Raw genomic sequence first — 54,756 nt, 5'->3', positions numbered from 1 at the left:
GTCAGCCATGTCGTTTGCTCCGAATGGCTGTAGTGTGCCCTACAGGTTAGGGTTTGTCAAGTATATAATTCCCAAAAAAAGCCACCGATGAAGGTGGCTTTGGGGTCAGGTCAGAACCAGAGGTTTTCTTGTTCCTTGGCTTGCTTCTGTTTGTAGGCTTCGCGCTTAGCGATGGCCTCCTCAGTCGCAGCTTTCATCTGCTCGTCCAGTTCGGGAGCACATTCACGCATGACTGCGGAAGCGATACCCCATGGACGCATGATCTTGCCACCAGACAGGCCTTGCAGCACGGACAAGCACTCTTGAGGGTAGATGCCGTTGACCTTACCAGCGTAGCGTAAGCCGAGGCCGGAGTGGTAGGCAACAACCAGGTCGGCCGCCAGCCGTTCGATGAAGGTGGCCATGACGCCGGTGAGCTTGGCACCTTCTTTCTTCTGCTTCGCGTTGAACTCGGCGATGTGCTCAGCCGCCATTGCCTTTGCCTTCTTGGCGAAGAGCAGCATGGCGTCGACATCGACCTTCGCTTCCTTCACGCGAATCTCTCGATTGGCGGTGGAAAGGGCTGCGGGATCGTTGGGAGCTTTTTCTGTCTGACTGATGTGAAAGATCGGGATCGAGTTGAACACCTGGATGGTCCAAGCGTCTTCATCGTCGTCGTCGAGCGGCCGCGGTGCGGACGACTCTGTCGACTTGGATTCATCGTCCTTTTTGTCGCGCTTCTTGGCGACCCGACCCGCATAGATTGCGTGCCAGGCTTTCTCGCCTTTGCGCACGCTGTTGCCGGCACTTGCGTGCTGGCTGTGGGAGCCAAAGCAGCCGCTGTACGTGGCCTTTGCTTCTTCCATTTGGGCCAGCAGCACTGGGATGTTCACGCCGACGTAGGGCAGGCCATTGGCCTTTACGGGCATGAAGTCGACACCTTGCCACGGGTGCGTGGCGGTGATTTTCTGGATGACCCAGAGCCGGGCCATGTCGCAGAGACGGGTAGCCGCTTCGCGGCGGGCGTCGGTCGATTGGGATGAGGTTTTTGCCATGGTCACTCCTGAAGGAGAGAGGGGTTGAACATGGCTGGAGATAGCTGGACAGGAAAAACCGGCTTTGCTGTGTTCGCGCGCGCGAACACGCCTGATGCATTTCGGGGGAATGCCATCTCCACGCATGTTCAACCCCCCCAGCCAAGCTGGGGCATCAGGAGTACTTCAATGTTTGACGAGACAACTACTTTTCAGATTACCCACGCGCAGGTTGGCGCGGATGAGCTGTTCGGGATCCAGGTGCCGGAGAGCCAGCGAGCCAACACCATGTTTCCGGTGAGGACGGGCGCGCTGGACGGCGTCCCTGAGATCGATATGGGCTACGTGTTCCGGCCGGATCAACTCGCCCTGTTGCGGTTCTTCTACCGCGGTGACGAGAAGGCGCTCCTTCTGACCGGCGAGACTGGGCCAGGCAAGACCAGCCTGGTGGAGCAAACAGCTGCTCGTACCAACTGGCCGGTCGTGACCGTGGGATGCCATGAAAGACTGGAACTCCAGGAGCTGATTGGCAGAGTCACCATCACCGAAGCCGGTTCCACGGGGTGGCAGGACGGACCCGCCATCGACGCAATGCGGCGCGGCGCGATTCTGTTGCTCGATGAGGGCAACTTTCTGGAGCCTGGTGCGGTCGGCGGTTTGAATCGCGTGCTGGACACCCTCCGCAACGCCGGCGGTGCCAGCTACTACATCCCGGAGACCAATGAGACCGTCAAAGCCCATCCGGACTTTCGGGTGGCGATGACTGGCAACGCGATCGACGGCGCTGGCAAGTCGAACTACCGAGGAATCAAGCCCATGAACTTGGCGCTCCTCGATCGATTCACGCTGGGCATCGCGGTGGACTACCTACCGGCCGAACAGGAAGTGACGATGCTCCATCGCCGCTCGCCGCAAGTCCGCCAGGACCTCATCAAGTTGATGGTGGAGGTGGCTAACGGCGTGCGCAACTCGTTTGCCAACGGCGACATCCGCTGCACGATGAGCACTCGCGTGTTGATCTCCGTTTGCGCCAAACTGTCCACCTGCCCGGAGGAAAAGCAGCCCATGGTGTTGCTCCCGATGCTCAAGTCGACCATGCTCTTTCGCGTTTCAGTCGAAGACCAAACCGCCATCGAGAACGTGGTGAATGAGATGGCGCAGCGCGACGGCGTTGTACTGAGCTGATTCAGCTCGCCAGTGATCCCAAACCGCTCCTCCCCGGAGCGGTTTTTTTTTGCCCTATGCCCGGACACCCTTGCTGGAGGGGCGGCGGGCTTTACCCGCGCGTGCCGGGCGCCTGGACAGCTTAGCCTGTTCTGGCATCTGCTCGGGTGAGGGCATCGCAGCAAAGGCACTGCCATCCCTGGCGGCTTCGAGCACGGTCTTTTGCACCAGCAGCTGCAGCTTTGCCCTGAAGTCGCTGTAGCTGAGTTGCCCATCCTTGATGCTGTCGAGCAGGCCTTCGAAGTAGCTGGTGAGATCCGGTACAGCCAGCTTGGGCGGAACGCATTTGATGTAGACCTCCGCCTTGGGCGTTGGTACATAGCTGGTCATCTTGCCGCTCTTGCTCTCGATCACGAACTCGTTCTGGATGATCTTCGCGATGAGCGGAGCGCGCGTCGCAGAGGTGCCCAGGCCCTCCACCTCCTTGAGGTGCTTCTTGATGTTGGGGTCGGTGACGAACTGCCAGGCCTTCTCCATGGCGTCCAGCAGCGTCACTGGCGTGAAGCGCTTGGGTGGTTCGGTCTTTTTGGCTTTGACTTCGACCGGGCTGGCCAGGCCGGCCTCCCCGTCTTCGATCTGGGGCAGCTTGACCTCCTTCTCTTCGTCATTGCTGCCGAACAGTGAGCGCCACCCCTCATTGATCACCGCTTTGCCCGTGGCCTTGAAACTGTGCTCCCCGATCGGCGCCACGATCGACGTGCTCCAGTACTCATGGTTGGGGGCGAACTGCGCCACGTACTGGCGGACGATGAGCGCGTAGATGTCCGCGTCGCGCTTGGGCAGCTCACGGATCGACTTGTGTGCCGGCAACGGAATGATGGCGAAGTGTTCCTTCAGCTTGGCGTCGTTCCACGCTGCGGACTTCTGACTGGGATCCAAGGGGGCGTTGAATTTGAACGGCTGGCCTGCGCCCAGATTGGCGCAAACCGCTTCGATGGTCTTGGCGGCTTTCGGCCACTGGTCGGTGGGAGCGTACTGGCAATCGGTGCGGGGGTAGGACGTGAGCTTGTGGGTCTCGTAGAGCGCCTGGGCGGCCTGCAACACGGCGTCCGGCGAGTAACCCATGCGCGCGGCCGCCTTCTGCAGCTCGGTCAGGCTGAACAGCAAAGGGGGCCCATCTGCCTTGCGCTGCCTGGTCACCTGCAAAGTCGATGTCTTGCCACTGCAGGACCTGGCCACGGCTTGCGCGTATTCGCGGGAGAGGAGCAGCTGTCCGGATGGGTCGAACTCAGGTCTTCCCTCTGCGTCCTTCGGGCGCTGCCAGGTCGCCTGAAAGGCGCCCTTGCCCTGCACGTTGATGGTGGCGACGATGCCGAAGTGGTCGATAGGTGCGAAGTTGCGGATCTCGTTCTCGCGTTGAACGATGAGGCCAATGACTGGGGTCATCACACGTCCAAGGGCCAGGATTCCCTTGTGGCCGCGCTTCCACCACAGCGTCGAATAGGCCCGCGTGCCGTTGATGCCGACTCCCCAGTCGGCTTCGGCCCTGCAGAGGGCGGCCAGGCCGAGCAGCCGATAGTCCTCGTTGGACTGCATCTTTCGCCATGCGTCCCGAATTCCCTGGTCGGTCTGTGCGTGCAACCAAAGTCGCTTGGTGGGACCCTTCCACGAGAAGCGCCTGAGGATGTTGTCGACGATCAGCTGACCTTCCCGGTCGGGGTCGCCGGCGTGCACGACCAGGTCGGCGCGCTTGAGCGCTTCCGAGATGTATTTGAGGCGGTCGATCACACCGCTGTCGGGCGTTGCGCGGCCCTTGCCCTTGCCTTTGTTGGCCCGTGGTGCCCACTCCAGCCGATCAGGCAGGCAGGGTAGGACCTCCAGGCGCCAAGGGAACTCGAACTGCTGGTCGTAGTGCTCTGGCTCGGCAAGTTCCAGCAGGTGCCCCAGAGCGCCCACGACAACGACATCACCCACCCGTTGTCCAAGGCCCGCCGGCTGGACAGGGTTGCCTGTGGACTGGCTGATGGCGTTGGCGATGTCCCTGCCCATGGCAGGCTTCTCGGCGATTACAAGAGTTTGAGGCATATCGATCCACCATTGAAAATTGCAATCATTGTATGGTTAGAGTACAAGAATCACCAAGCCGGCCGGGGTTGGAGACCAGGTTCAAGGGGTTCGACGCCTTTATTTTTAGATGCCATCTCCAGCCATGTTCAACCGGATGGCTGTCTGCTCGACACCATCGTCAATCTCAAGGAGATCACCATGAGCAACATTGCAAACCTGAAGAACTTTTCCCTGTTCACCAACAACAACGACAACGTGCGTTTCTTCAAATCGAAGGACATCCAGGTCAAAGCTGACTATTCCTGCTACGAGCCCAAGCGTGAGCTTTCGGTGAGCGGCATCAAGGCTCCGTCCGAAAAGGCACTGGGCGGGGACTACCTGAAACTCACCATTGCCATGGGCGCGCAGGGTGCTCGTCAGTACGCTGACGGCGCATTGTTTCGCAACGACCGCAAGGGCGAGAACGCGAAGGCGCCTGACATGACGGGTGTTTTGACGATGCCTGACAAGAGCGAAAAGCGCTTGGCTGGCTGGTACAAGAAGTCGACTTCGGGCGTCTCGTACCTGTCGGTTGCTATCAGCGACAAACGTGCTGCTGACAACGACTCGGCCGATGCTCCCAGTGACGACATCGCCGCTGAACCGCACTCGGAACCGGCTGCTGCAGCCATTGCCGAATTTGACGCAGCGAGTGATGAACCCATCTTCTAAGGATTGATGGGTGGAGCGTGTTCCACGCTCATGTGAGTCCCAAGGCCATCTTCTTTGAAGATGGCCTTTCTTTTTGGGCGAGTCGGTCCGAGGGCACACCAGTTTTCAGGACTCGCCATCTCCAGGGATGTTCAACCGTCCAAAGCGCAGGGCCAAGCCCATCAAGTCGCCGCGGGCTTTTGGGGGTTCCCCCTTCCTGGAGATCTCATGATTTCGTCCTTTTCAGACTTCGTTGGTGAACCGTTGCCGTTCCTGATCTCGATCGTGATCGCCATGGCAATCTTGGCCATCATCAAAGGTGTCTACAACCTCGCCAGCTCGTACTTCGAGCGTCGTCGCTACCGTCGTATGTATGGCAAGGTCCACTCTGAAAGCTGGCGCGTCGCAACCAAGCGTCGTCGTCGCTGACCAATGATCCACAAGCCACACTCGATGTGGCTTTTTTTATGTGCGTGAGGATCGGTCTGCGTACACTCTTTGCAATCGACCAACCGGAGTAGCGATGATGGCCATCCAAGAAGCCAGCGGGAACCTGCTGCTGGAAACCATGCGAGCGATCAGCAAAGACAAGTGGGCGCAGAGCCAGGAAGTAGCCGCCGCCTTTCTGCGTGACGACCGTGTGCGCAAGTCGATTCTGGACATCCTGAAGAAGAGAAACGCCATAGCAGGCGCCGAGTTGTTGAACTACAAGCTGCTCGTCTATGGACGAATGATTGAAGAGCGGCTTTTCGAAAGAATCACCGCGCTGGAGGGCATCTATTCCTTCGTGTACCGGATCGCTGACATCTGCATCTCAGGGTCGTTGCGGGATGCGGCGCGAGAGGGGGTGCACCTGGCCGGCTCCATCGATGCGCTTGCGGAAGATGACGATGGCTGGAACTACGACCATCTGGGCGCGCTGGCCGATGCTGAGCCGGCATCGGAGGACGCGCTGCTGACCTCGGACGAGGCCATCGAGCGGCAAGCCAGTGCGAAGGGCGCTGAGGAGCGATTCCAGCGCAAGCTCAGCAAGCTGGGCTGGTCGGACCAGATTCCGCGCACCGCGGAGTCCTATCAGCAGCTGGGACGGCCCAGAAAGGCGGATCTCTCCGATCAGGACTGACAAATACCAGTCGGCGTGCGATTAGGCTCTGGTGTAGAAATAATATAAACTTTGCAATTACGAATTGCGATTAACTGCTACACAAAGGAGCCAATCATGGTTGATGAACCCGTCGCGAGTGCTGCTCAGGGTGATGCAAGTTCAGGAAGTACAGGGGCAGAAGCTGGGGAAGGCAAGGTCAAGACCTTCGGGGTTGAGGCGGGATCTCAGCGCCGTCCGGTGATGAAGCAGCTGTCGTTGGATGCGCGCGCGGATCCATCGAAGGCCGCCTACGTTTCGAACTTCCGCAACTCCGCGTTTCACTATGGCGTGATCCGGGGAACTTCGCCGTCGGGGAACGAGGTGCTTCTGGAGCTCCAGACACCAAACCGTCGACCGATTCTGGTTCCCCTGGTCATGCCGAAAGGCCTGGCGTCCCGCCATGCCAACGGCGATTTGATCAAGGTGCTGTGCACCGTGGTCGGCGGCGTCGACAAGAGCACGGGCGAGAGCTACACGACCTTCATGGTGCGCTCGATTGAGCGACCGAACATTTTCGAAGCTCATCCGCGGAATGTGATGGATTTGATTGCGCGGGAAGAAGAAAACGACAAGCGCCGTGTCTTCGAGGATAGCGACCTGATCAACAGCGGCGCCAACAACCACGTCCAGCTCGCCGGCATCTGTGTCGGGTCGCGCTATGTCCAGCCCAACGAGCGAACGCCTGGCCACGCCGAGATTCACCTGCGCCAGGAAGGCAACGAAGACAGTTTCATCACGGTCCGCTACTTCGGCAACCAGGCCGAGCGTGCTATCGAGATGTCGCGCATCGGGGCCATGCTTTACTGCGAGGGCCGCCACCTGGTGAAGACCAATCCAATGGGCGTGGTGCCGCCTGCGGCCGTTAAACCGGAGCAAGAGGGCGATGCCGCGGTAGAAGCGGCTACGCCAGCTGAACAGACCAAGTCCGAATCGACAGACGTGGGCCTGACCATGTACGTGCCGGACGCGAAAGGCAATCCGGTGCAGCGCTTCCACAGCTATATCCGGCTGACGCGCCTCCCCGAGATGGCTGACAGCAAGAGCATCCTCTTTCTGGATCCGGCCAAGCCGCATCTGACGCCGCAGTGGGTCAAGGACTACGCCAAGCAGCTCGCCGCCCTGCGGGCCGCGAAGAACAGTCGTTCAGCGGCAAAGCGCGCGGCCAAGGTCGAGCCGGAGGCAGCGCCCGATGCTCCCGCGGAGGCCTTCAGCGCTGACGTTTGATCGACTGGTGATTGAGGATGCTGCGCCCCAAAGAGGTTGCCCGCGCAGCCGTCATCGTTTTCGGGTTTTGGTGGATCGTCCTACTGATTGCGGGAGGCCAGCGATACGCTAGCCTGGCTGGCATCTTGCACGGCGTCGGTGCCTGGGCCTTTGGAATCGCTATTGGCTGCGTAGTCGCCTTGTTTTGGCACTGGCTGGACCGGCAGGAGCAGATCGAGGCACTGGTACCGGACTCGTGGAACGGGGCGGCGGCGACGATAGGCAAAGTCCCAATTCACCGTGCGCGGCTTGCCGCGGCCGAAGCCATGCCCACGGTCGAGGAGCTTGCGCCTCACATGCCGCCTGAAGTGGTGGCGGCCGGGGACACTGGGTTCCTGCATGAGTGGATCCAGAACACGCGCACCCGATCCCCTGGCCATGCCGCTTTGCTGGAGGAGATCGTCAGAACGCTTTGGCACGAACGCGTTCGGGCATGGCCTGCAACGCATGCCGATGACCCCCTGCACAACCACGGCGGGCGCACGCTCCTGACTCACTCGCTGCTGGTTTGTTGGCTCATGCTCCGGGAGTGTGTTGCGTACAGCTACGTGCCGGCGCGCGCGCCGTCGGGCTACCAGATGATCTATCTGCGCGACGCCAACTACAGCTTCGATCGTGCGGATCCACTCATCGCTGTGCTGGGACTCGGCCACGATCTCGGGAAGATCGAGTGCTATGTGTGGGTGGGTGACGCGCTGGTCGACTGCACGAAGGATCACGACCTCGTCGGCGCCCGCATCATGGCCCGCATGGAGGGGTACTGGCACGACGACATCTCGGCAGCAGACATCGACGTGATGCAGGCCGTGCTGGCTCACTATCACCACCCCTCAGCCGTCCCTATGGCGGCGGATGGCGGAGTGCTCAGCGATCGGCTACATGCGCTGCTGGAGCTGCTGATCAAGTGCGATCGCATGGCCGGTGCGATGGAGAACGGCCGCACGCGTGCGGCACTTCGCGAGGATGCGCGCGCCGATGAGGCGTTCGTTGAGAGCAATGATCGATCGCAGCTGCACAACGCACTGGTCGAGGTGCTGACGCGAGTCGGCCGGGTCAACAGCCAGGAACAGAGAACCAACGTGGGCGTCAAGTTCCACCTGCCGCACTTCCGCAAGACGGTGGTAGCGCTGAAGGAGGACGCGTTCATTCAACAGATTGCCGAGGTGGCAGGGCTGCAGGATCTTCATGCTCTGCCCGTCAGCGGCGTGAATCCCGTGAACGCTTTGACGCGCCAGGTGCTGATCTGGATGGGCGAGAACGGCTTGCTCTTCACCGATCACGAGCCCATGGGCAGGGCACCCGAATCGTCCCTCTACAAGGTGTCGTTCTACAAGCCGAAGGACTACTTCACAGACGACACGTTCGCCGCGCCGAAAGATGCGGAGGATCTGGCGCGGGTGAAGCCAGTGTTCAGTTGGGGTTCTTGCATATTGCTCGCGCCGGAGCCCATGCCGGAGCTAGCGCCTGTTACGAACGTCAAGGACTACTGGCTGGTGCCGCACTTCAGCGTGGCCAGGACCGGGGGCCAAGGCGCCTTCCGCAAGAAGTCGACGCAAGAGCAGCTGGAGCAGGGCACGGCCAACAACGCGTTTCTGGACATGCTGGGTAGCACGACGGCCTTCGATGAAGTGTCGGAGCGCGCGGACGAGGCGAACGGGGATGACCCGCCGCAGGTCCAGGCCGCCGGCGAAGGCGATGACCAGGTGCTTGATCAGACGCAGGACCAGGTCGCAGGGCCAGTCGATGACCAAGTTCACGACCTGGCTCAGGACCAGGTCGACCTGGTGAGCGCGGCCGACGATCAGGTACTGCCAGAACCAGAGCCGCCGCCGCCGGCGACGGCGACGGCTACGGAGCCTGAGCCCGACGAGATGATCGCGCCTGGCCTGTTTCGGATGCGCTTGCTGGCGGCCGCGGCCAGTAAGGAAGTGCAGCGAAAGGATCAAGGGGAAGAACTGGCGTCGCTCTTCGGCTTGGAGAGCTGGCTGGACACCCTAGGGCTGCGGGTGGAAGACGTGATCAAGACGGACGAGGAGTGGCGACGGGCCGCCCAGATCGTCGCGATCGAGCACAAGTTGATCAAGGCGCTGGGACGCGTCGGACTTGTCGTTACGCTGCGCCCCTAATTTCGCGCTATCGAAAGTGTAGAACCTGTGTCACAATCCGGAACGATTGCCAAAGTTGTACGGTCGCGCGCTGCGCGCGTCGTGTGCACTTTGCAATCGCGGCGGACAAGTCCGCTGCCCCCGCTCAACCCAACCAACAGGAGCCTTGTGTCATCTATTCGTGCAGTGCCTCTTGAACGGCGCCCCACAAAAGAAAAGGCCGGTAGTGGAATACCGGCCTTTTCAGGGTTTGCTGTCAAAGCGCTGATCGTTGCGTCTGGAATCAGAACAAGTAATCAACACTCTCACCGCCTCACAAGTCGGAGAGAGTATACATGTTCTGATTCTGCGCGCGCAAGTGGTCAACCACATGAATTTTTGTGTGGTTTGACACGCACACCGGAGCGCTCGCGTGGAATCGGTAGTCCTAGAGAACGGATTACGCGACAGGTTTCAATCTGGCACTGGCCCACTCGGAAGAATATGGCGGGAAGCGCCATTCTTCCCCCGCTGCTCAGACAATAAAACTGCCGTGTTCAGCCGGCCCCTCAGCTACGCGCTGAGGTGGCCGTACATGCAAATCAATAGGCGGGACCGGGTCTCCTGGCTTATTTTTGACATCGAGGAAGGTGATGGCCAGCGCTGGGAGGCGGCTGGACTTCCTCCTCCCAATCTGATCGTCCAAACCGTGGATGGCGAGCGAGTACGGGGTGCGCACCTTTACTACGCGATCGCGCCGGTGTGCACCAGTCCCCGCGGCCGCAGCGAGCCCATTCAGTATCAGCGCGCCGTGTACGCGTCCATGGCGGCGTCTCTTCGGGCAGATCTGGCCTATCACGGCGGCCCCGTCGCCAAAACACCAGGTCATCCTCTCTGGCGGACCTGGGAGATCCACTCCCACGAGTACACGCTGGGCGAGCTGGCGGAATACATCGATCTGCCCCAACGCCGGCGCGGCAACGTATCTGAGCAGGCAGCTGAGTCTCGCAACTGCGCGTTGTTCGACGCCTGCCGCTTCTTCGCGTACAGCATCGTCGGCAAGGCGCGTGACGGCTCCTTCGAGCCGTTCTATGACCGCCTGCTGGCCTTCAATGAGGCCCACAACGATTTCGGGCGAGCTGGCCATGCCAAGGGCGACCTGAGGCACAGCGATCTGCGCGCGATCGCCAAGTCCGTTGCGCGGTGGACGTGGGACAAGTACCGCGGCTCCGCCCGCATGCGCGGCACCATGCATTTCGATCCGGCCCTGACGACGAAGGAGCGGCAACAAGCCGCGGCCGCGCGAACGCACTCCCTTCGCAACCAGTCCACGTTGGCCAAGCTCATGGCGGCGCTGGCCAGCCTGCAAAGCGGCGGGGAGCTGATTCCCACGGACGCCGGCATTGCTCGGACGGCGGGCGTCGATCGGCGCACCGTGGCCAGGTACAGAGCACGCCTGGAAGAGGCGCTGGCGGCCTCTGCGGGGCGTTTGGTCGGCCTGATAGAGCCGACCGTGCCTGAGGGCCACCGCGGCCCGCTGCTGACCCTCCAGGCGCTCCTTGAAGCGCTAAAGACCATCGCACCCAGGAGCGCTCATATTCTGGCCAAGTGGGTGCCAAATGGTGCACATCAGATAACCACCCCCCGCGGTAGCGGCAGAAAAAGCGAGGGTACGGGAACAAAAAGTAAGGGTGCCGGGGATGGCCCCGTTGCATTTGATACAAGTTGAGAGAAAGTCTCGTAGAGACGAGTAGCGGCAAGAGGGCGGTGGGTAAGTCCGCAGGACTTATCCATGGCTCTCGCGCAGGGCGCGCAGCGACCGGAGGGTCTTCCGGCGCGCGGATTGTCGAGCTGCGGCCGCCGGCGGCGCGCAGTTCGTGGTCCGTAACGTGGACCTTTGCCAGAACGAAAAACGCCGACCACCACTTAGGGTGATCGGCGTCTGACGTTGGGTTTAGGGCTGCGGTACGCGGTTAGTGAACCGTCGGCATCGCGCGAACCGGGTCGTACTCGTCGAATGAGGCTTGATCGAAGGAGCGCGCTGAGCGCCAACGCGGAGCGACTTGGGCTGGTGCCGTCATGGGCATGTCCGCCGGCACGTCATCGCTTAGGAGGAAGCCTTCGTAGGCCTCTTTGCTCAAGAGAACAGGGCGCGGGTTGCCAGATCGCTCGTCGAGATCAAGGTACGACGACGGCCGAAAGGGATTGCTGGCGCTACCTTCGTGGGTTGTACGAACGCACTTTCGGAAGTCCAAGCCACCGAGGGGATTCTTCAGCTGCGCGCGCAACTTCAGGCGAGCAGACTGGATGGCGCTCGGGCAATCGGCTGCGGTCACAAGTACCCAGTGCTCGATGCGTCGCAGGCTCTCCATGAAGCTCACCATCCAGGTGTCTGTTTCGCTCGTTGCCTGTCGATTGGTGTTAGGTGCACACTTACGATCTTTCATTGGCTCTCCCGTTACTGTCAGAAACAACCACGGATCCGCGCTCCGGTCTATCCGGTGAACCTACTTTATCGGCAGAAGTGTGACTTTCGCCCGATGAATTTTCGCTAAATTTCATCGCGAACGGGCTATATGAAATTTAGTAAGATAGATATACCTTGAGAACGCCACACCCCATTGAACTTGAGATTTGGGAGTTCAGCTCCTATGACCTGGTGATCGATGCCCGATCGCCAAGGGAATACGCTGAAGACCACATTCCGTGCGCTCTAAATCTCCCGGTTGTTAATAATGAGGAGTATGCGGAGGTCGGTACACTTCATAGAAACGACACGCATGCGGCATATTTGATTGGTGTTCAGTATTCGCTTGCGAATATCTCCAGGCATATTGAAGAGGTTATCTCAAGAGTTGATCCGCGGGGGCGGATATTGGTTTATTGTTTCAGAGGTGGGAAGCGTTCCAAACTGTGGGCGGAGAACCTTCGAACGATCGGCTATCGGGTCGATGTTCTGCTCGGTGGCTGGAAGGCTTACCGTCGGTGGGTGAGGGCGTCCCTTGAGCAGTTTCCCAAGCAGTTCACGTTTCGCGTATTGGCGGGAAGTACTGGCTGCGGCAAAACACGCCTGTTGCAAGCGCTGGAGCGGGCGGGATGCCAGGTACTCGATTTAGAGGGCTTGGCCAATCACCGAGGATCGTTGATTGGTGCAGTACCTGGTGAGAAGCAACCCACTCAGAAGTGGTTCGACACATTACTGCTCAGCAAGCTCCGCTCATTTGATACGGAGAAGCCTGTCTGGGTAGAGGCCGAATCGAAAAAAATCGGCAATATCCAACTGCCTACGTGCCTGCATGATGCGATTGGGCGGGCAACGCCGTTGAGACTGGAAGCGCCGATGACGGAGCGCATAAAGCTGTGGCGCGAGGACTATCCGCACTTCGTGACAGACCCAGTCGCCATGGTGGAGCGATTGACACCGTTGAAACCCCTGATCGGCGGTGAAGAGCTGCAACTTTGGAAGGACCTGGCCGCTGAGGGTGAAGTTGACACCCTGTTCGAGCGCGTGATGGTTGCGCACTATGACCCGTGCTACGCCAGGTCGGACAGGCGGTCGTTGCCAGGCCTTCCTACAAACCCGCCGTTGGAGCTCTCCGATCTGTCAGCGGCCGCACTGGACGCCGTCGCTGCGAAGTTAGCGTCGGAGGCAAATTAGCGCGTGGCCAGCCGTCGGCTGGTCTGGTCGGCTTTCCTTCCAGCGGCGCAGCGACGGCGCCATGAGCCAGAACCACAGTGGCGGCACCATGGCAGCGAAGAGCAGGATGATGTAGCCGGCGGGCTGTTTGGGTGAGTCCGCTTCAGGTACCTGTCTGTAAAACGGGACCGTGGATCTCAGGTGATGTGCGGTGTGCGCGGTGATGTTCAGCGTCAACCAGCCTTGCAGCCGGCAGCGATCTTCCCATCCGTAGCAACCGCCCTTTGGCGTGGCCAGGGACGTGTCTCGATCGAGGCCCCAGTGCTGCAGGTAGGTGATGGCCTGCATGGACCAGGCCACGGACAGCGCCGCGAGCGCGTACATGGCGGCCGCTGGCCAGCCACCGGCCCAGTAGAACAAAGCCGCTGTGCCGAGCGTCACTACGAGCGTACTCAAGACCGTTGTCTGCACCGTGGTGCCCTTGGCGGCGCGCAGCTGGCGCAGCTCAAAGACCTGGCGGATGACCTTGGCAGTTCGGCGGGAGGTGAAGCGCCAAAGGCTTTCATCGGCCGCGGGACACTCCGCCTCATCCACCCGACCCACACGGCGGTGATGGATGATGTGCTCCTGCTCGTGCAATGGATAGCCTGCAACGCCCATCACCAATTTGCCGACGAACAGCGCGAACGGTCGATTGCGGTCATGCAGCAGCTCGTGGCCAATGCAGGTGGCGAGGCTCGACGTGGTCCATAGTCCAGCGCCCAGCCACAGGAGATCCTGCCCATTCCAGCCTTTGACTGCGATCGCGGTCGCGAGCGAGGCGACGGCGGTGAGGTAGGCCAGGCCCGCGAGGATGGGCAATTGTGCGAGCGCATTGGAAACTGCTTCGGACCATTCAGGCGCCTCGTCGCCGACATCTCCGAAAAACGCGCGGAGCAGCGGCGCGACGAGGATCAAGCCGATGAACGCGAGAGCAGGGGAGCTATCGCTCCACGCGGAGGCGGCCAAGAGCAGGCTTGGCGCCAAAACGAACAGGTAGCCTGCGGCGCTCACCCACTCGCGAGTTCCCGAAAGAGCTCGGTCGGCGCTGGTGGGTGAGTCCGCGGTGCTCATGAGATCAAACCGTATTCCGTTGCGAAGCGGGCCGAGGCTTTGCGGTTGTGCTGGCCGAACTTGGCGTTCAGCCGCTGAAAGCGACTGTTCACGCTCGCTTCGCTGGTCTGGGTCTCGGCCGCGATTTGCTTCGTCTTGAGCCCGCGCTTCTCCAGCCTCAGCAACTCAAGATCTGTGTCGTCGATGCGGTGGTCCACGATGATGTCCTCGCGGATCCGCCTGGTCCACCACTCGTGCAGCTCCATCGACAAGGCTCGCGCCATCGGTTTCAGGTGCCGGCTGGTAGGGCACTCGAAGAACCCCGCGCGCTGGGACGTGAGGATCAAGGCTCCGATGCGCGACACGCCGCCGCTGGTTGGCGCGGGGACGATGTAGGCGGATTCGACCCCGAATTTACGGGCGAGCTCGCGGATATTCCTTTGCACATTGGTGCGGTAGGAAATAGCGCTGTCGCAAATGGGGTTTGGGTCAGTGATGGCGTGCATCAGCCACGCGTCATCTCCGAACCAGGCCATTTGTTCATATTCCAGACACCACCGCGCCGAAGCCGCAAGCAAGAATCGAATAGATTCTCTCGATTCGTCGTCGCGGACAAAGCTGACGAAAATAGCTTGATCCGCGCCGAGTGCGGCACGGGAGGTGTGAAAAAGCTCAAGAACTTCGTTTTGCTCCTTAGTTTCGGCGATGCCGTGAATTAAAGCCAAAGCATCTTTGGCGAAACTAGGATTTGAAACGACTGCCTCCAGAGTCTCTTCTCTGGGAACAGGCTCAGGAGTGAAAGAAGTTTGAGGCACGGTCTTTTAACTCCTTGAAAACCATTGGGTAGGTGAAACGCAATCTGTCAGAATTACAAAATTCTTGAAACGATTTTAAGTCCTCGAATATCGTCCCGATCGAGGAATACCCTGTGCAGGCTTCGACATCCGCCGTGTAGCGGCGCTCCACGCACAGCCCGCTGCGCGTGGCCTCAAGGATGTAGGTCAGGGCGCCATCCTTGCTGCCAATCTTGAGCGGTTCATACGGACTGGATTGCATGGCTACTCCTCTTCGCACGCCTCCAAGGCATGGTGACACTCGCAGCACCGCATGTCCTCGGGCCGAGGGCTTCCCTGAGCCCACGTTCGGATGTTGTCCGTCTCGCACTGCGGGCACTCGACGATCGCGAAAGTGAAGGTGCGGCCGCAACTTTCGCAGCGCATGTCGTCTTCCTGGGTGTGCTGCAGGACCTCCAGGGGATCCCCGTGCGAGTGATCGCAGTGGGGGCATTCGAGGTGCAAATTTGGCATGACGGTGTCCAGTGCCATTGGGCGCTCTTGCAATCGCGACCCGATGACTGTTGCGATTAATAATTTCAGAGTTTATATGGAAAATGATACATTCGTCGCATGACCGAGTCAGCAGTCGTAAACCTGGTGGAAGCGTCGCCCAAAGCCAAAGCGACACCGGAATGGTGCTTCGAGACTGCGAGCGTGGCCTTGCTGCCGCTGCTGGTCGCACGCATGCACACGCAGGCCGGCGCCACTTCGACGGAGTGCAGCGCCGCCTATGCGGTCCGTTTCGCGCGCGCGAACACGCGCAAGCGAGTGACGGCTTACGGTGCCGAGCTGCTGGAATCGGTTCGGCTGCTTCCAGCGAAGAAGGTCCTCAGCCGACTCCAAGAGAGCCAGGCAATCGCCAGCTGGAAGGTCGACGCTGAGTTCCGGCCCACGAAAGACCCGTCGACCCGGCGCGTCTACGTTGGGCTGATGACGGGTTTCGTGGCCGAGATCCTGATTACTCAACGTCCTGGAGCGGACCTCAAGTGGCACGACGGCCGCTTACGCGCCGGCGGCGGTGGTGCGATTGACCTGGTGATGCACCTGACCGGCTTGAAGTTCAAGCAAGCCGTGTCGCTGCTGACCGCAAGCTCAGGTTGACGCGCGGGCCTGGGTGCGCGCCGCCTGAGCCTTCTTGGCTTCTTCCCGCGCCTTAGCACGCTGAAGCCCGGCCTTGATCTTCTCGACCTTCTTGGCGATCCGGTTCACCGCGTAGGTGGGGATCTTTTCTGCCAGGCGCCAGCGCCACAGCGTGGAGTAGGTCTCATCCACGATCGCTGCGAACTCCTTCAGCGCAGCGGAGCGCACGCCGAACTCGTGGTACGGCAAGCCAACGTCGGTGAACCACGCATGAATGACCTGTTCGGTGGTCATATTCATGTACGGGTTGTTCATCATCTCGTCGTAGAAGGCCTGGGTCTTGCTGACGGTTCTGGCAATGGCATGCACCGATGCATTGCCCTGAACATGGCGCTGGAAATTGGCGTAGGAGATCTCATAGCGCCGTTTTCTGAGCGCATCCACGATCTCGCGGTTGTTCATGTTCAGCTCATCGCGCAAATCCTCGTAGACCGCGATGAGGCGCCGGCGTTCGAGCTCGGTCTTGCGCTTGGCCTGATCCTTCTCGTCTTCGGTGAGAGGGGATTTTCTGCGTGCCGCTCGGGCAGGGTCGGCCTTCGGGGCCTTTTTGGCCTTGGGCGTACCCGAAATGTCAATGAGACCGTCGTCGATGCGCTCGCCGCCCCACGGACGGCGTTGCTCGCCAACCGCGGTGTCCTTCAAAGTGTCAGTCCAAGAGACGACTTGAGTGATCTGGTCCATGTCCATGAGCCTCCGACATGTGAGATGGAAGATTCTGTAACCTACCCGTAGTGTAACCGCGTATTACAGCCAGGCCGATTGCGGTTGCTGGATTCGAGAGCAGTAACGGATAATCGTACAACTTTCGCAATTTTCCGCACACTTAGGCCGACTATGAATGTGAGACTGTTCTCGAATCTGCGCTTCGCACCGTTGTTCCTTGGGACTCTTTTCCTGGTCCAAGGTTGCATAAATTCTGACCACTCAGCACCACCGACGGCTAAAGAACAGATTGGGGACGCTGTTGCCGATGCTGTCAGCGACACCGAGGCCAAGCAGGTGGAGCTAGCGCTGCGCGCTGTGGATGACATGGCGAAGATTCAGTCGTTGAAGGCCTTGTCTCCGCACCTGATCGAGATGTCGACGAGCGACGGCGTGGCCTACGTCACCCGCGACTACAAGCACGTCATCGTGGGCAATGTGCTCAGCGTGGCCAACGGCCGAAACCTCACTGAGGACCGCATCGTGGAGATGCAGAAAGTGTCCTGGGAGCACCTTCCGACTCGCCTGGCACTCAAACGTGGAAACGGATCGCGCAAGATTCTGGTGGTTGAGGATCCGAGCTGCGGCTACTGCCGACAGCTGCACGAAACCCTCGCGACCGTGCCCGACGTGACGGTCTACAGCCTGGTGGTGGCCATCCTGGGCCCGCAATCTCAGCAACAAGCTGCTCGCATCCTGTGCAGTGAGGATCCGGCGAAAGCCTGGTCCGAATGGATGGGCAAGGGCGTGCGCCCGGCAGCTGATCTTTGCGAGCGAGGTGTCGAGCGCCTGGGCGGCGCCATGGCGGCCGCGGAGCGTCTTGGCGTGAAGTCCACGCCGGTGATGATCTTCGAAGATGGCACGCGCCGCGTGGGCGCGAGCTCAAGCCAAGACATCGAGAAGGCGCTGCAGCAGGCTGCAGCCAAGAGAGTGTCGAAGACCTGACCTAGATGCCACGTCGCGGTGGCGGCGCATTGATGGGCAAGTTGTAGTCGAACGGATCCGGCGCCTTCATGTGCGACCGCATCCAGTTCACCGATGCGGCGCGGGCCTTCTTCTGATCCGCCGGCGACAACTTGGCATTCATCTGATCGGCGAGCTTGCGGTAACGCTCGTCTTTGCTGGCCGCGATCTGGATCCACTTGGTGGCCTCCAGGTCATTGCGGTCGTGCGCGAAATTGCCGTTTGCGTAGATCTGGGCGAGCATGTAGATGGCATCGATCTGCCACTGGTCGGCCGCGCGCAACAGCAAGGTGAAGCCCTCGAAGTAGTTCTTGCCGACGCCCACGCCCTCGATCAGCATCTTGCCCTTCGTGTAGAGCGCGGTCGGCTCGCGTTGCGCAGCTGCTGCTGTCCAGTACCGAGCGGCCTCGGGCAGGTTGACGGGAACACCTTCACCGTTTTCGTAGATCTTGGCCAGGTACACGTAGGCCGGGTAGAAGGGCAGCTTCCCGCCTTCTTCGCCGCTGGCCGCGCGGAACCACTTGATCGCCGCAAACGGATCTCGCTTGCCCTCGACCTGGCCGGCGTAGTAGGCCAAGCCGGCGTTGTACGCGGCGATCTGGTTGCCCGACAGCGAGATCAACTCTTGGTTTTCCCCGACAACCTTGCAGGACAGGTTGTAGGCCCGCATGGCCAACTCCATGTCGCGGCCGAGGCGGTTGGGCATCTGGCCGGTGTGGGCCAGCCAGCCGTACTGCATGGCCGCCCATCGGTCGCCGGTATTGGCCTGGCGCTTGAGCTTGTCGGCCGCACCAGGTGAGCCGCTGGCGGCCGCACGCGCCAGATTCAGCGCGTCGCGCTCCTGCTTGCCGAAACCTGCGCCGCCTGGCTGGCTGAAGACCGCCGTCGGCATGGCGGTGGTGAGTGCAAGCGCGAGCGCTTGTCTGCGGTTGATCGTGCTCACTTGGTGACTCCTTATTGGCAGCAGTCGATCCAGCGCCATTGCATGTAGACGTAGTCGCGCGGCGTCACGGCTTTGTGCTTGCCCATGCCCCAGCGCCAGTGGCTGGATCCAATGCTGTGGGCGCAAGAACTGAAGACCGCAGCAAGGGGGTTGAGCTCTTGGATCTGACTCAGCGGCGACTTGATGTCGAACTGTGCTCGGCCGCTCGTGTCCAGCGGACCTTTTTCCGTGAACGGGAACATCATCGAATGCTTGAAGCCGCTCTTCTGGGGGAAGGGCGCGGGCACGGGTCCGCAGACAGCTGCATCACCAACCGTTAGGAAGAGGCCGTTGCCGCCCGTGCGGGCCGAGTGAAAGAGCGAGCGCGCTGCGACCAGTGAGCTCCCGCGCACGGGGTCGTTGTCTGCATAGCGGCCGTTGGCTGGCAGGGATTTGCCCCAGCAGCCGAGCTGCCAGTACATGGCATCTTCAATAGGCTGCTGAGCCTTGGTGTTCAAGGTGGCGTTGACGCACGACAAGGTGGACTTCACGAAGCCAATGACCTGTGTGTAGATGAGGTTCCACTCGGGGAAGAGCAGGTTCGGTGTGACCGGGTCGTTGGCGTTCCACATCGGCGAGATCAACGTGGTCTCGAACGGCATGGTGGGCTGGCACTTCGCGACCGGCAAACCAAGGATTTGCGGGAGCATCGACTGCCAGGTGTTGACGTGGCGGAAGCCGGCTTCAGATCCGCCGCCGGCGTCGGCCGTCGTGCTTTCTCGGCCCTTCGGCAGGGTCTTGCTCAGCGCTACCGTCAGCGCGCTGGCCAGGTTCAACCCAGTGAGTGGCGAGCAACCAGGTTGCTCCACAGCTTCGATCATGCGATCGGGCACCCACATGCCGATGGGGTAGCTTGGAAACATGCCGCACTGACACATCGGGTTCTTGTGCGCGTTCCAGGGCGAGCCGATCTTGTCGGTGGCCTCGCCGGCGTCGACCGATGCGATCCGGATCGGAAACATCGAGTCGACGCAGATGTAGTTCAGTGGATTGGCCATCACGTCCGTGGCGTTGGAGCACAGCTTGGCGCTCATCGTTTCGGATGCGTTCGGGTTGAGGAGCGACGACTCCGGCACCTGTGCGACGGACACTGCAGCGCCCAGCATGCACGCCGTGAGCGCTGCCGTCTTCAATGCGCGTTTGATCAGGGTAAGCACGTCGATCTCCTACTGCTTGGTGAAGGTTTGGATCCGCAGCTTCAGGCCTTCCTGGCTGGCCAGCGAAGGCACCTCGGTAATGCCGATGCGGGCCAGTACGTTCTTTGCCGCGGGGTACGCGGGAACCCCAATCTCATTGATTCGGCCGTCCCGGTTGGTGAAGAACAGCATCAAGCCGGGGTACTGCGCCGACCACTTCTTGGCCAGCGTGAGTTGCCATGGGTCGGTGGCGTCGATGGCGGCGTAGTAGCGCTGGCCGGTCGGGTCGATCGCCAGCGCGTTCATCATCTGGCCCTTCTTGGCCCGCACCTGGCCGTCGATGACGATGTCCTTTTCGAGGGGCACTGCCGGGTCAAAAAGGCGGCTGGCGGCCGTTTTGACCATCGGCAGGGGTGAGCCCTTGGTGAGGGTCTTTTCTGCGCTCTCAGCCATGCTCTTGCGCTGCTTCGCAACCATCTCGGGTGTGATGCTGCGCAGCTTCTGCTCGTACTCCAGCGCTTTGTCAGGCTCGGCCACGGCCCAGGTATTGCCCATGGTGTGACCCCAGCGGCCGGCTTCGATCTCATCTGCGGCCACCTTGAGCGAGACGTTGCCCATCAGCCCGCGCCAGCCGTTGGACTTGGACTTGATGACGTAGGCAGGCACGCGCTCGATTTGGTACTGGCGGAAGGCCTTGGGCAGCACGTACAGATTGATCTGCGCGGTATCGCTCAAGCCGGCTTTTTGCCGAATGCTCTTGACGAGAGGGGCCAGCTGCTGGCCGTCGCCCTTCCACCCCCTCAGGAGGTATAGCACTTCCGGCCGGCCGACGCCGGCCTGCATGATCGGCGCGAGCGTGTGCGCCGGCATCGAGTCGGAAATAAAGACGACGGTGGTCACCCCGGCCAGCTCTTGCGCGATCGGGTTCTCGCCGGCGGTGACCGCCGTCATCGGATCGCGCTGCGCGGCCTGCAGATCCTTGTTCTGGAGCGGCGTCCTGGCGGTCCCGGCCGGGTTGGTTGGGTTTTGCGCCTGGTATTCGAGCCGGCGCCTGGTCGTGTCGTCGACGCGCTTGTCCGGCTGGTCGCGCTTCAGCGCCTCCGACTGTTGGCGAAGGCGTTCAGTCGTCGCCGCGTCCAGTTGAGCAAGGTGGGTCTGAGCCGTGGTCGCCGATGCAGAGAGGAGCAGGATCAGGCTAGAACAGAGGATGGGCAAGGGCAATGATTTCATCGCGTTTCACAGGTCCCCAAAAGCGAGAGTCCCAGCTACGTGGCTCACTCCCAAACACGAAAAACTCGTCCTGCTTCAAGACGTAGCTCTTGTCCCAGCTGCTCGGCAGCTTGGCGAACTTCTGGGCGCCCAGCTTGGTGGAACCCCAGTACCGGCCGTTCACGTACAAGCGGCCATGAGTCACATTCACCTGGTCGCCAGGCACGCCGATTACGAGCTTGCCGATGCGTGAACCGTCTGGAAGCACCGGCTCCATTCGGTGCGCAGTGAACATCACCACGTCACCGTGCTGGATCACGATGGCCGGTCTGCGCTCAACCGCGTAGAACGAATAGGGCAGGCACCCCTCGGTGTACTTCTCGTAGAACAGCCTGTAGTTGCGATCGAGCCAGTTGGTGCCGAACATCGTCAGATTGACCATGGTCATGACGATGATCAGGCCGATGAGACGGCGACGCAGCAGCTGAGGATCCGGGTGCAGGATCCAGTGCCACAGGCGAGCGCGATCAATCGAGGTTTGAGCCACTGATCGTCTTTTCAGCTGGAGCCGATGAGGTCGGCGGCCAAGCGGCGTTGCCCGTCCTGGCCAGGCGCTGCTGCTCAGCTCGGCGATCACGAACTGCCTGCAATGCGGCCGGCGGGATCGCGAGGTTCGTCGCGGTCTGCTCGGTGATGTCCGCAGCAGCTGGCCACGAAAGCGCCGCAGTGCGGTCGATCACGATGTAGCCGCGCTGGCGAAGATCCGCAAGCGTGTGCTGGAGGGCTTCGGCGCGCTTCTTCGACTCCGCCTCAACGGCCTCTGGCGTCATGCTGGGCGCACGCTGCAGCAAGTCATGTATCCCGGCTGCGCTGACGAGGTCGGAGTCCAGCACAGCGACTGGCGCGCTTGCCCCGAAGCCGGGAAAGTACTTTGTGACGCCGTTGGCAACAATCAGGCCGCCCAAGATCACGATGATGACGACCAGGATCGTGTTGAGGGATGACTTCTCACTGGCAGGCGGTTCAGGCAGCAAAGGGGTGGCCGTGGGAGCCGCAACCACGGGTTGCGCTGCGTCGGTTTGGGTGGTTTCGTCGGACATAGGTTCTCCCTGTGGCTGGTGGATGTGCGATCAGGCCTCGTCGGTGGCCAGCGAATAGCGCTCGATGAGTTCGTGCAGCTCGTGAGGCGTGGCACCTTTGCGGAGTGCTTTCATCACCTCGTGGAACGCTGGGCCTTCGGTGGTGAAGAGCGCTTGGTTGTAGGCGCCTTCAACCAGGCGCGCGATCCCCGAACCACCAGGTGTGAAGACGGCAATTTCCGAGTACTGCCCCTTGACGGTGTGGACCTGACGCGCGATGGAGCGCTGGTAGGCATTCATGTTCAGCCATTCATTGCGCTCCGCAGCATTCAAGGTCTCCGGCGTCTGGTGCAAGAGCAGCTTGCTCGGGCAGTTCGCCATGATGGTTTCGCCATCCTTGGTGTGGTTGTAGAGCTGTGACAGGCTTTGCAGAACGAGACCGATCGAGCCAGCCTCTTTACGCACCTGTGAGTACGCTTCGCTCATGAACCCCGCGAAGCCTGGATCGGTGCGCAACCGCTCGCCAGCTTCTTCCACGATCAGCATGCGCTTGCGGCCGTCTCGCGCCAGGTACATCTCCTGTTTGATCGCGTTGACCAGCTGCATGAGCACAACGGCCTGAAGGTGCGGGTTCGTCTTCAGATCGGACAGTTCAAGCACGGTCCAGGATGCGTCAGCCCGGAAGTTGTTGGGCCCTTTGAACCAGCTGCCATAAGAGCCGATTGGCCCAAACGGCATCAGCAGTTTTGCAAGTTCGAGGGCTCGGCCGCTGCGGTCCTTCTCTGGCGTCTGGTTGTTCAGATACTGAATCAGATCGCCGATCTCCATGTCCGGGCCTTTGTGGCTCCAGCAGGACTTGATCGCCTCCATGAAGATGGCGGCATCCATCGCCTTGATCTTTTCGTCTGGCTCCACCATCTTGCCAAGCAGCGAGATGATCATCGACATCTCGTCGTCGATGTCTTGCACCTTTGTGAAGGGATTGAGGCTAGTCTTGCTCTCGCGGTGCAGGCTCAGCACTTCGCCGCCGGAGATCATGCAGGCCCGCGCGCTGGAGCCACCGCTGTCGATGTTCCAGACTTTGCAGCCCAGGCTAACGTAGTCCATCTGCAGGCGCTGCAGCAAAAACGATTTGCCTGAGCCGGCCTCAGCGATCACCGCCCAGTTGAAGTTGGGGTTCTCGGGCGCGTAGAAGTCCAAGCCGAAGGCGCGGCCGCGCCGAGTCGACAGCAGCACCGCTGCGCCGCTGCCCTGCCACTCGTCCAGGACAGGGAGGAACTGGGCAGCGTGCGTGCCGCTCATGGTTTTGTAGCGGTGGGTTTGCAGGATGCTGGTCGGCGACGGCGACAGCGGCAATTGGTTGAAGAAGCTGACGCCCACCAGGTAGCGTTCCTGACGCATGCGCCACCCGAGCGAGTTGTAGTAGGGGATGATCCGTGCCAACGCGCCATGGATCTCGTTGCGCGATCGGTTGAACAGCGTCAGCGTGGTGCCGACTTCAACGGGCGCGTCGCCATCCGCAATGGATCGGCCCATGAGGGCGAAGCCTTCGTACTTGTGCCGCAGGCTTTCGCTCCATCGCAGCATCGGGCCGAAGGCCTGCCGATCCGTGATCACCTGGCCCTTGCGGATCTTCTGTTCCTTGATCATCGCGTCCGGGTAATGGACCGTCGTGCACAGTGCGTAGGGCATGCCGATCTGAGGGCCGGTACCACTTGGGTCGCCGGTCATCTCGAACATCTCGATCAGAGACGCCGACTTGGGGTAGGAGTCGATCGCCAGCATGCCGCACCAGAGCCGCTGGTGCTTCTCGTTGTCGGCGAAGCCGCTCAGATGCAGGTAGCGGTTGGTCTTGTCGGTCCACTTGATGTGGGAGCCAGGCGGCATGATCTGGTCGCACAGCTGCGCTTGCGGATCCCAGCGCCAGTCCCAGTCGCCGTACACGTCGAAGTACCGGCGCATGATGGCCAGGTACTCTGCTGTCTCCACCGGGTAGGACTGAATGCCAGCCGTTTGAAGCTGCGACATGAGTCGCGCGCGCATGATTTTGAAGTCTTCAATCTCGCGCTGGATCTGGTCGAGCTCTTTCTGCGTGCCCAGGAATTCCTTGATGGTCAGAGGAATCTTGAGGGTCCAGTAGCTGTTGGTCTCAGTGAGGCGAACGTCGGAGCTCGGGACAACGCGATCGCGGGTGAAATCCAGGAATGCTTGAGCGCGGGAGCGTGTCGAGTCGATGCAAAAGTCCCGCGAGTTGTCGCTGTCGGTATTGGGCTGCTGCTCGGCTATGTCGCGCAGCTTGGTGTATTGGTGGACGGTCTGCTCCAAATTCGGTGAACCAAACTGGATGATCTGCATGATGGTCCCGGCGGGGTACTTTTCATTGCAAACCGTGTTGAGCGCGATCTGGGTTTGATCGGAAGCCCCAGAGAGAGCGTTGAAGCGAAGCAGTGACCCGATCGCCAGCTCTTCCTCGAAGAAGAGGACATCCTTGCCGTCGCTCGCCGAGACGGTGAGGTATTCGCTGATCTCATCCTTGCGGATCAGCTCGCCGATTGTTCCAAGTATGTTCATGGGCGTGCGGGTGCAGTGGTGTTGGGTCCCCCGCGGGCACGCCCGAGGGGGGAGGGTGCTTAGAAGATCGCGGTGAACCAGCTTTCCAGCACGTCAGGGCCGTAGATGGCCACGATGGCCACGGCGAAGGCGATGCCGACCGCCATGAAGCGCCCACTGAGCAGCGAGATGACCGCAACGATCAAGGCGATCACGGCGATCATCAAACCGCCCGAGCCCTTCAAGATCCCCACAAGCCAGTCCACGATCGCGCGGAACGTGCTGTCGCTGCCAGCGTGAGCCGCTTCAGGGATCAGCAGCATGGCTAGTGCGACGATCAGCATCAGACCGATAGCGGCGCGTGCGCCCCAGCGGCGCAACTGTTCTTTGCGGATTGCGGGGTCCAGGTCTTTCTTCTCGGCCGAGAGTTGGCCCCTGGGGTTGAGGGTGAGTGCTGTCATGGAAACTCCTTGGGGGGTTAAAAAAAAGCAAATCAATTGGCCAGGGGCGCCGGCAGCAGAGGCGCCGGTTTGGCCGGTGCGGCGGGGACCGCGGTTGGCGTGACGACAGGCGCTGTGGCCTGCGACGGCTTAGCTTGCAGCGGGGTGGTTTGGGGCGATGCTGAGGCTCCTTCCTTGACGCGCAGAGGCGTCATACGACGTGGGGACATGGTTTTGGATGCCGACTCGTTGACATTCCACTGACGCGGCGTGATTTCAGTGAAAAGCAGGGACGGGTAATTCAGGTCGCCGCGCTCGTCGACCCACGAATTCACCCAGATACGCATGACTTTGGCGCCGGTGCGCACAGGCAAGGGGTGGTTGATGACGCCACCGCGCATGTCCACATCGAAGTTGTCGAATGGCTGTGGCGAGCTGCCCACGGCAGCGCCGCCGGCGCCGCCTTCGCCGCGGACCCGCGCGCCATACATCGAGTCACCAGGCTGGAAATTGTTGGTGCGTTCGAACACGGTGCGCGAGTCCGTGCAAGGCATTCCCTCGCCGGCTGGGCAGGTGAGTCCGGACTCGCCGATGTTCATGGAGCTGGCACAGCCCGTGAGGGTGATGACGGCCGTCGCGGCCAGTGCGAAGAAAGGGCGTTGAAAGTTCATGGTCGGTTCCTTGAAGCGGTTCAGTGCGGGAGTTCCAGGCCATTCACGAGCTGGATGTTTCCTTCACGGCCGGGGGAGATCTCAATGACCGGGAACGTCTCTTTGGCGTACTCCGCATAGATGTTCGAGATCTTGTCCATCACGTTGTTGAAGCCGCTGCTCGCTTGGGCCGCGGCGATGGTTTCCGGGTTCTGGCTGCTGCCGGTGTTGACCACGACGTTGTTGCTGCCCTGATTCATGCGCGAGGCGTAGACCGGAGCTGTGGCTGCAACGACGTTGCCGAGGGTGCTGATGGCCCCGGTCTTGAGCAGCTGGGCAATGACCTCCCCGGTCTTGCTCACCAGGCGACCGCGAACACCGGGCTTGCCGTCTTCGCCGGTGATGTAGCCCTTCATGTCGGCTTCCATGGCCATGCCATCCGTGCGAACGCAGCTGATCTTTTCGGTGCGGAGGATCGCGCGCTCGTCGGCCATCTGCCCGTAGCCTGAAACGGTCACAAAGCAGTCGGTGAGGTCGGCCGTGTAGCCGTTGGGCAGAATGACATCGCCACGGACTCGCAGCAGCGCAGGCATCGGATCCTTGGTGCCGCTCTGGTTGGTCGGCGCGTTCATGCCGGACAACATGACGTAGGGCAGCAGCGTGCCTGGTGGCAGGTACATGCCGGCCTGGCCGATCTTGCTGCGCGACTTGCCAGCGCCCGTCGGTGTGACCCTGGTGCCCGCGGCCATGGACGCAGGCGCTTCAGGCGGCGTGGCACCTGGAAGGCTGTCGGTCAAACTGCGGAAACGTGGGCCCTTAGGCTCTTGCACTTCGGGTACGCCAGCGCCGGCGCCGGAACCGTCGAGCGGTGCCGTTGTGGGCAGGGGCGCAGTGTCGCCTGGCGTCGACGCATTGGTCGGCGGAGGCGGCAGGTGCTGGTTGGCCTTGGCGATCTCCTCCGCGATGAGCGACCGAACCTTCTCAGCGTTGAAATCCCCGCCTTCGCCCGGTGCGGGTTGCGTCAGTTTCATCTGTTCGAGGCGACTCTTCATGTCGGCGAGAGACCTGTTCTGGGCCTGCAACGCATCCATCACGTCCTGCGACGTGAGGGAGCGCGTTTGCGGCGTCACCAGGGTGGTCTGGTTGTTCGACGTGTCGGGCTTCGTCATCAGGGGCCTGTTGCCGGTGAGCACCATGAATCCAAGGGCGGCCACGATCACGAGAAGGATCGCCGTGTTGCGCTTCTTCTTCGAGTCCATGTGCGCCCAGTTGCGCTTGATATTCGTGAGGGCGGCCATGTTCAGTTGCCTCCACGCTTGGTCATGATGAGCACGTCAGTGGACTGGTTCGGCTGCAGCGACAGATTCGGGTAGATGGTCACTGCAGCAACGTCCTTGTCGCCGAAGAACTCTTCGGTCAAGGTCTGCGTCGTGGAGCTGCCGTTGGTGATGCGGAACCGATAGATGTCGTGCGAAGAGCTGGCGTACAGCTCCACCGGCTTCGCGGTAAGGCCGTTGGTCAAGGCCATCTTGCTGGCCAGCGGTCGCACCGTGAACCCGCGAGGATTGCGACCCTGAACAATGTCGCGCAGCACATCGCGCATACGGTTCACGAAGCCTGACCCGTGGCCATCGCTGTCGCTGTCCACAGCGCCCTTGCCGGCCACCTGCATGACGATGGTCTGGGACTGCATCCCGGACCGGGGTTGGAGCGTCAGCGATACCGGCGTGGCAGTTGGGTTCGATTTGTCGACGATCGAGATCCAGAATGGGCGCTTCTTCGTTGCCGAGACGATGATCACATTGCCGTTGCGACCCAAGTCATAGCCCACCCCATCGCCGACTACGTTAGGGTCAGCAAACGGCGTCAGGATCATGTTGGGCTGATCTGCGGACACCGGGACCGAGCGGTTCTCACCGTATCGCGTGACGACGTTCTGCAGGCCAGACTCTGCCTGGACCTCGATGCTCTTGTTGACGTTGAGACGCCCAAGGCCTGTCGAGCTAGGTTGTGCGGATGCGCCGGCCATGGCTGTGGCCAGCAGCAGCGCAAGCGATGTCGGTTGAATAACGCTTCGTCGCATGAAAATGACTCCCGTGGTTTTAGAGGCGATCAGCCGATGAAAGGGTGGAATCAGGCTGATTGCCGTTACGCGCGGCAGCAGCAGGCGGGCGGCTCGCGCCGTCAGAAGGTGCGCCATCGACGGCGGCGTCAGTTGGTGATGGAGGTGCCACGAGAGCGGGCGTAGCCGCGTTCCCTGCGGGAGCCGATGCACTCCCGGCGGGCGCGTCGGCCGCCGCGTCGTCGCTGCCACTCAGCTGAGGCGTGAGCTGGTCAGGTCGATTGGCTTGCTGCGCCTTGAATGCGGCCGCGGCGCTGGGGAAGCGCTGCGCCCAGGCAATGGTGTGGGCAGGACCTCGGTAGCTGGTGATGTTCGTCACCTTCGGCACGCCGGACTGGATCTTGATGTCCATCTCGTAGGTGACTTCCATCTGGGACAAAGGCAGGGCCTTGTTGTCCCGGTAGACGGAGGTTTTCTGTGTGCCCTGAACGAAGGTCTTGTTAGTGCTGGGCTCGTAGATGGCCAACTTGGGGGAGAACTGGTTGACGGCCGCGTACTGCTGGTAGTTCGGATCCAGGCGGATCGAGTTCAGATGGCTCTTGACCGGAAGCCAGGCTTCGCGCGTGAAATAGGGCTCCAGCACGGTAGCGGTTGATTCCGCTTCGCCAGGTGTGACCGATCCGACTTGGCTCGAAACGAATACCCCCCAGCTCTTGTAATAGGCCTCGTTCGCACTCCGGGTTGCGATCTCGGTCTTTTCGGTCATGCCGGCCGGCAGGATCACCACGCGCTCGCGCATCTGGTTGATCTTGAGTTGCTGCAAGGTGGCCAGAATGACCACGGCCACCAGGCCGACAGCCAAGATTTGGTTTTGGCTAAGCGATTGCTTCAGCTTGCCAGCGAAGATATTGAGTTTCATTTGGTGAAGCTCCGCAGCAGGCCGTTGGAGAAGCGCTTGTTCAAACCAATGACGCCGGCGTTGTAGAAGATGTGCTGCAGCGCGCCAGGCAAGCTGCCTCGCTTGTGCTTCATGTAGACCCATGAGAAGAAGATGCCGACGGCGATGCCGCCGGTGACCATCCAGGTCGATCCTGTGAGCTTGCGCAGGAAGAGCCCTGCAGCCCAGCAGATGAAGAACGGCATGATCTCGTCGACCTCAAGCCAGAACACCTGGGCAGGGTTGTCGAGCTTCTGGGGGATCTGTTCGGATTTCATTCGGTTTCCTTCCACATCTCAGCGCGGCGAGATTGCTGCAGAGTCGGTTCGGGTTGGTGTGACCCGTGCCAGGTCACATTGCCCACCGAGGTGCCGCGCGCGCGCAGGTAGTCGGCAACCGCCTTGGCGCGGCGCTCACTCAGTGGGTCGTTGATGCGATCAGGGCCGCGCACATCGGCATGGCCCGACACGATCGAGAGCCGATGAGACTCGGGCAACTCGTCGAGCGCTTTGCGCGCCTTGGGGGTCAGGACTGCGGAGTTCGTCCCGAAGTAGACGGTGCCCAACAGCACGGCTTCGGTGCGAGGGCGGGGAAGTACTTGCGTGCCGACTGCTGGCGTGGTGGAGATTTCGTCGTCTTGCCAGATGAAAACGGCGTCCGGGGGGAGCATGTCGGAGCGGCCACGCCAGTAGTAAGTGCCTTCCCCTTCGGCGTACACCGCCATCTGATCTTGGGTGTAGCTGACGAGCGTTACCAGCTCTGCTCGCTCGATGCCCAGTTCTCTGGCTGGAGGCGGTGTCGTGTTGCATCCAGCCAAGGCCAACGCGATCAAGGCGGCACTTGAAAATCCCAGGTTGCGGCGTGTCGGCATCTACCATTCCTACGGGTTACGATTGCAATCATTATACGGATAACCGCACCCAGGATTGCAAGTATTAGACACCCGGCGAGTAAATGCCTTGTGGTCACGTAGATGCTGTGGCTCTTTGCCCGAAGCGTTTGGAAGGCGGCGTCGGACCAGCCGAGGTAGGCCACGGCCGAAGCCTTACCGAAACAGCTGTCACCAGCCTTGTTGAAGGTGAACGTGTCGCGAATGGACGCCCAGACGGGGTGCCGAACATCGAAGCTGATCAGGTTGTTGTCGGCGGCCGCCGGATCACCGCCATCGGAGCACGAGGGCTTCGGCTGAAGAACGAAGGCCGCGATGCAAATCGCCGTCGCGATCAGGATCCCGACGACGGATGCAAACGGCCGATAGAACCTCGCCGACATTGAAGGCACTCAGATCGTCAGATCGCCGCCCTGGATAGCGGTCGTGACGAGCACGTTGAGCAGCGCAACCAGGTCCTGGCTCTTTCCGCTGGTGAAACCTGGATTGGTGGTCCATCGCCCGGCCACACCGAAGGTGGGGGTGACGGTGACGCGGTACCGGCTTGCCAGACGCAGACCGCGCATGACCCGGTCGCGGGTTCGAGGGGAGTTGATGGCGGACACCACGGCCTCGCGCTTGAGGCCCAGCTTGGGCAGGATGCTGAGGTAGCCAGCGGCCGTTGGATTGGCGCTCTGACCTACCTGGTATGCGGACTGCGAATAGGCTTCGAGCTGCTTGGGGGCGATCTCGCGCACGGCGTAGTGCGCAAAGATGGATGCTCGGGTCGCGTCGTTGTCTTCGCCCAGGGGGATCGTCACCAGCTTCATGGGCGAAGGAAGCGTCTGCGCCCACGTCACGATCGGCCCATGCAAGCTCGCGCAGAACGGACAGGTGTACTGCATGAACATGAACAGGCGATCTTTGTCCTCTTCGAATCGGCCGATCTCGATGAACGGCTTGATCGTTGGGACTGCGGTTCTCGGACCCTGCCCGCCTTGGTCGGCGCCGGCGTTTGGCACCGGGGTTTGTGCACGGACCAAGGCATGCGGGAAGGTGCCCATCGCGGCCACGGCGGCGAGCAGGGTGCGGCGGGATTGAAGTGGATTCATGCTGGAAAAGCCTCAGTAGCGTTGGACGAGATAAAGGGCTTCGTGAAAGTCCAGTCGTGCATTGGCGGACAGTCCAAGCGCCGCTTGCGTCAGCGTCTCGTACTGGGGTTGAGCGCTCAATGCCGAAGCCATCAGCTCGGGATCGTTGGTGATGATTGCCCTGGCCACATCGGGCGTGTTCTCGGCAAACTCGAACACAGGCACGCGACCCGCGTACCCTCTGCCAGTACTCCCGCCCTGGCACAACTCGCATCCATCGTGGTTGACGACGTGGAAGCGACTGGTTCCCATGTGCTCTATGGGAAATTCGTGCTCAACAACGCGCCGCAGCTCTTCCTCGGTCGGCGTGTAGGGCAGTGCACATGTGCAGAGACGGCGTGCGAGCCGTTGTGAGAAAAAGCCGCGCAGAGCTTCAGCCATGGTGTAGCGCTCGACGCCCAGGCCAACCAATCGGGTGATCGCGACGGCGGCCGAGTTCGCGTGCAACGTGCTCAGGAGAAGGTGCCCGGTGTTGGCCGCGTTGACCGCGACACTGGCGGTTTCATCGTCGCGAATTTCACCGACCAGGATGATGTCGGGATCCTGGCGCAGGAAAGACCTCAGCACCCTCGGGAACGGCCGATGGAAGTTCACTTCGACCTGGTTCGCGCCTGGCAGGCGGTACTCGACTGGATCCTCGGCTGTGACGATGTGACGCGAAGGCAGGTTGAGGTGGTTCAGACAGGCGTACAGCGTCGTAGTCTTGCCGGAGCCCGTCGGTCCACACACCAACAGCATTCCCTCGGGAGACTCCAACAGCCTGAGCAGGACTTCCCTCATGCTGTCGGTCATGAGGATGTCGTTGAGCTGCTTACCAGCGTTCGATGAGTCCAGTATCCGAAGCACGATCGATTGGCCCATCTTGGTCGGCATGATCGAGACCCGAACGTCGATCAGGCGAGGCGCCTGACCCCCGACCTCCGCTTGAAAGAAAAAAGAGCCGTCCAGCGGCTTCTCGCGGTCGTTGATGTTGAGCCGGCACCGCGCGCGGATCTTCCTATCGATCTCCATCCCCGCGTCTCGTGATAGCAGGAACTCTTGCTGCAACTCCGTGCCTTGGCCACGAAGCCGGACCGCGCACCCGCGCTCGGTGTTGGCAAGGTGAATATCGGATGCCTTGACGTGGGCAGCGTATGGAAACACCCAGTTGAGGAACTTCACCACCTCCTCATCACCACGGTCGGTGTTGATGAATTTGTCCAACTCCCCCAGATCAAATAGCTTGTCTCCACGCTGGTACAGCGGTTCAAACTCTTCAAAGCGATTGATAGGCGTCAGATCGATCGCCTGCAAGTCGGGTGCGTTCATCGGTCGAGGCTCCTTAAAGCGCGTCGGGTTGACTCATGCCGGGCGGCACGATGGGCCTGGCGGGTTTAGGAGGCGCGGCAGGTGCGGACGCACCCGGAGCACCGGATGCGGCCGCCGATCCGGCCGGCATCGGCGCTCCCTGTGCCGGCGCCGCTCCGACACTGGTATCGCCCTGCCACAGACCTACCGAAGCCAAAATGGAAGGCGCGATGCGCGAACGGCAGCTGGACCCCACATTGGTGGAGGTGTGCTTGCTGATGGACTCGCCCGTGGACTCGTCGATGGCTTTGGTCGATGCACCGAACACACGCACGATGACCTCGAACGGCGCGCACATGTTGCGGGCGCGAATTTCGTTCTCCTGCGGCGCCACGATCAGGAAGGCCCAGATCACGAGCAGTGCGGCGAAGAATCCTTGAATAGCGTTCATGCCATGTCCTTTGGCTACTGCAGGTACTGAAACCGACCGACGTGGGTGACAGACTGCTGAAATCGATTGACCTTTATTGGGTGGGATCCGGGCGCCTTCACGGCCGTCTGATGCGGTGCGACGGCGCGCTGATGCGGCGCGGAAAGCTGCGCTGTCGGCATCTGAGGAGCAGCCGTCGGCGCGGTGGTCACAGCCTTGACCAGGTGGACCGACGTGTTCACCAGTTGAGGTAGAGGTGCACCCGCGGGCGCTGGCGGCAATGCCACGGGCACGGACGCTTTTGAATGCAGCTGCTCCGAATGCTTGAACCGGGCGTAGAGCGTGAGGACCTGGGTCACATAGGACTGGGTCTCGGGGTACGGCGGGATTTGATTCCCGTACTTCGCAACCGCGCCAGGACCCGCGTTGTATGCCGCGATCGTCAGCTTCCAGTCTCGGAAGCGGAAGTACATGTCCCGCACGTACTGAGCGCCGGCCATGGCGTTGGCACCAGGCACGGCGAGGTTGGATGGATGTACCCCCAACTGGGTGCCGGTGGCGGGCATGATCTGGAGCAAGCCGGTCGCGCCCTTTGGCGAGACTGCATTGGCTTTGAATCTGGACTCCACAGCTGCCATTGCCTTGATGAGCGAAGGATCCAATCCCTTGGCTCTGGCCGCGTTCTCCAGGTGTTCGTTGTACCGCCAGAAGTTCTCGATCATGGACTTGCACGCGGGGCGATCGACTTTGCCGGAAAGACAACGGTCAACGTAGGTCACATCTGCGGAGGCAGCTTGATGGACCAAAAAAGCAACGGGCAGCAAAGCCAGGCGGCGCACGGTAGTCAACATACTTGCAATTGCGTGATTGCAAAGATTGTATGATATGAGCGACGCTTGATCTATTAATCTGACTTGATTACACGACTCGGGCGCTTCGCATTCTTGAACTTCCCGTCCAGGTATGCGATAAGTTCATCCTTCGACATGCCTTTGCATTCTTCGAGTTCATCCGGCCTCAAGCGGCCGAGGGCTCGGAAGATGTCGGTGCCAAGCTGCAGCTCCTGCGAGGACGCACCCGAACGCTTTGATCGGAGCTGCCAGCGTCTCTCCCTCAGGTCGAGGTAGAGATTCATGAGGAACGAGGCGACGAGTCGAAGAACCGCGAGGACAATGACGAGTGCCAGTAGAAAAACCAGGAGAGCGCGTCCTAGCTGTCCTGGATCTTGAGTGAGGTCTGCCATGAACGCCAAAAGAATGCTTCTCCGGTTTTTGATCGGAAACGGAACCTATGACCGCCTGGTGCGTATGAACGTGATCCAGGATGCGGGCGTTGTGGGCCGGCGCGCTCGTGGCCAGAGGGCGTGCAACGACCTGGATGAGCTGTTTGATAAGCCGATCGCATATCGGCACGGGGATGAATACCAGTATCGCCACATCTCCAACGATGCTGTGCCTGATCATCAGCGCTTAGCAGTGCTGGGTGAAATGCCTCGACACAGTCCTGTGGACCTCAATCTCGGTTATCCCACCCAGATGTGAAGCTAGCCTTCGCTAGCCTCACTCAATAGCCAGCTTCGCTGGCTATTACTTTTTGGGCTTCGTGAATTGACGGATCGATTCGGCTGCTCCGTTGAACGCACCTTGAACCTGGCGAACGGCGCCGTCTGCCGCACGACCGGCAACGCCGCCTTTGTCAAAGACTTGGACCGCTTGCGGAGCATCTGGTACAGGAACCGGGTTGGAAAACTGCTGACTTGCTGTGCTCGCGGCTCGCATGGCCTGGGCACCTCGTTCTTGGGAAACCGCAGCATTGCCGCGATCCAGTAGTGACTGCATGCTCTGGTTGCCGCCAGTGGGCGCCCAATGGGTGCCTGCAGCAGCAGGTGAACGCCCGCCGCCGCCGCCCCTTGGCGCGGGATTGTTAGCCGCGCTGCCGCCCGGTTGGTTGGTGTTGACGTGCTGAGCCTTGAGGTCTGCCGCGGGCGCAACGGCGGCCGCCGAGCTCTCGAACGGCGTTTGGCCCGCCATCTTGTCCATCGCAGAATGCGCGCCATAGAGGCCCGCGTTCTGCGATGCCGCCTTCTGGACTGTCTCCCACTTTCCAGCGACAGAAGACTCATGACTCCCGCCGATCTTTGCAACCTCGGAAATGGCGGCTGAGGCCGCAGCGCGGTTGGCGGATCCATCCGCGCCTGTTTGGTATGCACCAAACAGTTTTTGCGTGAAAGAACTGGGATTGTTCTGCGACTCACGAAGCGACGCGCCCAGCTCTGGGCTGATGCTGGATGCGGCATTGATGGCCGCTCCCAACTCACCATGTGCCGCGCCATAGGCAACTGCGCGTTGTGCGTCAGCGCCACTGAGGCTTGTCCTGGCGTCCATCCCGAATGAGGAAGAAATCTGGTGAGTGAATGCTTCCTGCTTCTGCAGAGCCGTCATGTACTTGCTGGTGTCCGACGTAGACGAGGTAAGCGTGCGAATTGCACTGCTGATCGACGCACTGGAGTAGCCGGAAGTGTCAGCTGTCGTGACTGTGGTGCCCGTACTTCCGCCGTCTGAGTTCGAGCTGCCGCTCGATCCAGTGGTGGTTCGAGTTGCTGTGTTAGCTCTTCCTTCGCCCAAACTATTGCCCCCAGAGGCGCCCATGCTCCCCTTAGCGCCCAGAGGTCCTAGCTTGCCGCCGGCACCAATTTCCCCTCCAACCTGGGCACCAAGTTGTGCGTTCGCGGTCTTCGAATGGCCGTTCTGAGCTGCATCAACAACCTGATCGGCCTTCGAAAAATCATACGTTCTCGTAGTCCCGTCGTCGTGCCTGAGCGTGACCATTTTTCCGCTCATGCTTTGGAACTGGGATCCGGTGGCTTTGGCGAACGCATTGACCTCGGCTTCAGCGTGCTCTTTGGCAGCCGACACCTGCTGTGCCAGCTGCGTGGCTTGCTGCTGCTGCTCAGCCGAGCTGTATTTAAAGTCGATCGAGTTGTCCGCAGCAGCTGCTGCGCCCTGAGTCGCGGCGACAGCGTCCTCGCCTGCGGCGGCAATGCGCCCAGTTGTCTTAATGTCATTGGACGATCCGATGGCATCGGAACTGTCCAACTTGGGCGCCAGCCGGTCCTCGTTGAAGTTGTCAGGCATGTTCATGCGCTGTGCGACACCCACCAGGCCGTAGATTGATCCGCTGATGATGGCGAGCGTGATCATCGGCACCATCGAGAGCAGCGTGCTGGCCGACGCCAGCATGTTCGTGGTGGAGAAGATGAAGTCGTTGAGCCCACCCGGCAACAGTAGGGACGGGATCTTGAAGGCTCCACCGGATGTCAGTGCATCCGACTGCGCAGCAGCTGCGATGCGTTCGACCTGGTTGGTGTAGTTGTGCAGCATGTACGCGCTGATGGCACCCGCAGTGGGGAGCCAGCTGTTGATCCACGCTGCGAAAAGCAGGTACGCGCCCCAGATCTTGAGGCCGGCGACACCCATGATCACACCCACCATCAGGATGATCGGCGACAGGATGACGTAGATGTAGAGCAGGGCGTTCATGGCGTGCGACATGAAGGCGCTGAACACGCTGGCTTCCCCGGCCGCGTTCACGGCGCCCCGAGCAATCGCTTCGGAAGAGCTGTAGGTGGCTTGGTTGCACTCCGATGAATTTCGTGTGCCACAGGCGGCCATGACCCGCGAAAACACGGCGTTCGCCATGGTGTTGGCGGCCGTAACAGCTGTTTGGTTTTCGAACGCGCGGGCCATCTGGGCAGGGTTCCCGTTTGCGCCGGTCATGATGGTTTCGAGATCTTGCTCGGTTTTCGCTGTGCTCGTTGACGAGCTTGCTCCAGTCAACTCCAGCAACTGGCTCACGACCCCGTCCAGCTCTTTCTGAATCTGCTTGGCCCGCTCAGTGGCACCTTTGTTGATGCCCATTGCTTCGCCCATGCCACTGCTCGTGACAATGGATCTGGCCATCGGAGAAGACATCGTGGCAGCTTCGTTGACGACGAATGCCTGCATCTGAGCAAAGACCGTGCGCAGCGCGGTCGCGCAGGGCACATCAAAGTTCTTGTAGCCATCGGCCGTCTTGACCTTGATCCGTACACTGCCAGAGACGCCTGGTCCTTGGTCGAGCATGTTCAGCGCGCCGTTGAGACCACCTTCGTTCACCATGGCCATGCGTCCCTCAATGCCATCGCATGTGGAGATCGTGCGGATGTTCTGGAGGATGACTGGGGGAAGTGCGAGCTTCTGCACCCGCAGCATGGTCTTGAGCGGCGAGAAGTAGCCCTCCAGTCCTTTTTCCGCGAAGCCGCCGTCGTCGGCCGAGCCACCTGGCGTGGTTGACCAGGTGTCGTAGCGCATGGTCAGCTCCTTGAAAACGAAGGAGGTGATGCCGAGCGGGTAGGCGATGCCAACAGGTACGTTGTCAACCGCTTCGAAGGGCGTTGCGCCGCCGGCGCTGCCGCCGTTCACGTCGAAGTAGGAGGCGGTGTACACGGTGGTTCTTGGCATGAACAGGACCATGCCGAACACCAGGGTGAGGAACCAGGCAGAGAAGCCCATCTTCATGCGCCCGACCCCCATGGCGATGAAGAAGAACAGACTGACCATGGAGGCCAGCAGCAGCAGCTGGCCCATGAAGGAGTCCCCTATGGCACCGCCTCCATTGAAGAAGCTGGCCACAGCGTTGAAAGCTGAAGCCAACACCTTGTAGTCGCCCAAGGTGTAGATGGTGGTGAGGTGCGAGTCACCATGAATCGTGGTGGGTACTGGGCCAGCGGCGAGTGCCGATCCTGCACCGAGCGCAGCTGCTGCGCCGAGCAATAGGCGGTGTTTGTAGGCCATGAGGGTTGTCCTATAGGGCTAGATCAGGTCGGCTGGTCGTTGCGCTGAGCCAGGATGAAAGCGGACACCAGGTTGGCGATCCGCGCATCCAGGGCCGCGCCCGTGGCGCCGGCGGCACGCATCTCGTTCTGGCGCTCCAGAATTGCCCGCTCCTGGGCCTCCGACAAGGGCGCCATCTTTTTGTCTCCCACGCTACCGGGCCGGTGTGCCATCCGCATGGTGCGGACCAGCGCTTCAAGCTGCTGCGACGCAACGACATCGGCCAGCACGTCAGCGATCTTGTTCGCGGCGTCCATGCCGGTCACGGTGTCGGAGCCAGCGATGTTCCAGAGCGGCCGCAGGGCGCTGGGGACCACCGCCATCAGGCGTTGCTGCACGTCGTTGAGGGCTACGTCGCCCGTCTTGTTCTGCGTGCCGGTAATGGCCAGGATCGAGCCGCCTTTGATCTCATTGATGGTCAGACCATCGCCCGCTTGCTCGCCCGCGAGCTGGCGCACGATGCCGCGCTTGATGCCGTTGAAGGTGAACGACTTGGGCTCGATGTGCTGGCAGTCGTTCGAGCCGAAGCTGAGCAGCGAGCTCGCGCAGGCGTTGATCTTTTGCGCACCTTCGTCGCCCGAGCGACCGTTCTTCAGGTCGTTGTAGCTGAGAAGCGGCTGGTAGACCTTGTCCTCGCGCGGGTTCGATCCAGAGCCACCTTGATCGGTGGTGGGCGTCACTGCGAAGCCGAACAGGTTCATCATCAGCTCGATCGCGTTCTGCTGTCCGCCCAGCAGGGCCTCATCCAGGCCTTCGGCTGCGCCGCTGGTGGCCAGTGAGTTGACCAGACTGTTGCCGTAGGCGGTGGATTTGTCTTGTGCGGCACCACGGTTGGCGTTCGGACTGGTGAAGACGCGGGTCATGGCCTCGTAGATGTCGTTCACCGAGTTGGTAGTGACCGCTGCCTCCTGCTCGTACTTCTGTGCCTTCTCTTCATCGTTGAAGAGGTTCGCTGCGGCACCCAGGGCGATGGTCTTGCCGATCTGGCAGGTGTTCATTGCGCCGCTGTTGAGCTGACTCATGAGCGTCTGGAACTTCGAGACGTAGTTCGCGCAAGGCGGGCAGATCGCTTCGATCGCCATCTGCACGGCATACCCCCCAGCACTCGCGATGATCGAGCGCAGCACCCCGGACAAGGCCTCCGCAGACATCATGCTGAAGGATCCCAGGTACAAGTCGATGCCGGAGCAGCCAGCATGGAAACGCGGTGCATCGACGCTCAGCAGGTTGAAGTTGCGCACCGGCACGCGCACCTGCAGACCGCCGAGGTAGCCACCAATCGAGCCGCTAGGCCCCCCCATGGCCGGTCGGGTGTAGTTCCACATCGCATCCATCGAGTCCGTGGCCGACCAGACAGGTGCGGTGACGCAAGCTGCAGCAAGCGCCAATGGGGTGATGGCCTTGCGCAGGCGGCGGGATGTGTGTGACAGCGTTTTCATGGTGCGGGCCTTCCTTTGTTCAGCGTTTTGTGGCGGTGTCGTAGGTACCGTAGATGGCCGAATTCATGATCTCCACAAGCTGACGTGGGTCGCTTGTGTCGGCCTTCTGTGTTTGCAGCTTGGTGATGTCGGCGGGGGTGAGAATCCCGCGCTCCTGCATGCGGGCCACATCGACCAACTCGGGCGGTGCGATGTTCATGGAGATGGCCGCGGTGACGATCTTCTTTTCCAGGGCTGCGCGTGCGAGCGCGCCGTGCGCGACGATCGTCACGTTGCGCGGCGGACTGACCAGCAAAATCGCGGGTGTGATCTGCACACCGAGAGTCTTGGAGCGCTCACCGCGCGGATCCGGCCAGAAAGTGGTCATCCCTTTGAGCGGCTTGCCGTCAACCGAGATGTAGCGGATGGGCCAGTTGTATTCCTTGACCATGTCCTGCAGGGTGTCGTACTGCGTGTGGCAGAAGCTGCACGTCGAATCGAACACGAACCAGATGCCCGTCTTGGGCGCGATGGTCTTCAGGATCTCCTTGCGCGCAGCATCCACCTGGAACAGTGCCGACGCGCGTGCGGCCGCAGCGATTGGGAAGCGCGCCTCTTCGTTGAGCATCGGGTCAGCTGCCACAACGCGTTCGACGGCGTTGCCATAGTTCGTGGCCATGTCCAGCATCAACCGTTCGGCGTACTTGTAGGCGCGCACGTTCTCATCGCTGGGGTTGTTGATGGCGTTCTCGTGCAGGATGGGCAGCTTCTCCTTCAGCCATGACACGCTGAATGGGTTGGCCAGCTTGGCGGGCACGAGGATCGAAGAAGCCGCTGGTGCCGGGTTGGGCGCGAAGACCACGGACGTTGGCTGCGAAGCCACCTGCGCAGGCTTGGGCGGTGGCGGCGGGTTCTGGTCGCGGTAGAAGAACCAGCCTGTGTTGCGGTTCTTGTTCACGTACTGCGATTCGTTCGACAACACTTGCGCAATGGCGCCGGCGGCCGCGGCCAGGCAGAGCCCACCGGCCGCCAGTCGGGCGCCCAGACTGGGCCAGAACTTGGACGCGATCTTTGTGTGGGCCATGGTCAATTCGAAATGAGTTGGAGTGCCGTGACGCGCTCCACCAACCCACTCAGTCGAGCGGGTTGCGGACGGCGGAGGATGTTGGCCAGCACCGAGGGGTTACCGATCACGGTGAGGTGAGCACGGGCCCTTGAGTACGCTGTGAAAACGATGCCGCGGTGCACGAAGCTCGGCGAGCCGTTGATGCACAGGAAGACGACGCGCCTGTACTCACTGCCCTGCGCGGAGTGCACGGTCATGGCGTAGGCCAGATCCAAATTGGCCAGGTGCTCTGCTGGAAAAGGGACGCGGGTCCCGTCGTCGAGAGCGAGGACCAGGTGCTCAAGGCGCCCCGTGTCAGAGCGCGTGGCCACGCGTTCGATGCTGCCGGTGTCACCGTTGACAACCTGGCGAAACTTGTCCCCCTTCTCCTCGGGAATGCGGATCAAGATGTTCTTGCGGATGATGATCCGATCGCCTACACGAAGCGGCGCACCTGGCACCTTCAAGCCGTCTGGATTGAAGCGCTCGCGCAGCCGCTGATTGAGGTAAGTGGTGTTCCAACCCGGCGTGTCCGATTTGCCCTTGCGGCGAGCAACCAACAGGCACACGCTGGCCAGGCCGCCCTCCAGTCCTTCGGCTGCTTTGGCGTAGTAGGTAATGACCGCATCGACTGTTTGTTCGGTTGCCTCCGGCAGCTCCGGGATGAATCGAACGTCCTCGCGGTTGGCGGTGTCCGACTCGCCGACAGCGGCGCGGTTGACGACCTCCAGGATGCCGCCTTGGTTGCGATGCACCTTCGACAGGCGGTGATGGTCGAAGGGGAGGCTGAGGAGGTCGGCCAAGCAGTTGCCAGGACTCACAGACGGCAGCTGCTGCGTATCACCCAGCAGCACCAGGTGAGTGTCCATTGGCGTTGCTTGCAGCAACGCATCCAGCAGCAGCAGATCCAGCATCGAGGACTCGTCGATGACCAGCACCTTGAAGCCCAGCAGATTGTTCGCGTTGTGCTCGAACCCGTCCTCGTTGACTCCCAGCGTGGCGTGGATGGTGCGCGCCGTGGCGTTGATTCGCGCGATCCGCGCGCCCAGTACCTTGGCCGCTTTGCCCGTGGGCGCGGCGAACCCATAGTCGGTTGAGCGCGTATTGCGCGCGGCCAGCACCTGCACCACCACTTCCATGATCGCTGTCTTGCCGCAGCCTGGCCCGGCCGTCACCGTGTGCACGGTGCGTGTGCTGGACAGGATGGCCAGAACAGCTTGCTGCTGACTGGGGTCCAGGCTGAACCCCATGCCTTTTTCTGCGTCGCGGATCAGCCTTCCGAGCTCATCTCTGGACAAATCCAGCATGGGCGGGCAGACGCGCATGCGAGCTGCCAGGGACGCGGCAACTCTTTTCTCGGCGAGAAACAGCGGGGTAGGGTAGTAGCGCTGCTCGCCGGCGCTCGAAGTCTCCAAGTGAATGGGTTCGCCGGACGCCAAAGCCGCGGCCACGGCTTGGTCGACGGTTACACGGGGGTCGACCAGTGAAATAGCCTGTGCGAGCTCGCGCTTGCGCAGATAGGTGTTGCCCTCTCGCGCGCAGCCTTCGTCGAGCGCGTAAGTGGTCAGCGCTGCCAGGCGGTAGGCGCTGTCACTTGCGATCTTGAGGGTGCGTGCGATCGCATCCGCAGTGGGGAAGCCGTAGCCCTCGGTGTCCCGCACCGGCGCATAGGGATTGGCAGCGAAGTGGTCCCAGGCCTGCTGAATCGGGTCGAGCAGCGAGCCGTGCTCAGGCTGCGGAACCGACGTGTACCGTGTCGCCAAACTCTTGACGACACGGGGACTCATCCGTTCGATGCCAAGAAGATGCAGCGCGAAGAGGCGTTCGACCATCGCAGGAACATCGTTGACGGCCGTGAACTCCACAAGGAGCGAGGTGACCTCCGTGAAATCGATCTGATAGGGGTTGCGAATCAGCTGATCGCGCAGCGTGGCAAGGGTCTTGCGTTCTTGGTGCAGGGCCACCAGCTTGCGCGCATTCGCATCGCCCACGTTTTTGAAACACCTTATGAGCAGCTTGCGAATCTCAATCGGGTCACTCGGCACAAAGTTGAGTGCGGACTGCACGTCGAGCTGCGGTCCGTATGTGGCGTGGTTCTTCAGGACGCCAACGAATTCGTAGGTATGTCCTACGGTGAGGTCCGCGAGGGCGTTGCCGATCAACGACAGCTGTGCAGATCCGTCTATCGGCGCCACCGTGGCGCGCCCCCAACCTGAGGACAGCACGTTCAACGACAGCAATTCGGCCGCAACGGAGACGGCAGCGGCCGAGGCCTGCAGGCCTGGCAGCGTTGATTGGCGGTCTGGAGCGTTCTGCAACATTTATCTGCGGGCGTGAAGCGCTTTGCGCGCTCTAATGTTTGCAATTATCGTCTAGGTTTTGCAATTATAGGTTGCGCTCCATTCACGAGAACTGGGTTATTCCCCGCAAATCAGGTGTTCGCGCGCGCGAAATGGCGGTGGTGGTGTAAATCCTTCAAAAAGTGCTTGCCTTGTTAGTTTGGTGCTACTAAAGTCCCGATGACTTTGGTACGACTAAACACATGCTGACACCTCAACTCATCCTCTCCCTCGGGGCAACCCTCATCGTTGACTTGTTCGCCGGCGGCGGCGGCGCCAGCACGGGCATCGAGCAAGCGCTGGGCCGCCATGTCGACATCGCGATCAACCACGATGCGGACGCCATCGCCATGCACGAGGTCAACCACCCTCAAACGCGCCATCTGTGCACGGACGTTTGGGACGTGTGTCCCCTGGAGGCCACGGGCGGCCGCCCGGTAGGCCTGCTGCACGCTTCTCCGGACTGCACCGACCACAGTCAGGCGAAGGGGGGTCAGCCGCGCAAACAGGCCATTCGTTCCCTGGCATGGGTGGTGCATCGCTGGGCGGGAAAGACACGGCCCACGCTCATCAGCGTCGAGAACGTCCCGCGCCAGACCAGCTGGGCCAGGCTCGTCGCCAAGCGCGACAAGGCGACCGGCCGCGTCGTGACGCTGGATGAGATCGTTGATCCGGTGACGCGCCGACGCAGTTTTCGGGTGGCCGACCCTGGCGAATACGTCCCGCGCCACCGCCAATACCTGGTGCCCGATCCGCGTGACAGCGGCTCGCAGTGGCGCCGGTTCGTCAAAGGCCTGGAGGACATGGGCTACGTGGTCGAGTGGCGAACCATCTGCAACGCGGACCTGGGCGCGCACAGCACGCGCACCCGCCTGTATGTGCTGGCGCGCTGTGATGGCCAGCCGATCGTCTGGCCGGCGCCCACGCACGCTAAGAAGCCCACCAAGGGCCTTCAACGACACCGCCCTGCCTCCGATTGCATCGACTGGTCCGTGCCAGGCCGGAGCATTTTTGACCGCCCCAAGCCGTTGGCCGATGCGTCTTTGAGACGCATTGCCTACGGAATAGACAAATAAGTCTTGCGCAACCCCAACCCGTTTATCGTTCCCGCAACGCACCAATGCTCAAGCCACCGCACCCGTCCGGTCACCGAGCCGCTGGCCACCGTCACGGGCGCCAACCGGGGCGAACTGATGCTGGTCACCCCCGCGCTGATCCCGGTCACCCACTCTCGTGACACGGCATGGGACCCTCAGGAGCCGTTGCGAACCATCACCACGGCCAAAGGCGGTGAAGTGGCCGTCTCGGCCGCTACCCTGGTCCAGCTGGGCTATGGCGAGCGACATGGCCAGGCACCGCGGGCTCTGGACATCGACCGGCCGCTTGGAACTGTCGTCGCCGGCGGCCGCAAGCACGGCCTGGCCACCGCCTGCCTGGTTCAGGCCGGGCACGGCGAGGGAGCATCAGGCAAAGAGCGGCGCAGCTATGGCGCCAATGATGTGGCGGGCCCGATCGGGACCGTCACTGCCACGGGCAGCGGCGGCCACCGCGTCGCCACTGCCTTCATGGTGCAAGCCAATGGCGGCTTCAACGCCACGCCGGCGCGCGACCTCTTCGAGAGCATGTCCGTGGTCACCACGTCAGGCAGTCAGCAGCAGCTGATCGAAGCCCATCTGCAAGCCGTGGCCAACGATGAAAGTCCACAGTCGGCGATCGACTACGGCGACTTGAGCGAAGAGGATGAGCGCGATGCTTTGCGGTGCGCTGCATTCCTTATGCGCTATCACGGCAGCGGCGGTCAGTGGTCAGATCTCAACGATCCGGCCACAACCATCACCACCCGAGACCGACTGGCCCTGGTGACCGTGTGGCTGCGCGGCGAACCTTGGGTGATCGTCGACATCTGGCTGCGCATGCTGCTCCCGCGAGAGCTCTACAACGCCCAAGACTTCCCGGCGAGCTATGTCATCGACCGAACGTCAACCGGCCGGCTGCTGACAAAGACGGCCCAGATCCGCATGTGTGGCAACAGCGTTTCGCCAGTGCCGTTGCGCCAGATCATCGAAGCCAACTACAGCGACTATCAGCAGCGCGAACGCGTCGCTGCATGAGGGGGTTCCATGGGCGTCCGTAAAGGCCAAGGCTATGGGGTTCCAAAGCCTAAGCGACTCACCTGTCCAGAGTGCGGCAAGAAAGGGGTCAAGCAGTGGTATGTGACGCCACGCGGCATCTTTAGGGACTGCCAGTACTGCATGCACACCTGGGGCGAGCTGAGCTGGTCAATCGCGAAAACCAGCACGAAGCGCCAGTCGGCAAACGGTGCAAACTGATGCAGCTTTCCAGCAAGTGCCGGATGCGCATAGCCAGTCGATCATCATCAAGATGAAAACAGGAGATTGAGATGGATGCACTGAATGAGATTCGACAGATCTGCGAATCGAAGCCGGGCGATGCCTTGGCACGGATTTCCGCCATTGTGGATTCGGCGCGAGGCTACGGCATGAGCGGCGGAGATGCCTCTTTCATGGCTGTGATCACGTACATGTTGAACGACGGCAGGAGGCAGGAGCCGATGGAGTTTCTGCGGTGCTGGGCTCATGGGGACTTCGACCTCATTCGCCGAGAGTGGCCAGATGCACCCGCGGACTGCTTTTTGGCTGAGGTGGTTTCACACCCTCAATGAGGGTCGGCAACAGGATGGCCGGCAGGTACATAGCCGACGACGCGCTAGGATTGGCAAGCTATGACGACGCCGGACACTGACCGCCCCCCATTGAAGCAGCACGACCGTACCGGCCGCCCCTTCAAGGACGGCGATCGACCCGTGGTGAAGAAGTCCGTTTCTTTAACCACACCGCTGTACGAGGCCTTGCTAGAGCTGGGTGGTGGACGGCTGAGCGCCGGGATCGAATTGGCCTGTGCGTGGCTGCTGAATGAGCGCAAAGGGCACAAGCCGGAAAGAAAAATACCTGGCGCACGGAAGGGCTGACTCGGGCCCAGAGCCATGAAACAGATCACCATCCGCAAACTCGGCGCTCGCCTTCTCGGCGACTCTGAATCGACCATCTTGCAGTCGATGCGGCAACAGAATCGGCTGTGGAACAAGCTGGTTGAAATCGAGCGAGCCAACACAGAAGCCTATCGCCAGATCGTCGCGGGCAGCGATGCTGAATTGGCAGCTATCACCAAAGAGCACCAAACCGTCGAAGAGCAGCTGGAAGAAGTCCGAATCGCTCGAAACCGCGCCCGCGCAGCCAAGCGGACGAAGGCACTCGACAACGCCCCCGATTTCGCGGCCGCGATCAAGACACTGGCCGCCAGGCTCAAGGAATTGCGCGTGGGCATGAAGGCATGCCGCGCCCGCGCCAAAGAAGCAGCGGCGCCAGGCCTTCAACAACTTGAAGAAGGCCGGCGCGCGGCCGTGAAGGCGGCGGCGAAAGAGGCGGAACTTTGGTGGGCTCACTCTGAGCTTGTCCTAGCCGCTTACGACGTGGCCCGCGTGCGTGCGCTCAAGACCAACGGCACACTGCGCTTCAAACGCTTTGAAGGGGAAGGCCGGATTGGGGTGCGTTTCAACAATGGAATTCTGCTGTCGGCTCCCCCGCCTACCAGCATGCTCAAAGTTCGCGAACCGACCTTGGATGAGCTTGGTGGTCTGCAGGCAACGCGCAGCAAGAAGCGCATCGTGGCTGTGGACATGCGGGTGGGCAAGGCTGGTGAGGACAGGACAGCGCCGATCGCGACATTTTTGGTGACCATCCATGCCGGAGCCGAGCTACTGCTCAATACCCCGCTCAAGACGGTCGTCGTCAAGCGTGAGAACCACGCGGGGCGCGGGAAGTGGTTCATGCTCTTCATGTTTGTGGATGCCGATGCGGATCCTATCGACAAGCCTCTTCCCGCGCGCGCCGTTGGCGTGGACTTTGGGTTCCGAATGGTGCGATCCCCAGACGTGCACTCAGTCGGCGACGATGCCCGCAGCCAACTGCTGCGGGTGGCCACCGTCGTTGGTGGTGACGGCGCCAAGGAGCACATCACCCTACCCTCCGATCTAGTAGGCAAGTTTCATCACGCCGCAGAGCTTCGAGGCGAACTGGACCGTATTGCGAACGACTTTTGGCTGGCCCATGGCCCGCTCTTCACTGAGGATGTGCTGGGCGCGATGTCTAAGGACGAGTGGCTGCGGGTGCTCGTCCAGAAGGCCAAGCGAGCTCGGCAGCCCTACGCGAGCCTGATGCTCTCGATCGTTAGAGCACATGCTGAGCAGCCAGTGCTGGGCGAAGCCGTCAACAACGCAATGGCAGCGTGGGGACGCCGCGCCCGACGATTGACGGTGGCCACCTACGGCACGCGCCGCAGGGCCGTCGAGCGCCGCAATCACCTGTTCCGCAACGCGGCCGCCAGGCTGGTTGCCGAATGCGGTTTTCTTGCGCTAAAGAACACAGCGTTTGCCGAGTTGGCTCGCCTTGTGTCGGAAGACGGAAGCACTGAAAGCCCGCTTCACGCCGCGGCACGAGCGAACCGCGTCATCGCATCGCCTGCCCTGCTGCGCGCGGCCATCGTCCAGGCTGCGAAGCGCGAGCAACGCGAACTTGTGCTGGTGGATCCGAAAGACACGACACTGGAGTGTTCCCAATGCGGCCATCGGCAAGGTGGGCCGATCGCCGACCTGATGTTTGTGTGCTACTCATGCCATACCGTCCACGACCAAGACGAAAACTCCGCCCTCATTTGCCTGAAAAGAGCCCTAGAATCAAATGCTTAGAAAACTCCTGTTTTAGGTCCCTGTCGGTTGGGCGGTAAACCGAACCTTCAGCTCGCTGAGCCCCCGTTTCGATCGGTTTTAGGTCCCTGTCGGTTGGGCAATAAACCGAATCAAACCAGTTTTCAAGCTGATCTTGTTTTAGGACCCTGTCGGTTGGGCAATAAACCGAACGGGAGCATGGTTGCAAAGCCGAGCAAAACCTGTTTCAGACCCTGTCGGTTGGGCAATAAACCGAACGGGAGCTCTCATGGACGATGCGGGGCAGGGAACCAACATGCTCATCATGTATGCGCGCCGACCTTATGGCGTGTTTTCGTAGCCGAACTCGTCGACGTTCTTTTCTTTGTCTTTGCGCTTGCCAACGCGCGTCTTCACGGGCGTCGACACGAAGTCCTGCCACCGGCCGACCAGGTTCAAGCCAGGCGTTTTGACCTTGCGCTTGTGGTTGAGCTGCAGCGGACCCAGCTTGGCGCGGCACTCCTTCGAAAGGCCGACGATGGGCACGACGATGTCGTAGATCTTGTTGCCCTCGTACTGCAGGATGGCCTCGCCGATTGCCAGGCTGGTGAGCACGTCCGGCTCCACTAGCGGCACTTCTTCCTCGCGCTCGCTGATGCCGCCGGAGATGCCTTCTCCGCCCATTCGCTGCGGGCTGATCTGCACGTACTGACTCGAAGTCGAAGAGCTGGTGTTGGTGGTTTGGGTGCGTGCGACCCGGCGGGTCTTGCCGATGAGCTCGGAGGCCTTCTCAGCCGCCTGTGTGGTGCCGACCCGGAAGTACATCTTGGTGGTCGTGTTGCCGATCACCCGCTCCGCGAAATCGTCGCTGACGGCGGAGAACCCTGAGTCGGTCTGGATCGCGGGCAGCAGGAACACGCCGGCGGAGCGCGCCTGCTCGAACACGACGGCCCATGATTCGGTGACGTAGCTCGCCGCCTCGTCCAGGAACATCATGGATGGGATCGTCGGGCGGTCTTGCTTGTTGCGCTGCAGCCAGCTCAAGCTGGTGCGCACGTCGCCCATCAGGATCTTGCCGAAGTTGTTGGCCGCAACGTCTTTGCCCAGCGTCGGCAGCGCCACGTAGATGATCTGGTTGCCGCGAATGGCGTCGTAGATCTTGACCTCTGGATCGTAGTCGTTGAGCACGGTGCCGAAGCTGCCGTTCCCGAACGTGAACATCCGCCCTGCCAGGCCGCCCAGGACATCCTTCATCTTGGTCATGTTGATCTGACCAGCGAGAGGGTTGCGCGTGTCGTTCAGAGGCACGCGGTAGCGATCGAGGAAGAGGTTGAGGTTGCGAAGCTCGGCGCAGTCCGGCGCGGCCGCCTCCACCTTTTGAACCAGCTCCTCCATGCTGAGCGCATTGGTCATCAGCACGGCCAGGTCGCTGAAGTTGTAGGCCAGGCGCGCGCGCTTGAGCGCGCTCAGGAAAATGACCAGCGCTTCGTTGGAGGACTGTTTGTAGAAGTCCGAGCCGGCGGATCCTTCGGTGGACGGGATCATCGACAGGATGCGCGCTGCCACCTCGTCAGGGTCACCGTACAGGATCGGGTTGTAGGTGTTGCTGAACTCGGCCTGGCCGGGGTTGATGACCCAGAACTCGTGGCCGCGGCCGGCCCACTTCGCGAACTGGTAGAGCGATTCGATGTTGTCGATGTCGAGCTTGCCGTCGACGAACAGCACGCCGCCACCGCGCTGGATCTGCTGGAACATCATCTGCGAACCGGCGACGGTTTTACCCATACCCGACTGGCCCATGATCCACATGTGCCGAAACAGGTTAGGGTCGGGGATCATCACCGGCAGACCCTTGTCTGAGGTGTAGCCAATGAGCAGTCCGGGTGCGTCTGAGCCAGGTGCGATCGGTGGCTTTGACGACTCGACCGTGGCGCGGCTGTTCAGCAAGAAGTCCTTGTTCAGCAAGCGCGTGAACTGGCGCCCGATCACCGTGGCGCCCAGGCCGCTCAAGATGGCGGCCGGAAGGATGCCGGTGTACTGCACGATGGGAGGCGCGAGCGACAGCGCGCCAGTACCGAGAGCCAGCAGCGCGCCTGTTTCCATCGGGCCGCCGATCTTCATCTCGTACACCGATTTGAGCAGCCTCTTGCGATCCGGTGTGCGGTTCAAGTACCGCTCAATCACGCTCTTCTCGCTCATGCTGGACCCTTCACCGAGACGTTGAATTGCCGAAGAAGCTGGTCCAAACATGGGTGCCGCGGCTGGCCAACCTGCCCTGCTCGGTCAGCAGAAGGGGATTGGTCCCGGTCAACCAGAGGTCGCTGGAGGGAGAGCCGTCGCTCGATGGGCGTGTGCTGACCATGTAGCTGTCGGCGATGAGCGCATCGATCGCCTCTTTCATCCTCGCGGCCGAGGGCACGTCGCCGGAGGTGCGGTCGCAAATGTCGGCGGTCTTGGCCATCGCCTCGGTCAAGCTGATGCCTGGCTGGTACCAGATCTCGCCGGCGAGGATGCCTGCTTCGATGCCGCCCACCATGCAGGCCTTGGCCTCGATGAAGTCAGGAACCGGGCTGGCTTCAAACCCCATCACCGGCGGCTTGTACCAGCGCAACCAGAACTCGTACATGAAACGCAGGCGGATCACGTCGCCGCGCACCGTGGTGCCGCCGCCGATTACCTCGATGGCGTCTTGGAACGTCAGGCGGTCTTCGTCGGCCGCATCGTAGAAGAAGTGCATAGCCGCGTGGCGCGCATCGACATCATCGTGCTGCAGCAGGTTGTACGCGTGCCCGTAGACCAGCAGGAATGCGTCGCGCTCGGGACCCTCGTCGAACAGCTCATAGGCGCGCGGGCCCGCCTTCGGTGCCTTGGCGGTCGGCGCCCTCACCTCTCCCGCTTTTGGTTTTCCTCTTTTTTTAGCTGGTTGCTCAGTGACGGGAAGAGCAGATCTTTGGGCGTTAGCAAAGCGCGAAACAATATCAAGTGACTCATCAAGAGTGTCTTTATGCACCAGACCAGGGAAAAGACCAGCATCCTGGAGAACTCTTTCACTGCTGGCCCAAGGATCGTCCCAATCGTCGACCGCAACAGAGGGATTGCCAGCACCAGAAATATCGCCCCCACCACCAGAATCAATGCGAGTGTCCATTTTTCAGAGTCCATTGGTTTCTGCCGTTGTAATTGCAAACATTGTAGCGTTGCACGCTTTTTGGGCAAAAAAAGAGAGCCATCCGAAGATGGCTCCCTGTTGGTTCAGCTACTTGCCGGCGATGCGGTCTCGGGCGAGGTGGGCACTGGAATCCAGTTGGGCCGTCCGCCGTCTTCATCACAGCCGTTGCAGTGCATCGACTTGTCGTAACTGTGGCCGCACGATTCCCAGGCGTTGAGCTCGACGCTCCACGCGACAGGCCCATCGAAGACAACGTCGTCACTGCCGCAGCTGGCGCAAACGGGTTTTTCTCGAACGGTGGTCATGTCAGGCCTCCTCGGCTTCTTGCTCAAGCTCGATCTCGCGCCGGTACTCGCGTAGCGTGCGCCACTGGTCCGGCCTGGCCGTAAAACCCTGGATGAAGGCCTGGTAGCCCGCAGCTGCTTCGTAGGTCGGAAACCTGGCAATCGCCTCGCAAGGCTTGTCCTGCTCCTGGCGCTCCACGTCGAAGGTGTCTTTGCCCGACTTGATGTAAAGGATGGGCACACGGTAGTTTCTGCGGCGCCACAACTCATGGCCGGTCAGCGCGTGGACGATGCGCACGATGCAGTGATCCAGGATTGGGGCGCCGCCGGGTGCCGAGATCAGCACATCGTCATCTCGCAACGGCTCCAGCAGCAGCGGGACTCGGATGCTTCCAGTACTCCGCCCGACGTAGCCGCAGACATCGTTTTCTTCGCCCCAGTCCCTGCCGTTCTGATCGCCGTAGAACAGGCGGAGCACGGTGCCTTGGACCCTCGCTTGCTCCAGGATCTTGCGAACACGCAAAGGGGTATCCCGATGAAAGGTGGTCGCAGGTTTGATGGTGTTGTGCATGTGTGCACTCCTCTTGAAGGGCCATTGCTGGCCCGGTTGAACATGAGAGGAGATCGCACAAAAGGGAAAAGCCACCAATGCTTGCGCACTGGTGGCTTGGGGAATCAAGGCGTCAGGAACTGGCTGACGCTGCAGCGCTCCGGCTCGAAGACGTTCGGGTGGTACTCCAGCAGCTCCTGGACGGCGACTTCGAAGCTACCCTCGGCCGCCGGGGTGATCTCACACCGGGCCAGCGCCAGGCCCTTCTCAAACGCGGGCGGCCGCGGCACCAAGATCTGGCTAGTCACCCGAGAACCTACAAAATCATCCCTGAACGGGATCAACCAGCCGTCGCCGCTGACCGTGTGGAAGTGCATGATCCCGAGCTTTAACTGAAAGGTGCGAAGCCACACGGTTTTGACCAGCGGTGGGAGCGTAGGTTCAGGCATGGCTGTCTCAGCGTCCAACGGCGCGGTTGAAGGTCCGGGGCCGCCCAGCGCCAAGCTGAAAGGGGCCACGACCCACTCACGTCTGGCGGTTGATTCGGGGTCCTTCACAGCGAGCTTAGAACCCTTCAGGCGAAAGGTCACCGCGCGGTACCCCGTCGCGAGCAGTCGGTTGGCTTTTCTGAGGATGAAGTCCTTGGTTTCTTGATCTCCTTCGGGGTGTTCCGGCAAGCTCCAGGTCCCAAGCCCATTGAACGATCCCACTCCATGGTTCGTGACGACCCGATAGGTGCTGGTGCACACGTCGATGAGGCGAAAGTAGACGTAGTAGCGCTGTTTGGTGAAGGTATTGCCAGCACCTGCTTGGTCGGTAACGTAGAGGTAGATGGCGTCGATGATCCAGGAACGGTACATGGTCTGATCTCCAGTTGGGCGCGGTGGCGCCGGTTGAACATGAAGGGAGATGGCAGGACGCCGAAACCTTGCCTCAGGGCGAAAAAAAAACCGCCGGCGTGATGCAGGCGGTTTGGGGTTCGTGGACAGCTGGCCGTGCGCAGACTACGATCCGAGGATGGAAAGCAGAGCACGACCAGCGCTGACGGTCATTCGAGGTGGAAGGAACGACTTCTTGTCTTCAACAGAGCTGACGCGGCTTCTCGAAGAAGTCGATGTCACAGAAGCGTTGGAGTACTTCCGCAACCTCAAGCGGCAGCGTAGCCGACCGGCCAATTCTCCGCTAGCAGTGCTTCACGCAACGACGCCGGCAGACGATTGATCATGACCGGGTCGCTGACACAGGTGAGCGCGATTCGGACCACAGAGCACACTTGGCCAGGCGCGATCAACTCGCGCAGGTTGGCGAACTCCTGGTACTCCTGATCTGTTGCATTGCACAGCCAGCGTTCGAACATCGCGTGAAAGCGTGAGCGCTGATTCGGATTCAATTTGTCGAAAGCCATGGGATCACTCCATGTGGGTTGAACATCGCTGGAAATAGCGGCGTTGAGAAAGTGCGACTACCAGTCGTAGAGGTACAAGCCGTCGATCTCGTCACCTGCCGAGTCGAAACGAAGCCAGTTTTCACCTGGGTAGGCGGACTGGAACCACTCCACGATCGGATCCATCCATTCAGGCCATACGATGCTTTGTGGCTTTTCGGTCCCGATGAACACGAACCCGCCATGCTCATACTTGGCGACCATGTTCAACTTCGACAGCTCGTCGAAGTCTTCTGCGGACGGCGCATGCGCCGTGGAGATCACGGGCACCAACAGGTGAAATTTGACGCGCCGGGCGGTCTTGGGTTTTTTGGCCATAGCGGCTCCTTGGGAAGGACTTGCGTCCTGGTTGAACATCCCTGGAGATCGCGGCCATGAAAAAAGCCACCGCCTGCGGATGCAGGGGTGGCTTGGGGTTCGGGGGATCACAGCGGGCGCAGCTGGTCGATCGAACACAAGTGCAGGTTCTTTTCGCCAGGGTCATAGCTCAAGACGGCGCTCACTGCGGCGATGGAAGGGGTCAAGCCGCCGCCTGGATGCTCCACGATGCACCGCACCTGTGCGATGCCACGCTCATCCTTGTGGACATCAAACATGCGTTTCCGCACCATTTCCCTGAGCACGAGTTCGCGCTTGTAAGGAATCAGCCAACCATCACCTCGAACGAGCGAGTACCCACCGCACAAAATTTGATAGGAAGCGCGTGAGCGTAAGAATCGGTGCCACGAACCGTAAACACTCCTAGTTCGCCCGGCGACTTCGTCGGTACTGCCCTAACCGTTTCCGAAAGGCTGTAACAGTGAACCTCAACATGGAAGCTGCGCTCACCTCACTGCGCACGATGACGCAGGCCGCGATCGCGCTTATTCCGAGCATCGGCTTGGCTCTGTTCTCATTCGTACTGTTCTGGTTCGTGTCGCGCTGGGCGGCGCGCGGTGTCACGGCCCTGGTGCGGCGCACAAACCGGCCCGCCAATGTTGGCTTCGTGCTGTCACGCTTGACGCAGTGGGCACTACTGGCGCTGGGACTGTTCGTCTCCCTCATAATTGTCGTGCCTTCCCTCGATGCCGCAGCCCTGTTCGGCGCGCTTGGTATTGGCGGGGTCGCGATCGGTTTCGCGTTTAAGGACATCTTCCAGAACCTGATGGCTGGATTGCTGATCTTGATCACTCGCCCGTTCGTCATCGGCGACCAGATCGTCACCGGGGACCACGAGGGAACAATCGAGGACATACAGGTGCGCGCAACGCTGATGCGTACTTACGACAACCGCCTTGTCGTGATTCCCAACAGCGAGCTCTACACGAACCGTGTCATCGTCAACACGGCGCGGGACAAGCGACGCGCTAGCGTCGATGTGGGCATCGGCTATGGCGACGACGTGGCACTAGCCAAGCGTGCGGCACTTGACGCGCTGGACCGGTTGCCCTCGATTGAGCGCGATCCGGCGCCGTCTGCAGTCGTCACCGGCCTCGGGGACTTCTCCGTCAACCTCCAGGTCCGGTTCTGGGTCGGTCCCCCCACGCGCGGAGACGTAGTAGCAGCCAAGGACGAAGCATTTATCGCGATCAAGGATGATTTGGTCCGCGCAGGCGTCGACCTCCCTTTCCCGACGTACCAACTACTCTTCCCTAGCCAAGCCGAGCGCAGCGTAGGCGCCATGGAAACTCTGAAGGAAGGCTCGTCCGATTGAAGGAAGCCGCCGCCGTCCTGACACATCGGGTCTAGGCTGCGTCGTGATAAAGTCTGTCGCCAGCGGTCCCAAGATCCAGATGGACTTGGAATGCGAAAATTCGTGCTGGTTGCGCTGTCAGCTTGGTGGCCGCGGCCCCATCGATTTCGTCTGTTACGACTACCGGCTGATGGACGCCTGATCGCGATTGTCGCAAGGCTGGGCCCATCAGGGCAGCCGCTCACTCGGGGCCGAGTCCAGGTGTCGGCTTTAGCGGCGCCAGGCATCTCCGCACTCAGAGCAGACTCAGCGCAATGGCTCAGCCATGCGATGATTGTGCGATGTTCCGATGGCTCCTTTGGCTCCGGGACCAGCGTTCGCAACTGTGGTTCTCATCAGCCGTCGCTGGCGTCCTCGCGACAGCGTTGGCCATGGTCGCGACGCTGGCCAATCGCGTCGTTGACCCCGCGCTGGTGCCATCCGTATCCCCCGACGTTGTAGAGACATTGATCAATGTCATCGCGTCGAGCATGGTAATAGTCCGTCGAAGGCCGTTATTGACACCTGTCGGCCTTGGCGTTCAAGCATCGACGACGTGCCGAAGC

Annotated in this window: 52 protein-coding genes and 1 pseudogene; 17 read left to right on the top strand and 36 right to left on the bottom strand. The window is 61.1% G+C overall.

Annotation, left to right across the window (positions count from 1 at the left end):
• Positions 1 to 110: 110 nt before the first annotated feature.
• Entirely contained in the window at positions 111 to 1,034 is a 924-nt protein-coding gene (locus tag FVQ98_RS17065) for an ArdC family protein (protein WP_187265780.1), read from the bottom strand.
• Positions 1,035 to 1,202: 168 nt separating this feature from the next.
• Here FVQ98_RS17065 and FVQ98_RS17060 point away from each other — a divergent pair, with 168 nt between their 5' ends.
• Entirely contained in the window at positions 1,203 to 2,198 is a 996-nt protein-coding gene (locus FVQ98_RS17060) for an AAA family ATPase (RefSeq protein WP_187265779.1), read from the top strand.
• Positions 2,199 to 2,252: 54 nt separating this feature from the next.
• Here FVQ98_RS17060 and FVQ98_RS17055 read toward each other — a convergent pair whose 3' ends face one another.
• Positions 2,253 to 4,262: a DNA topoisomerase gene (locus FVQ98_RS17055; RefSeq protein WP_147914658.1), complete on the bottom strand. Its 2,010-nt coding sequence runs from the start codon at positions 4,260 to 4,262 to the stop codon at positions 2,253 to 2,255.
• A 180-nt stretch (positions 4,263 to 4,442) separates the two neighbouring features.
• Between FVQ98_RS17055 and FVQ98_RS17050 the strand changes: the two genes are divergently transcribed.
• From FVQ98_RS17050 to FVQ98_RS17025, 6 genes are all read left to right on the top strand, one after another.
• Positions 4,443 to 4,955, top strand: coding sequence for a hypothetical protein (locus tag FVQ98_RS17050; RefSeq protein ID WP_028603718.1), 513 nt, complete (start codon positions 4,443 to 4,445; stop codon positions 4,953 to 4,955).
• A 207-nt stretch (positions 4,956 to 5,162) separates the two neighbouring features.
• The gene (locus FVQ98_RS17045; protein ID WP_147914657.1) at positions 5,163 to 5,363 is read left to right on the top strand and encodes a hypothetical protein; all 201 of its coding nucleotides are present in this window, start codon (positions 5,163 to 5,165) and stop codon (positions 5,361 to 5,363) included.
• 94 nt (positions 5,364 to 5,457) lie between these two features.
• The gene (locus FVQ98_RS17040; protein WP_187265777.1) at positions 5,458 to 6,057 is read left to right on the top strand and encodes a hypothetical protein; all 600 of its coding nucleotides are present in this window, start codon (positions 5,458 to 5,460) and stop codon (positions 6,055 to 6,057) included.
• 96 nt (positions 6,058 to 6,153) lie between these two features.
• Positions 6,154 to 7,302 (top strand): hypothetical protein, encoded by a 1,149-nt coding sequence (locus FVQ98_RS17035; RefSeq protein WP_147914655.1) that lies wholly within the window; start codon positions 6,154 to 6,156, stop codon positions 7,300 to 7,302.
• A gap of 17 nt (positions 7,303 to 7,319) precedes the next feature.
• On the top strand, positions 7,320 to 9,467 hold the full coding sequence (locus FVQ98_RS17030; RefSeq protein ID WP_147914654.1) for an HD domain-containing protein: 2,148 nt from the start codon (positions 7,320 to 7,322) through the stop codon (positions 9,465 to 9,467).
• A 391-nt stretch (positions 9,468 to 9,858) separates the two neighbouring features.
• Positions 9,859 to 11,154, top strand: a complete 1,296-nt coding sequence (locus FVQ98_RS17025) for a replication initiation protein (RefSeq protein WP_370512981.1) — start codon at positions 9,859 to 9,861, stop codon at positions 11,152 to 11,154.
• Positions 11,155 to 11,398: 244 nt separating this feature from the next.
• Here FVQ98_RS17025 and FVQ98_RS17020 read toward each other — a convergent pair whose 3' ends face one another.
• Positions 11,399 to 11,872, bottom strand: a complete 474-nt coding sequence (locus tag FVQ98_RS17020; protein ID WP_147914652.1) for a hypothetical protein — start codon at positions 11,870 to 11,872, stop codon at positions 11,399 to 11,401.
• 155 nt (positions 11,873 to 12,027) lie between these two features.
• Here FVQ98_RS17020 and mnmH point away from each other — a divergent pair, with 155 nt between their 5' ends.
• Positions 12,028 to 13,083 (top strand): tRNA 2-selenouridine(34) synthase MnmH, encoded by a 1,056-nt coding sequence (mnmH, locus tag FVQ98_RS17015; protein WP_255507834.1) that lies wholly within the window; start codon positions 12,028 to 12,030, stop codon positions 13,081 to 13,083.
• Here the strand turns inward: mnmH and FVQ98_RS17010 are convergent.
• Genes FVQ98_RS17010 through FVQ98_RS17000 form a run of 3 tightly spaced genes read right to left on the bottom strand, consistent with a single transcriptional unit; the run spans position 13,063 to position 15,210 of the window.
• Positions 13,063 to 14,175, bottom strand: a complete 1,113-nt coding sequence (locus FVQ98_RS17010) for a fatty acid desaturase (protein WP_147914651.1) — start codon at positions 14,173 to 14,175, stop codon at positions 13,063 to 13,065. The two genes, mnmH and FVQ98_RS17010, sit on opposite strands and share 21 nt — an antisense overlap.
• Positions 14,172 to 14,969 carry a helix-turn-helix transcriptional regulator gene (locus tag FVQ98_RS17005; RefSeq protein WP_147914650.1) on the bottom strand — a complete coding sequence of 266 codons (798 nt, stop codon included), beginning with the start codon at positions 14,967 to 14,969 and terminating at the stop codon, positions 14,172 to 14,174. Before FVQ98_RS17005 ends, FVQ98_RS17010 begins: the two co-directional genes overlap by 4 nt.
• A complete protein-coding gene (locus tag FVQ98_RS17000; protein ID WP_147914649.1) occupies positions 14,944 to 15,210 on the bottom strand; it encodes a hypothetical protein in 267 nt (88 codons plus the stop codon). The genes FVQ98_RS17005 and FVQ98_RS17000 overlap by 26 nt, the downstream gene beginning before the upstream one ends.
• 350 nt (positions 15,211 to 15,560) lie before the next feature.
• On the opposite strand from FVQ98_RS17000, the gene FVQ98_RS19920 reads away from it, so the two are divergent.
• Positions 15,561 to 16,091, top strand: coding sequence for a hypothetical protein (locus FVQ98_RS19920; RefSeq protein ID WP_222707619.1), 531 nt, complete (start codon positions 15,561 to 15,563; stop codon positions 16,089 to 16,091).
• On the opposite strand, the gene FVQ98_RS16990 is transcribed toward FVQ98_RS19920, so the two are convergent.
• The gene (locus FVQ98_RS16990; RefSeq protein ID WP_147914648.1) at positions 16,083 to 16,811 is read right to left on the bottom strand and encodes a hypothetical protein; all 729 of its coding nucleotides are present in this window, start codon (positions 16,809 to 16,811) and stop codon (positions 16,083 to 16,085) included. The genes FVQ98_RS19920 and FVQ98_RS16990 overlap by 9 nt on opposite strands.
• A 153-nt stretch (positions 16,812 to 16,964) precedes the next feature.
• On the opposite strand from FVQ98_RS16990, the gene FVQ98_RS16985 reads away from it, so the two are divergent.
• Positions 16,965 to 17,777, top strand: coding sequence for a DsbC family protein (locus tag FVQ98_RS16985; RefSeq protein WP_147914647.1), 813 nt, complete (start codon positions 16,965 to 16,967; stop codon positions 17,775 to 17,777).
• A 1-nt stretch (position 17,778) separates the two neighbouring features.
• Here FVQ98_RS16985 and FVQ98_RS16980 read toward each other — a convergent pair whose 3' ends face one another.
• Genes FVQ98_RS16980 through FVQ98_RS16900 form a run of 18 tightly spaced genes read right to left on the bottom strand, consistent with a single transcriptional unit; the run spans position 17,779 to position 33,427 of the window.
• Entirely contained in the window at positions 17,779 to 18,738 is a 960-nt protein-coding gene (locus FVQ98_RS16980; RefSeq protein WP_187265776.1) for a tetratricopeptide repeat protein, read from the bottom strand.
• 11 nt (positions 18,739 to 18,749) lie between these two features.
• On the bottom strand, positions 18,750 to 19,883 hold the full coding sequence (locus FVQ98_RS16975) for a TraU family protein (protein WP_147914645.1): 1,134 nt from the start codon (positions 19,881 to 19,883) through the stop codon (positions 18,750 to 18,752).
• Positions 19,884 to 19,943: 60 nt separating this feature from the next.
• Positions 19,944 to 21,128 (bottom strand): TrbC family F-type conjugative pilus assembly protein, encoded by a 1,185-nt coding sequence (locus FVQ98_RS16970; RefSeq protein WP_187265775.1) that lies wholly within the window; start codon positions 21,126 to 21,128, stop codon positions 19,944 to 19,946.
• A complete protein-coding gene (gene lepB / locus FVQ98_RS16965) occupies positions 21,109 to 21,669 on the bottom strand; it encodes a signal peptidase I (RefSeq protein WP_147914643.1) in 561 nt (186 codons plus the stop codon). Before lepB ends, FVQ98_RS16970 begins: the two co-directional genes overlap by 20 nt.
• Positions 21,650 to 22,222 carry a hypothetical protein gene (locus FVQ98_RS16960; protein ID WP_147914642.1) on the bottom strand — a complete coding sequence of 191 codons (573 nt, stop codon included), beginning with the start codon at positions 22,220 to 22,222 and terminating at the stop codon, positions 21,650 to 21,652. The genes lepB and FVQ98_RS16960 overlap by 20 nt, the downstream gene beginning before the upstream one ends.
• A 30-nt stretch (positions 22,223 to 22,252) precedes the next feature.
• Positions 22,253 to 24,772: a TraC family protein gene (locus tag FVQ98_RS16955; protein WP_147914641.1), complete on the bottom strand. Its 2,520-nt coding sequence runs from the start codon at positions 24,770 to 24,772 to the stop codon at positions 22,253 to 22,255.
• Between the two features lie 59 nt (positions 24,773 to 24,831).
• On the bottom strand, positions 24,832 to 25,212 hold the full coding sequence (locus tag FVQ98_RS16950; protein WP_147914640.1) for a TrbC/VirB2 family protein: 381 nt from the start codon (positions 25,210 to 25,212) through the stop codon (positions 24,832 to 24,834).
• A 32-nt stretch (positions 25,213 to 25,244) separates the two neighbouring features.
• Positions 25,245 to 25,862 carry a TraV family lipoprotein gene (locus FVQ98_RS16945; RefSeq protein WP_147914639.1) on the bottom strand — a complete coding sequence of 206 codons (618 nt, stop codon included), beginning with the start codon at positions 25,860 to 25,862 and terminating at the stop codon, positions 25,245 to 25,247.
• A 20-nt stretch (positions 25,863 to 25,882) separates the two neighbouring features.
• A complete protein-coding gene (locus FVQ98_RS16940) occupies positions 25,883 to 27,139 on the bottom strand; it encodes a TraB/VirB10 family protein (RefSeq protein ID WP_028603736.1) in 1,257 nt (418 codons plus the stop codon).
• 2 nt (positions 27,140 to 27,141) lie between these two features.
• Positions 27,142 to 28,041 (bottom strand): TraK domain-containing protein, encoded by a 900-nt coding sequence (locus tag FVQ98_RS16935; RefSeq protein ID WP_147914638.1) that lies wholly within the window; start codon positions 28,039 to 28,041, stop codon positions 27,142 to 27,144.
• Positions 27,944 to 28,822, bottom strand: coding sequence for a TraE/TraK family type IV conjugative transfer system protein (locus FVQ98_RS16930; RefSeq protein ID WP_187265774.1), 879 nt, complete (start codon positions 28,820 to 28,822; stop codon positions 27,944 to 27,946). Before FVQ98_RS16930 ends, FVQ98_RS16935 begins: the two co-directional genes overlap by 98 nt.
• Complete coding sequence (gene traL / locus FVQ98_RS16925) at positions 28,819 to 29,118, bottom strand: type IV conjugative transfer system protein TraL (RefSeq protein ID WP_147914636.1); 300 nt, start codon at positions 29,116 to 29,118, stop codon at positions 28,819 to 28,821. The genes FVQ98_RS16930 and traL overlap by 4 nt, the downstream gene beginning before the upstream one ends.
• Positions 29,115 to 29,711, bottom strand: a complete 597-nt coding sequence (locus FVQ98_RS16920) for an OmpA family protein (RefSeq protein ID WP_147914635.1) — start codon at positions 29,709 to 29,711, stop codon at positions 29,115 to 29,117. The genes traL and FVQ98_RS16920 overlap by 4 nt, the downstream gene beginning before the upstream one ends.
• Positions 29,669 to 30,112, bottom strand: a complete 444-nt coding sequence (locus tag FVQ98_RS19915) for a hypothetical protein (RefSeq protein ID WP_222707618.1) — start codon at positions 30,110 to 30,112, stop codon at positions 29,669 to 29,671. Before FVQ98_RS19915 ends, FVQ98_RS16920 begins: the two co-directional genes overlap by 43 nt.
• 9 nt (positions 30,113 to 30,121) lie before the next feature.
• Positions 30,122 to 30,820 (bottom strand): DsbA family protein, encoded by a 699-nt coding sequence (locus FVQ98_RS16915; RefSeq protein ID WP_147914634.1) that lies wholly within the window; start codon positions 30,818 to 30,820, stop codon positions 30,122 to 30,124.
• A gap of 12 nt (positions 30,821 to 30,832) precedes the next feature.
• Positions 30,833 to 32,167, bottom strand: coding sequence for a GspE/PulE family protein (locus tag FVQ98_RS16910; protein WP_147914633.1), 1,335 nt, complete (start codon positions 32,165 to 32,167; stop codon positions 30,833 to 30,835).
• Positions 32,168 to 32,180: 13 nt separating this feature from the next.
• Positions 32,181 to 32,597: a hypothetical protein gene (locus tag FVQ98_RS16905; RefSeq protein WP_147914632.1), complete on the bottom strand. Its 417-nt coding sequence runs from the start codon at positions 32,595 to 32,597 to the stop codon at positions 32,181 to 32,183.
• Between the two features lie 14 nt (positions 32,598 to 32,611).
• Entirely contained in the window at positions 32,612 to 33,427 is an 816-nt protein-coding gene (locus tag FVQ98_RS16900; RefSeq protein WP_147914631.1) for a lytic transglycosylase domain-containing protein, read from the bottom strand.
• 390 nt (positions 33,428 to 33,817) lie between these two features.
• Between FVQ98_RS16900 and FVQ98_RS16895 the strand changes: the two genes are divergently transcribed.
• Positions 33,818 to 34,117, top strand: coding sequence for a hypothetical protein (locus FVQ98_RS16895; protein WP_147914630.1), 300 nt, complete (start codon positions 33,818 to 33,820; stop codon positions 34,115 to 34,117).
• A 45-nt stretch (positions 34,118 to 34,162) separates the two neighbouring features.
• Here FVQ98_RS16895 and FVQ98_RS16890 read toward each other — a convergent pair whose 3' ends face one another.
• The 4 genes from FVQ98_RS16890 to FVQ98_RS16875 are packed head-to-tail and all read right to left on the bottom strand — an operon-like array spanning position 34,163 to position 42,291.
• A complete protein-coding gene (locus FVQ98_RS16890; protein WP_147914629.1) occupies positions 34,163 to 37,408 on the bottom strand; it encodes a conjugal transfer protein TraG N-terminal domain-containing protein in 3,246 nt (1,081 codons plus the stop codon).
• Between the two features lie 23 nt (positions 37,409 to 37,431).
• Entirely contained in the window at positions 37,432 to 38,886 is a 1,455-nt protein-coding gene (locus FVQ98_RS16885; protein ID WP_147914628.1) for a conjugal transfer protein TraH, read from the bottom strand.
• Positions 38,887 to 38,905: 19 nt separating this feature from the next.
• Positions 38,906 to 39,949, bottom strand: a complete 1,044-nt coding sequence (gene traF / locus FVQ98_RS16880; RefSeq protein ID WP_147914627.1) for a conjugal transfer protein TraF — start codon at positions 39,947 to 39,949, stop codon at positions 38,906 to 38,908.
• A gap of 2 nt (positions 39,950 to 39,951) precedes the next feature.
• Positions 39,952 to 42,291 carry an ATP-dependent DNA helicase gene (locus tag FVQ98_RS16875; protein WP_147914626.1) on the bottom strand — a complete coding sequence of 780 codons (2,340 nt, stop codon included), beginning with the start codon at positions 42,289 to 42,291 and terminating at the stop codon, positions 39,952 to 39,954.
• A 221-nt stretch (positions 42,292 to 42,512) separates the two neighbouring features.
• Between FVQ98_RS16875 and FVQ98_RS16870 the strand changes: the two are divergent.
• The 4 genes and pseudogenes from FVQ98_RS16870 (at position 42,513) to FVQ98_RS16855 (ending at position 47,074) form a co-directional block, all read left to right on the top strand.
• Positions 42,513 to 44,420, top strand: a pseudogene (locus FVQ98_RS16870) (DNA cytosine methyltransferase).
• A 290-nt stretch (positions 44,421 to 44,710) separates the two neighbouring features.
• Complete coding sequence (locus FVQ98_RS16865) at positions 44,711 to 44,992, top strand: hypothetical protein (RefSeq protein ID WP_147914625.1); 282 nt, start codon at positions 44,711 to 44,713, stop codon at positions 44,990 to 44,992.
• A 60-nt stretch (positions 44,993 to 45,052) separates the two neighbouring features.
• On the top strand, positions 45,053 to 45,298 hold the full coding sequence (locus tag FVQ98_RS16860; RefSeq protein WP_147914624.1) for a hypothetical protein: 246 nt from the start codon (positions 45,053 to 45,055) through the stop codon (positions 45,296 to 45,298).
• Positions 45,299 to 45,313: 15 nt separating this feature from the next.
• Positions 45,314 to 47,074, top strand: coding sequence for a zinc ribbon domain-containing protein (locus FVQ98_RS16855; protein ID WP_147914623.1), 1,761 nt, complete (start codon positions 45,314 to 45,316; stop codon positions 47,072 to 47,074).
• A 300-nt stretch (positions 47,075 to 47,374) separates the two neighbouring features.
• Here FVQ98_RS16855 and FVQ98_RS16850 read toward each other — a convergent pair whose 3' ends face one another.
• From FVQ98_RS16850 to FVQ98_RS16820, 7 genes are all read right to left on the bottom strand, one after another.
• Positions 47,375 to 49,231 carry a type IV secretory system conjugative DNA transfer family protein gene (locus FVQ98_RS16850; protein WP_187265773.1) on the bottom strand — a complete coding sequence of 619 codons (1,857 nt, stop codon included), beginning with the start codon at positions 49,229 to 49,231 and terminating at the stop codon, positions 47,375 to 47,377.
• Positions 49,232 to 49,241: 10 nt separating this feature from the next.
• Positions 49,242 to 50,180 carry a hypothetical protein gene (locus FVQ98_RS16845; protein ID WP_147914621.1) on the bottom strand — a complete coding sequence of 313 codons (939 nt, stop codon included), beginning with the start codon at positions 50,178 to 50,180 and terminating at the stop codon, positions 49,242 to 49,244.
• Between the two features lie 104 nt (positions 50,181 to 50,284).
• Positions 50,285 to 50,506 carry a hypothetical protein gene (locus FVQ98_RS16840; protein ID WP_147914620.1) on the bottom strand — a complete coding sequence of 74 codons (222 nt, stop codon included), beginning with the start codon at positions 50,504 to 50,506 and terminating at the stop codon, positions 50,285 to 50,287.
• A 1-nt stretch (position 50,507) separates the two neighbouring features.
• Entirely contained in the window at positions 50,508 to 51,056 is a 549-nt protein-coding gene (locus FVQ98_RS16835; RefSeq protein ID WP_147914619.1) for a hypothetical protein, read from the bottom strand.
• Between the two features lie 104 nt (positions 51,057 to 51,160).
• A complete protein-coding gene (locus FVQ98_RS16830) occupies positions 51,161 to 51,895 on the bottom strand; it encodes a hypothetical protein (protein ID WP_147914618.1) in 735 nt (244 codons plus the stop codon).
• 287 nt (positions 51,896 to 52,182) lie between these two features.
• Positions 52,183 to 52,440, bottom strand: a complete 258-nt coding sequence (locus tag FVQ98_RS16825) for a hypothetical protein (protein WP_028603756.1) — start codon at positions 52,438 to 52,440, stop codon at positions 52,183 to 52,185.
• A 57-nt stretch (positions 52,441 to 52,497) separates the two neighbouring features.
• Positions 52,498 to 52,797 carry a DUF5983 family protein gene (locus FVQ98_RS16820; RefSeq protein WP_147914617.1) on the bottom strand — a complete coding sequence of 100 codons (300 nt, stop codon included), beginning with the start codon at positions 52,795 to 52,797 and terminating at the stop codon, positions 52,498 to 52,500.
• A gap of 56 nt (positions 52,798 to 52,853) precedes the next feature.
• On the opposite strand from FVQ98_RS16820, the gene FVQ98_RS16815 reads away from it, so the two are divergent.
• Positions 52,854 to 53,186 (top strand): hypothetical protein, encoded by a 333-nt coding sequence (locus FVQ98_RS16815; protein WP_147914616.1) that lies wholly within the window; start codon positions 52,854 to 52,856, stop codon positions 53,184 to 53,186.
• A gap of 92 nt (positions 53,187 to 53,278) precedes the next feature.
• A complete protein-coding gene (locus FVQ98_RS16810) occupies positions 53,279 to 54,172 on the top strand; it encodes a mechanosensitive ion channel family protein (protein WP_187265772.1) in 894 nt (297 codons plus the stop codon).
• Positions 54,173 to 54,756 lie beyond the last annotated feature (584 nt).

The organism is Ottowia flava, assembly GCF_008017535.1.
In the GTDB taxonomy this organism is placed as follows: domain Bacteria; phylum Pseudomonadota; class Gammaproteobacteria; order Burkholderiales; family Burkholderiaceae_C; genus Ottowia; species Ottowia flava.
The sequence above is the reverse complement of the archived record's forward strand: the minus strand, read 5'-3'. Positions and strand labels throughout refer to the sequence as shown.

Bases quoted from the DNA above. Each gene is read 5' to 3' on its own strand.
- FVQ98_RS17065 (WP_187265780.1), bottom strand. From the start codon at position 1,034: ATGGCAAAAACCTCATCCCAATCGACCGACGCCCGCCGCGAAGCGGCT.
- FVQ98_RS17060 (WP_187265779.1), top strand. From the start codon at position 1,203: ATGTTTGACGAGACAACTACTTTTCAGATTACCCACGCGCAGGTTGGC.
- FVQ98_RS17055 (WP_147914658.1), bottom strand. From the start codon at position 4,262: ATGCCTCAAACTCTTGTAATCGCCGAGAAGCCTGCCATGGGCAGGGAC.
- FVQ98_RS17050 (WP_028603718.1), top strand. From the start codon at position 4,443: ATGAGCAACATTGCAAACCTGAAGAACTTTTCCCTGTTCACCAACAAC.
- FVQ98_RS17045 (WP_147914657.1), top strand. From the start codon at position 5,163: ATGATTTCGTCCTTTTCAGACTTCGTTGGTGAACCGTTGCCGTTCCTG.
- FVQ98_RS17040 (WP_187265777.1), top strand. From the start codon at position 5,458: ATGATGGCCATCCAAGAAGCCAGCGGGAACCTGCTGCTGGAAACCATG.
- FVQ98_RS17035 (WP_147914655.1), top strand. From the start codon at position 6,154: ATGGTTGATGAACCCGTCGCGAGTGCTGCTCAGGGTGATGCAAGTTCA.
- FVQ98_RS17030 (WP_147914654.1), top strand. From the start codon at position 7,320: ATGCTGCGCCCCAAAGAGGTTGCCCGCGCAGCCGTCATCGTTTTCGGG.
- FVQ98_RS17020 (WP_147914652.1), bottom strand. From the start codon at position 11,872: ATGAAAGATCGTAAGTGTGCACCTAACACCAATCGACAGGCAACGAGC.
- FVQ98_RS17010 (WP_147914651.1), bottom strand. From the start codon at position 14,175: ATGAGCACCGCGGACTCACCCACCAGCGCCGACCGAGCTCTTTCGGGA.
- FVQ98_RS17000 (WP_147914649.1), bottom strand. From the start codon at position 15,210: ATGCAATCCAGTCCGTATGAACCGCTCAAGATTGGCAGCAAGGATGGC.
- FVQ98_RS19920 (WP_222707619.1), top strand. From the start codon at position 15,561: ATGACCGAGTCAGCAGTCGTAAACCTGGTGGAAGCGTCGCCCAAAGCC.
- FVQ98_RS16990 (WP_147914648.1), bottom strand. From the start codon at position 16,811: ATGGACCAGATCACTCAAGTCGTCTCTTGGACTGACACTTTGAAGGAC.
- FVQ98_RS16985 (WP_147914647.1), top strand. From the start codon at position 16,965: ATGAATGTGAGACTGTTCTCGAATCTGCGCTTCGCACCGTTGTTCCTT.
- FVQ98_RS16975 (WP_147914645.1), bottom strand. From the start codon at position 19,883: ATGCTGGGCGCTGCAGTGTCCGTCGCACAGGTGCCGGAGTCGTCGCTC.
- FVQ98_RS16960 (WP_147914642.1), bottom strand. From the start codon at position 22,222: ATGTCCGACGAAACCACCCAAACCGACGCAGCGCAACCCGTGGTTGCG.
- FVQ98_RS16955 (WP_147914641.1), bottom strand. From the start codon at position 24,772: ATGAACATACTTGGAACAATCGGCGAGCTGATCCGCAAGGATGAGATC.
- FVQ98_RS16950 (WP_147914640.1), bottom strand. From the start codon at position 25,212: ATGACAGCACTCACCCTCAACCCCAGGGGCCAACTCTCGGCCGAGAAG.
- FVQ98_RS16945 (WP_147914639.1), bottom strand. From the start codon at position 25,862: ATGAACTTTCAACGCCCTTTCTTCGCACTGGCCGCGACGGCCGTCATC.
- FVQ98_RS16940 (WP_028603736.1), bottom strand. From the start codon at position 27,139: ATGGCCGCCCTCACGAATATCAAGCGCAACTGGGCGCACATGGACTCG.
- FVQ98_RS16935 (WP_147914638.1), bottom strand. From the start codon at position 28,041: ATGGCGCACCTTCTGACGGCGCGAGCCGCCCGCCTGCTGCTGCCGCGC.
- FVQ98_RS16930 (WP_187265774.1), bottom strand. From the start codon at position 28,822: ATGAAACTCAATATCTTCGCTGGCAAGCTGAAGCAATCGCTTAGCCAA.
- traL (WP_147914636.1), bottom strand. From the start codon at position 29,118: ATGAAATCCGAACAGATCCCCCAGAAGCTCGACAACCCTGCCCAGGTG.
- FVQ98_RS16920 (WP_147914635.1), bottom strand. From the start codon at position 29,711: ATGCCGACACGCCGCAACCTGGGATTTTCAAGTGCCGCCTTGATCGCG.
- FVQ98_RS19915 (WP_222707618.1), bottom strand. From the start codon at position 30,112: ATGTCGGCGAGGTTCTATCGGCCGTTTGCATCCGTCGTCGGGATCCTG.
- FVQ98_RS16915 (WP_147914634.1), bottom strand. From the start codon at position 30,820: ATGAATCCACTTCAATCCCGCCGCACCCTGCTCGCCGCCGTGGCCGCG.
- FVQ98_RS16910 (WP_147914633.1), bottom strand. From the start codon at position 32,167: ATGAACGCACCCGACTTGCAGGCGATCGATCTGACGCCTATCAATCGC.
- FVQ98_RS16905 (WP_147914632.1), bottom strand. From the start codon at position 32,597: ATGAACGCTATTCAAGGATTCTTCGCCGCACTGCTCGTGATCTGGGCC.
- FVQ98_RS16900 (WP_147914631.1), bottom strand. From the start codon at position 33,427: ATGTTGACTACCGTGCGCCGCCTGGCTTTGCTGCCCGTTGCTTTTTTG.
- FVQ98_RS16895 (WP_147914630.1), top strand. From the start codon at position 33,818: ATGAACGCCAAAAGAATGCTTCTCCGGTTTTTGATCGGAAACGGAACC.
- FVQ98_RS16890 (WP_147914629.1), bottom strand. From the start codon at position 37,408: ATGGCCTACAAACACCGCCTATTGCTCGGCGCAGCAGCTGCGCTCGGT.
- FVQ98_RS16885 (WP_147914628.1), bottom strand. From the start codon at position 38,886: ATGAAAACGCTGTCACACACATCCCGCCGCCTGCGCAAGGCCATCACC.
- traF (WP_147914627.1), bottom strand. From the start codon at position 39,949: ATGGCCCACACAAAGATCGCGTCCAAGTTCTGGCCCAGTCTGGGCGCC.
- FVQ98_RS16875 (WP_147914626.1), bottom strand. From the start codon at position 42,291: ATGTTGCAGAACGCTCCAGACCGCCAATCAACGCTGCCAGGCCTGCAG.
- FVQ98_RS16865 (WP_147914625.1), top strand. From the start codon at position 44,711: ATGGATGCACTGAATGAGATTCGACAGATCTGCGAATCGAAGCCGGGC.
- FVQ98_RS16860 (WP_147914624.1), top strand. From the start codon at position 45,053: ATGACGACGCCGGACACTGACCGCCCCCCATTGAAGCAGCACGACCGT.
- FVQ98_RS16855 (WP_147914623.1), top strand. From the start codon at position 45,314: ATGAAACAGATCACCATCCGCAAACTCGGCGCTCGCCTTCTCGGCGAC.
- FVQ98_RS16850 (WP_187265773.1), bottom strand. From the start codon at position 49,231: ATGAGCGAGAAGAGCGTGATTGAGCGGTACTTGAACCGCACACCGGAT.
- FVQ98_RS16845 (WP_147914621.1), bottom strand. From the start codon at position 50,180: ATGGACACTCGCATTGATTCTGGTGGTGGGGGCGATATTTCTGGTGCT.
- FVQ98_RS16840 (WP_147914620.1), bottom strand. From the start codon at position 50,506: ATGACCACCGTTCGAGAAAAACCCGTTTGCGCCAGCTGCGGCAGTGAC.
- FVQ98_RS16835 (WP_147914619.1), bottom strand. From the start codon at position 51,056: ATGCACAACACCATCAAACCTGCGACCACCTTTCATCGGGATACCCCT.
- FVQ98_RS16830 (WP_147914618.1), bottom strand. From the start codon at position 51,895: ATGTACCGTTCCTGGATCATCGACGCCATCTACCTCTACGTTACCGAC.
- FVQ98_RS16825 (WP_028603756.1), bottom strand. From the start codon at position 52,440: ATGGCTTTCGACAAATTGAATCCGAATCAGCGCTCACGCTTTCACGCG.
- FVQ98_RS16820 (WP_147914617.1), bottom strand. From the start codon at position 52,797: ATGGCCAAAAAACCCAAGACCGCCCGGCGCGTCAAATTTCACCTGTTG.
- FVQ98_RS16815 (WP_147914616.1), top strand. From the start codon at position 52,854: ATGAAAAAAGCCACCGCCTGCGGATGCAGGGGTGGCTTGGGGTTCGGG.